This window comes from Thermobifida alba (genome assembly GCF_023208015.1).
In the GTDB taxonomy this organism is placed as follows: domain Bacteria; phylum Actinomycetota; class Actinomycetes; order Streptosporangiales; family Streptosporangiaceae; genus Thermobifida; species Thermobifida alba.
This window is the reverse complement of record NZ_CP051627.1, coordinates 3,711,050-3,766,600: the sequence shown is the minus strand read 5'-3', so window position 1 is coordinate 3,766,600 and position 55,551 is coordinate 3,711,050. Positions and strand designations below refer to the sequence as shown.

The following is a 55,551-nucleotide window of genomic DNA, read 5'->3' as shown; positions in this document are numbered from 1 at the left end:
CACCGAGGCGCTCGTGTCGGCCTACCGGGACAACCGGCAGCGGATGCTGGACTCCTTCACCCCCTCCGGCCGCGGGCGGCTGTCCGAGGGCACCGCGCTGACCGGTCTGGAGTGCTCCTGGAGCACCCTCAAGGAGCTGGCGGGACAGGACGCCTACTACATCTACCGGCTCGCCGAGGGCGGCTCCGCGCGGGAGTTCGACACCCAGAACCTCACCTGGTGGGACAACATCTTCATGCAGCGGATCCGGGGCGGCGACGTGGCCGCCGGACTGAACCGCGGAGGCGTCACCGTCCCCGAGGAGCTCAAGCCCGACACCACCTACGCCTACTTCGTCGAGGTCACCGACGCCAACGTGCAGAGCGAGACCAACATCTGCATCTTCCAGCCCCACCAGGTGTTCACCACTCCCTGACCGGCGACCTCGCGGGGGTGGTGAACGGGGGAGCCCCGTCCGTCGGGCCCGACCGGGAGAGGGGGTCCGCGGGCGGGGAACCTCCGCCGGGACCGTCCCAAGCGGCGGGACCCGGGGCCGCGGCCGCCCCTGGGGAACCAGTGGTCGGCGGCGGAAGGCCGGGGACGGCCGGACGGGTGTTTCCGGGGACGACGGTGCGGCGTGCGGCGCCTCTCCCCTCGGCGGCGGACGCAGACGCCCGTCCCACTGGTTGCGGGACGGGCGTCTGCGTCGGTCCGGGTTACAGGATGATCCGCATCGGGGACTCCAGAACCTCGGCCAGGTCCTTGAGGAAGGCGGCGCCGACCGCACCGTCGACCGCCCGGTGGTCGACCGACAGCTCCAGGGCGATGGTGTGCCGGGCCACGATCTCGCCGTCGCGCACCACCGGCTCCTGGCGCATCGCGCCCACGGCGAGGATCGCCGCCTCCGGCGGGTTGATCACCGCCGCGAAGCTGTCCACGCCGAACATGCCCAGGTTGCTGACGCTGAACGTGCCGCCGCTCATGTCCCGCGGGCTCAGCTTGCCGTCGCGGGCCTTCTCGGCGAGCGCGCGGGAGCGCCGCGCGACCTCCGACAGCGGCAACGTGTCGGTGTCGTGCAGCACCGGGACGACCAGGCCGGTCTCCACCGCCACCGCGATGCCGACGTTGATCCGGTTGTGCTTCAGGAGCTTGTCGTCCACCCAGGAGGAGTTCACCGCCGGGTGGTCGCGCAGCACCGTCGCCACGGCCTTGACGATCAGGTCGTTGACGCTGACCTTCACCCCGGTCGGCGCGAGCTGCTCGTTGATCTGGGCGCGGAACTCCTTGAGCGCCTCGGCGTCGACCGTGCGGCGCAGGTAGAAGTGGGGCGCCTCCTGCTTGGCCTGGGTGAGGCGGCGGGCGATCACCCTGCGGATGTTGCCGACCGGGACCTCCTCGGAGTCGCGGAGGTCCTCGAACTCCGGCTGCGGCCGGGCTGCGGCGTGCGCCGGAGCGGGAGCCGGGGCGGGAGCCGGGGCGGGCACGGGCTGCGGTGCGGCCGCGGGAGCCTCCTCCTGCTCACGCTGCTTGGCCGCGGCCTCCACGTCGGCGCGGACCACCCGTCCCTTGGGGCCCGAGCCCTTGATCTGGGTGATGTCGAGGCCGTACTCGCGGGCCAGGCGGCGGGCCAGCGGGGAGGAGAGCGGACGCGGTCCCCGCTCCGGTTCCGCCGGTTCGGCCTGCGCGGGGACGGTGGGCTGCACCTCCTCGACCGCGGGTTGCGGCGCCTGCTCCGGCGCCGCGGCCTGCTCGGCGGCGCCCGCGCCGCCGGAGTCGGCCGGGACGGCGTCGGGGCTGTCGGCGATCACGCCGATCACCGCGCCGATCGGCACCGTCTCGCCCTCGCCGACGGTCTGCTGGACCAGGTAGCCGTCCTCGTAGGCCTCATACTCCATGACGGCTTTGTCGGTCTCGATCTCCACCAGCACGTCGCCCGCGGAGACCTTGTCGCCGACCTGCTTCACCCAGGAGCTGATGACGCCTTCCTCCATGGTGTCGGAGAGGCGCGGCATGTAGATTTCAGACATCTGCGTTCCTTAACCGACTCTCCGGCCGACGGCGTTCAGGGTTTCGTGGACGACGGTCGTGATCGACTCCGCCGACGGCAGGGCGGCGGTCTCCAACGGCTTGGCGTACGGCATGGGCACTTCGGCCATCGCCACCCGGCGCACCGGAGCATCCAGGTAGTCGAACGCGCCTTCCTGGATGGACGCGGCGATCTCGGCACCGATTCCGTAGGTCAGCCAGTCGTCCTCGGCGATGACCGCGCACCCGGTCTTCTTCACCGAGTTCACGATCGTCTCCCGGTCTAGCGGACGCAGTGAGCGCAGGTCAACGACCTCGGCGCTGATGCCCTCGTCGGCGAGTCGGTCGGCGACCTGGTTGGCGACCATGGCCATCCGGGAGTAGCCGATGAGGGTGATGTCGGTGCCCTCGCGGGTGACCGCGGCGCGGCCGATCTCGGCGACGGAGTCGTCGTCGGGCACCTCGCCCTTGGTGTTGTACAGGCCCAGGTTCTCCAGGAAGAGCACCGGGTCGTCGTCGCGGATCGCGGCGCGCAGCAGCGCGGCGGCGTCGGCGGGCGTGCTGGGCGCCACGACCTTCAGCCCGGGGACGAAGGCGTAGTACAGCTCGATGTTCTGCGAGTGGGTGGCGCCGAGCTGCTGGCCGCCGCCGCCCGGGGTGCGGATCACCATCGGCACGCTGTTCTGGCCGCCGAACATGCCGTAGATCTTCGCGGCGTGGTTGACGATCTGGTCCAGGGCCAGCAGGGAGAAGTTGATCGTCATGACTTCGACGACGGGGCGCAGGCCGAGCATGGCGGCGCCCACCGCCGCGCCGACGAACCCCTCCTCGGCGATCGGGGTGTCGCGGACGCGCCGCTCCCCGAACTCCTTGAGCAGGCCTTCGGTGATCTTGTAGGAGCCCTCGAAGACACCGATCTCCTCACCCATGAGGAAGACGTTCTCGTCGCGGTGCATCTCGGCACGGAGGGTGTCGCGCAGGGCCTGACGGTAGGTGATGACGGGCATTTGGGGAGTCGCTCCTTGTCTACTCGGCGAACACCGGGTCGGCGGGCATCCGGCGCGACTCGTTGGCCACCGGGGTGGCGTAGGTGTAGTCGAACAGCGTGGACACCTCGGGGTGCGGGCTGTTCTCCGCGAAGTCGGCGGCGTCGGCGACCTCGGCCCTGACCGATTCGGCGATCTCCTGCTTGGCCTCCTCGGTGAGGATGCCCGCCTCGGTCAGCTGCGCCTCGAAGGCGGCCACCGGGTCGTTGGCGAGGGCCTCTTCGGCCTCCTCCTTGGTGCGGTACTTGGCCGGGTCCACCACGGAGTGGCCCTTCATCCGGTAGCTGAGGGCCTCCAGCAGGAACGGGCGCTGTTCGCTGCGGGCGCGCTCCACCAGCGTGGCGGCGGCGTCGCGGACGGCAAGCACGTCCCGGCCGTCGACGCGCACCCCCTCCATCCGGTAGGCGGAGCCGCGCTTGTACAGCTCGGGCTCGGCCGAGGACCTCTCGACCGTGGTGCCCATGCCCGTGTAGTTGTTGATCACCACGAAGACCACGGGCAGGTTCCACAGGCTGGCGATGTTCAGCGACTCGTGGAACGCGCCGATGTTGGTGGTGCCGTCGCCCATCTGGCACATGACGATCTCGTCGCTGCCCCGGTAGGTGATGGCCAGGGCCGCGCCGACGGCGAGCGGCAGCTGGCCGCCGACGATGCCGTAGCCGCCCAGCAGGCGGGCCTCGGTGTCGAACAGGTGCATGGAGCCGCCCCATCCCTTGGACACGCCGGTGGAGCGGCCGTACAGCTCGGCCATCACCCGGCGCGGGTGGATGCCCTTGGCGATGGCGTAGCCGTGCTCGCGGTAGTTGGTGAACAGGTAGTCGCGTTCCTGCAGTGCCGTCATGAGGCCGACGATGGTGGCTTCCTCACCGAGGTTGAGGTGGCAGTAGCCGCCGATGCGGGCCTGGGTGTAGGCCTGCGCGGTGCGCTCCTCGAAGCGGCGGATCAGCAGCATCTGCCGGTAGTAGTCGAGGAGGACCTTGGGCTGCTCGCCGCTGAAGTCGGGGCCGGCGTTGGGACGGGCCGCGCGGCGTCGGGAACCGGTCTTGCCGGTTGCCTTCGGTTTGGCCGTGTCAGCCATGTCGATGCCTTTCTGTGTGCGAAAGGACCCGTGTGGGGTGGATGGCCCCCACGGGCCTCGGTCGTGCCGCGGACGGAGCGCGGTACGACCAGTGCGCTACCCATCGGGCTCAACGATGGTGCGCGAAGTGGCTGGTTCTCCGTTTTTTCAGTGTGGCTGGTGTGACCTGCGTCGCACCCACTTTATGTACTGATCGATGATCGATCAATACGACTTTACGGGCAATCCGCTGTTTCCGCAGATAGTGGAAGAACCCTCCGGGGAGGGAGGGCGGCTCAGCCGACGGAGTCGCGCGAGCGCAGGGCCGCCTCGACGTAGTTGAGCACGTGGTCGCTGAGCATCTGGCCGACCTGGGGATCGCGGTTGCGGAACGCCTCGGTGATCGCCCAGTGGTCGGCCGCCTTGGCGTGCAGCTCCATGTCGAGCCAGCGCACCGAGAGCGCCGTCCACACCTCCACGCCCAGCGACTCCCAGGTGTGCAGCAGCACGCTGTTGCGGGCGGCGCGCACGATCTCGCGGTGGAACTCGACGCTGTGCTTGATCTGTCCGTCCACGTCCCCGACGGCGGTGGCCCGCCGCAGCGACTCCACCTCGCGCTCCAGCGGCCGGATGTCCTCGGCCAGCCGGGGGGCGGCCAGGCGGGCCGCCACCAGCTCCAGGCCGGCGCGCACCGGGTAGATCTCGGCCATGTCCGCGACGCCGAAGTCCCGGACCCGCGCGCCCTTGTTGGGCACCGACTCGATCAGCCGCAGGGCCTCCAGTTCGCGCAGCGCCTCGCGGACCGGCGCCTGGCTCACGTTGAGTTCGGCGGCCACCCGGCGCTCCACGATCCGCTCTCCCGGCTTCCACCGGCCCGACAGCAGACCGTCGACCAGGACACGTCGGATCTGCTCGCGCAGCGGGTTGCGGGCCAGCTGGGAGGCGTCCCCCGGTTTCTGGGAAAGTTCGACCATCGGCGGCCTTTCTCTGCTTTGCTGTGGAGGCGACGGCCGGGCAGGCTGATCAAGCCTGTCACATCGGATTTCGGTCACCCCCCGCACGTCCCCACGGTCCGCCGAATGCGGGCCCGTCGGGTGCCGTTGCCTCACGAAACGCTCACACCTGGGTCTCGCCCCCGTGAACAGACCCCCTCCGTGGCCTTGCCTGACGGGAAAACACGAGGTAGGACCGATCGTAACCAATGGGTATCAGAGTCTCTTGACAGAGTCGCCGGGTATGCTCATCTGTCGGACATGTTCTGGTCACCGGTTGCGTTCGGTGGGGAATTCCGTGCCGAGTGCGGCCGTGTCGATGCGCCGGCGGCCGTGCCCCGCGCCCGTCGGCGACCACCCCGAGCAGAGCAGCGTCCGCCCCCAAGCGGCCGGTCCCCCCTGACCGGTCCATGCGCGCACGGTTGAAGGACGTGTGCGCATCCCTGCGACCCCGAGGACCTTCAGCGGCCAGCCATCCCCTTGCACAACCGTGCCGCAGGCCAGCCCACACCCGTGAGACAGCACTGAGCACATGATGCACACATCGCGGATCCGGCCGAGACCGCACTATCCAGCCGGGAGTCCTTTCTCTGTCCGTAGGCGACACGACGGCGCCGACCGCGGTCCCCGAGAGGGGAGGGCGATGACCCGCCCGACGGAACCGAGGCGGTCCGGTGTCGTGGAGTGGCCCAGTGCGAGCGAGATCGCCTGGGGACTGGCATCGGACAAGATCGCGATCCTGTTGGCTGTGGTCCTGGTCACACTCACAGTCCTGTCTGCAGGCGCACTGCAGCCGATCGACGTCATGATCAACACGCTGCCGCGCCCGTTCGAAGACGAGATCAGGACGTTCCTCATCTTATGGCCAGACACGGTCGCTTCGCGAGCCGTGGCCCTCCCCGTTCTGGCCGTCGTCGCCCTGCACCTGGCGTACTGGCACCGCTCCTGGCGGCCCGTGGTGCTCGGCGTCGGCGGAGTGTTCGGAATGATCTGCCTGGTCGCGAGCATGAAGCTGATCCTGGGACGCTCGCACCCGCGCACCAACGACCCCTCCTTCTTCACCGACGGAGGTGTCTCGTTCCCGTCGGGCCACGGCGCCAACGCCATCCTCATCTACGGCCTGGTGCTGTTCCTCATCGTGCGCTACCAGGCGGTTCGGCCGCACATCGTGCCGCGCCTGGCCTACTGCATCGCGGGCATCGCGTTCCTCCAGGCCGCGGTCTCGATCTACCTGCACTTCCACTGGTTCAGCGACCTGGCGACCGGCATGGTCGCGGGGGCCTTCGCCCTGCGGCTGACCATGAAACTGGACGAGATGATCCCCGAGGGGCGCACCGCGAACTGGTGGCCGTTCCACGGCCGGTTCCGGCCGTTCCCCCTCCGCAGACCCTGACCGGGGGCGAGGCTCCGTCCCGGTCCGCAACAGGACCGGTGCACGCAACCGGACGACGGAGCTCCCCCGCCGACCACGGCGCACCGCCACGGGGCCGCGGCCGACCGCCGACAGCGGGACGGCGCCGGGGCGAGCACACCGCCCACCCCGTCCCCGACCACGCGGCCCCGGGCGGAGGCCCGCGGCGCCGAACCGCGGAAACACCGTGGCCGACGCGCGGGTTTTGCGAGAATCGCACCATGACCGACGCCGCGGCTCCCCCCCCGTCGACTCCCCCTCGCACCCGCACCCCCGCGCCACCGTCACCACGCCGGACGGGACCGTGTACGACCTCGCCCCCGGCATGCGGCTGTGCTTCGGCCGCAGCCGCAGAGCCGACATCGTGATCCGCCCCGACGGCCCGAAACTGTCCCGGATCGCCGGGGAGATCGCGGTCGAGGACGGGGGCGTGCGGATCACCAACCGGAGCAGCACCCACCTGCTCCGGGTCGTCATGCGGGGACGAACCACCGACCTGCCCCAGACCGCGGCCGCGACCCCCGCGGCCTCCTTCGTCCTCGTCGAGGGAACGGTGGAGGTCGGCTCGCCCACGATGCACGCCGAACACCAGGTCCTGCGGGTCACCGTCGCCCCCCGGACGCCGGACCCCCGCCCCGAACCGCCCCCCGCCACCGAGGAGACCTCCACCGTGGGGCCGTGGGAGATCGACACGGAGACCCGCTACTTCGCCGTCGCGCTCGCGCTGTGCCAGGACCGGTTGGAGAACCCCGCCGCGAGCGGCCGGGTCCCCACCGCCAAGGAGACCACCCTGGCGGTGCTGCGGCTCACCCACTGCCACCACCACCTCAGCAGGATCCGGGCGGGCGACGCCGCCACACTCGGCCGCCTCACCAAACGCGTCGAGGACCACCTCAAGTACCTGCGGAAACTGCTCAGGGACAAGGGGCAGCTGCCCCGGGGGGTCGAACACCTCAGCAAGCAGAGCCTCGCCCACTACCTGGTCGACCTGGAGATCCTGCGGCCCGAACACCTGGGGCTGCGCACCGACCCCCGCTGGCTGGCGGTCCAGGAGCAGCTGTGGTGGGACGAGTGAACGCGGAGCGGTCACTCCTCCCGGGGCAGCGGCACCTGCCAGCGCAGCAGCGTGCCCCCCTCGGCGCGGCGCACCGCCTCGAAGGAGCCGCCCAGCGCCTCGGCGCGTTCGGCGAGGTTGCGCAGTCCGCTGCGGCGCCCCTGCGCGGGCAGCCCCACCCCGTCGTCGACCACGGTGAGCGTCACCTGTGAGTCCACGTGCACGGTGATGTCGGCGCGGGAGGCCCGGGCGTGCCGTGCGATGTTGGACAGGGCCTCGCTCAGCACGGCGAGCACGTGCTCGGCGACCGGATCGGGCACCGCGCTGTCGATGGGGCCGTCCAGGCGCAGCCCGGCGGAGAATCCCAGCGACTCGGTGGCGGCGTCGACCACGTCGAGGATCTGGTTGCGCAGCCAGGCGCGCCCGCTGTCGACGTTGTGCTGCAACGCGAAGATGGTGGAGCGGATCTGGCGGATGGTGTCGTCGAGGTCGTCGACGGCCTGACGCACCCGCTGCGCCGCACCGGCGTCCTCGATCCGCCGGACCGAGCTCATCAACGACATCGCGATCGCGAAGAGCCGCTGGATGACGACGTCGTGCAGGTCCTTGGCGATGCGGTCGCGGTCCTCCAGGACGATGAGCCGTTCGGCGTCGCGGCGGGCCTCGGCCAGTTCCAGGGTGACCGCGGCGTGCCCGGCGAAGGCGTGCAGCATGTGCACGGTCGGCACGGGGAACGGGAGGCGGCCGGCGCGGTTGCCGAGGATCAGCACCCCGCGGCGGGAGTCGGGAGCGCCCAGCGGCACCAGCATGACCGGTCCGATGTCCAGCCCGTCCAGCAGGTGCGCGGGTTCGAGGGGCTCGCGGACCAGGTCGGTGATGATCGGGTCGGCCCCCCGGAAGGCGCGTCCGGTGAGGGAGCCGTCCATCGACGCGGAGCGGCCGCGGACCAGGGACGCGTCGGGGCCGTCGGCGACCCGCACCACCAGTTCCGCGCCGTCCGAATCGGGCGTGGCGATGGCCACGATGTCGGCGTCGGCCATGCGGCGGGCCTTCTCCGCGACCAGGTGCAGCACCTCGCGGGGCGCGGTGCCGGAGAGCAGGCGCGTGGTGATCTCGTCGGAGGCGTCCAGCCAGATCTCGCGGCGGCGGGTCTCCTCGTACAGGCGGGCGTTCTCGATGGCGATCCCCGCCGCGGTGGCCAGCGCGGTGACGATCGCCTCGTCCTCCTCGTCGAAGACGCCGCGGTTGGCCTTCTCGGTCAGGTAGAGGTTGCCGAACACCTCGTCGCGGACCCGGATCGGCACGCCGAGGAAGGTCCGCATCGGCGGGTGCCCCTCGGGGAACCCCGCGGACTCCGGATGGTCGGCGATGCGCGACAGGCGCAGCGCCTGCGGCTCCTTGATGAGCAGCCCGAGCAGGCCGCGCCCCTCGGGCCAGTGCTCGACGGCGGCGATCTCCTCGTCGTCCATGCCCAGCGGGATGAACCGCTCCAACCGCCCCTCGGCGCCGATGACGCCCATCGCCCCGTAGCGGGCGTCCACCAGGTCCATGGCGGTGGAGACGATGCGGCGCAGCGTGGTCTCCAGATCCAGGCCGGTGCCGACCGAGACCACCGCGTCGAGCAGGGAGCGCACCCGGTCCCGGGTGAGCATGACGGCGTTGATCCGCACCTGGAGTTCACTGAGCAGTTCGTCCAGTCGCATGTGCGGCACGAACACGCTGTCGCGTCCGCCGTTCGGGGTGTCGTCGGCCATCGCCTGCCCTCAACTGCCGGTGTCCGCTCCGTCGCGGTAGACGGTTCTCCGTCCTCACCGCCAGTCTAGGTACGGTGCGGCGAAGGTGACCGCGGGGTGGCGGTTGGCCGGACCACCCCGCGGTCCTGCGGGAAGAACCGGCTCAGACGTTGGCTTCGGCCCGGGCGGCGGGCACGAGGGCCAGCGGTCGCCGCTCGTCCCCGGTGCGCGGGACGTGCGACACGATCACGACGGGGCAGCGGGCCTCCCGCACGCAGGCGGCAGCGGTCGAACTGAGCGTGGGAGTGTCCAGCGAGCGGTGCTCCGGCGTGCCCACCACCAGCAGTTCCGCCTCGGCGGCGGCACGCAGCAGGGCGGGCGCCACCAGGTCGCCGCCGACCACGAACGGAACGATCCGCGGCCAGATCCGTTCGGCCTCCCGCACCGCCCGGTGCAGGTGGCGTACGAGCCGCGAGTGGCGGTCGGTCTGCGAGGGCGGAGCGCCCGCGTAGCTGGGCCGGGTGGCCTGCCCCCTGTCGAGGACGTGCACCACCCACAGCTCGCAGTTCCGGGCACGGGCCTCCTCAGCCGCCCAGTCCAGGGCGGCCAGGGAGATCGCCGATCCGTCGAAGCCGACGACGATCCGGTTCTTCCGCGGTGTCGGATTCATCGAAGCCCCCCTGTCAGCGGATTTCCCTGCCCACTACCCAGCCAACCGGGCGGGGCGACACCCGTCCAGAGGCCAAGGAGGTCACCGGCAGGGACCTCCGTCCCACCGGTCGCCGGGGGCCGGGGACAGCACGCGGTCGTGTCCCGCCGGAACGCGGACGGTGCGCCCCCCTACCTCCACCGTGACGGGCGGAGCGGTCGACGGCGGAACCGTGATCCGCACCCGCCTGCCGTGGCAGCGCAGCCGCAGGCCCCGGTGGCCGCGGTGGCGCAGGACGAAGGAGAGGCGGTCGAGTCCGACGGGCAGCTCCGGGTCGAGACGCAGCACCCCGTCTTGCAGGTCCAGGCCGGGGTAGCAGCGGGTGAGCAGGTCCAGGGTGCCCGCCATCGCCCCCAGGTGGATGCCCTCGGCGGTGGTGCCGCCCTGCACGTCGTCGATGTCGGAGCGCAGCGACTCCACGAAGAACCGCCACGAGGCCGCGCGGTCGACCCGGGCCAGGACCCAGGCGTGCACGACCGCGCTGAGCGTGGAGCCGTGGGAGGTGCGCGCCAGGTAGTACTCGACGGTGCGCGGGACGAGCCCGGGATCGTACGCGTAGCCCAGGTCGGACAGGATGTCGGCGAACTCCTCCGGCGACAGCAGGAAGAAGATCATGAGTACGTCGGCCTGCTTGGACGCCTTGTACCGGTTGCAGGAGTCGCCCTCGGCCTCCAGGATCCGGTCGAGCCTGTGGATGTCGCCGTAGGTGTCCCGGTAGCGTGCCCAGTCCAGTTCGGCGAGGTCCTCGTAGCCGGCGAACTGGCTGATCACCCCGTCGTGGAAGGGCACCCGCATCCGGACGCGGACGTCCTCGAACAGCTCCAGTTCGTCGAAGCCCACCTCCAGGCGCTCCAGGAGCTCCGCCCGTTCCCGCTCCGGCAGCACCGCCAGGACGTCGAGGGCGCGGCGCAGCACCCACACCGTCATGACGTTGGTGTACGCGTTGTCGTCCAGCCCGGGCCCGTCCCGGTCGGGGTACCCCTCGTGGTACTCGTCGGGCCCCATGACGCCGCGGATCACATAGCGGTTCAGCGCACGGTCGAACGTGGCCAGGGAGGCGAAGAACCGGGCGACCTCCAGCAGCAGCTCCGCACCGAAGTCGAGGAGGAAGTCCACGTCGCCGGTGGCCTGGTAGTGCTGCCACACGTTGTACGCGACGGCGAGGCCGACGTGGCGCTGCAGGCGGGAGTTGTCCGGCAGCCAGTGTCCCGACCTCGGGTTGAGGTGCAGCAGCTGCGTCTCCTCGCGGCCGTCGCTGCCGCTCTGCCAGGGGAACATGGCGCCGCGGTGCCCGCAGGCGCGGGCCGCGGCCCGCGCCTGCGGCAGACGCCGCCACCGGTACCGCAGCAGAGCCCGCGCGACCTGCGGGAACCGGGTGTTGAGAAAAGGGAGGACGAACAGTTCGTCCCAGAAGACGTGGCCCCGGTAGGCCTCCCCGTGCAGGCCGCGGGCGGGCACGCCGACGTCGAGGTCCGCGGTGTGCGGCGACAGCGTCTGCAGCAGGTGGAACAGGTGCAGGCGCAGCACCCGGAGCTGCTCGGTGTCGTCGACCTCCACGTCGGACGCCTGCCACAGGCGCCGCCACGCGGCGGCGTGGCGGCGCAGCAGGCCGTCGAAGCCGGCGGCGTGCGCGGCGGTGTCGCGCGCCGCGTCCAGGCAGTCGCTGACCGCGCGGTCGCGGGAGGAGTGCACCGCCACGGTCTTCGCCACGGTGACCTGCCCGCCCCGGGACACCGGGATCTCCAACTCCTGCTCGACCAGGTCGTCGTGGGAGGTCACGCGCACCGCCCGCGGGGCGGGTCCCCGGACGACCGCGGTGCGGGCCGCCACCGCGATCTCGATGCGCGAGGTGGCGGTGCGGGTCCGCAGCCACATCCGTCCCTCCTCGTCGCCCCCGCTCCCCTCGGGGCGCAGGTGCGCGCCGTCGAGGTCCCGGTAGCGGGCCACCCCGGAGTTGGTGACGCGCCCGTCCAGGCCCGTCCGGACCGTCAGCGTGCCCTCCCAGTCCTGCGGGACCAGGGTGGTCTCCAACGCGGCGACGTGCCGCTCGTCCATCGAGACGAGGCGGCGCTGGACGAGCCGGGTACGGTGCCCCCGCCCGTCGACGACCACGCCGGTGCGGGTCAGCACGCCGCGCCGCAGGTCCAGTTCGAGCCGCTGGCCGGTGACGTCGGCGCCGTCGCCCAGCCACGGCCCGTCGGCGGCGCGGAAGGTGAACGGAAGCCAGTTGGGGATGTTGACGAGGTCCTCGTTGACGACCTCGTGGCCGACGACCACGGAGGTGAGCCGGTCGTAGCAGCCCGCGAGGTAGCTGCCCGGGTAGTGCACGCCGTCGGCCCGGGCCTCGGGGGCCGCGCCCCGCGTGGCGAGGTAGCCGTTGCCGAGGGTGCACAGCGCCTCCCGGAGGCCCTCGGAGGCCGGGTCGAATCCGTCGTAGCGCAGCAGCCACGGGCTCACGGGGACACCTCCGCCCCGGCGAGTTCCAGTTCCGCCAGGTCGGCCACGACCACGTGCGCCCCCCGCGCGCGCAGCTCGGCGCGCTGGTGCGCGCGGTCCACCCCGACGACCAGCGCGAAGCCCCCGCGCCGCCCCGCCTCGACCCCGGCGAGGGAGTCCTCCACCACCACCGCGTCGTCGGGGGAGACGCCCAGACGGCGGGCCGCCTCCAGGAACAGGGCGGGGTGGGGTTTCCCGGGCAGTTCCAGCCGGGCCGCGTCGACGCCGTCGACCCGCGCGTCGAACAGGTCCGAGACCCGCGCGGCCCGCAGCACCGCGGCGCAGTTGCGGCTCGCCGAGACCACCGCGGTGGCCACCCCCCGTTCCCGCAGCCGGCGGACGAGACGCACCGTGCCCGGGTAGGCGGTGACGCCGTACCGGTCGACGTAGTCCCTGAAGTAGCGGTCCTTGCGGTCCCCCAGCGCGGACACGGTGATGGTCCCGGGACGGTCGGGCGGCGCGGTCTCGGGCAGGGCGAGGCCGCGCGAGGCGAGGAAGGCGCGCACCCCGTCGGAGCGCGCCCTGCCGTCGACGTGCCTGCGGTAGTCCTCGGCGAGGTCGAACGGCCGGAACCGCGGTCCGCCGCTGCGGGACAGGTCGAGGAGGAACTCGTCGAAGGCCCGTTTCCAGGCGGCGGCGTGCACCGACGCGGTGTCGGTGATCACCCCGTCCATGTCGAGGATCACCGCGGCGATCCGGTCGAGGGGGAGGACTGCCCTGGTTCGGTGGTTCACCGCCACCACGCTCCCTTCAGGTCGTTCGGGTACGGCCGCGGCGGCGTCGCCCGCGGCCGCCGGAACGCGGACCGCGGACGGCACGCACCGCCGTGCCGGCGGCCGGGGAACGCCGGCACGGTCACCGGGGGACGGTGAGGACGGCGGCGCCGTTCACCCGGTCGGCGGCGAGGTCGGCCAGCGCCTGGTCGGCCCGGTCGAACGGGTACGGGGTGGTCGCCACGGTCAGCGGGTGCTCGGCCGCGAAGGCGAGGAACTCGCGGGCGTCGGCGCGGGTGTTGGCGGTGACGCTGCGCAGGGTGCGTTCCTGGAACAGGTCGCGCCGGTAGTCGAGCGCGGGGATGTCGGTGAGGTGGATGCCCGCCACCGACAGGGTGCCGCCCCGGTCGAGTGCGCGCAGCGCAATCGGCACGAGGTCGCCGACCGGGGCGAACAGGATCGCCGAGTCCAGGGGTTCGGGCGGGGCGCCGTAGGCGTTGGTGGCGCTGGCGCAGCCCAGCTCCAAGGCGAGGGCCCGGGCCTGCGGGGACCGGGTCATGACGTGCACGGTGGCCCCGCGCGCCACGGCGACCTGCGCCGCGAGGTGCGCCGAGGCGCCGAAGCCGTAGAGGCCGAGCACGCCGCCCTCGGGCAGTTCGGCGCGGTTGAGCGCCCGGTAGCCGATGATCCCGGCGCACAGCAGCGGAGCGGCGGTGCGCGCGGAAAGCCCCTCGGGAAGCGGGTGGACGTAGCGTTCGTCGGCGGTCAGGTACTGGGCGTACCCGCCGTCGGCGTCCCACCCGGTGTAGGTGGAGTCCGGGCAGAGGTTCTCCGCCCCGCGCCGGCAGTACCGGCACTCGCCGCAGGTGGAGCGGAGCCAGGCGACGCCCACGCGGGTGCCGTCGGGCACGGTGCGGGCGTCGGGGCCGCGGGCGACCACCCGGCCGACCACCTCGTGGCCGGGAACCGTGCCGGGACGCTTCGGCGGCAGGTCGCCCTCGGCGAGGTGCAGGTCGGTGCGGCACACCGCGCACGTCTCCACCTGGACGAGCAGTTCCCGGCCCGTGGGCCGCGGCACTTCCCGGACGACCCGGCGCAGCGGACCCGCCGCGAGCGGGCCGGGGCGGTCGACGATCCAGGCGGACATCTCCTCTGCAGCGGCCATGAGTCACCTCCACCACGGTGCCGGGCAGGCGGACGGGAGCGTGCGGCGCCGCCTCACCAGGAGTCACCGCGCCAGTGCACGTACTCGGGGACGACGTCGTCGATGCGCCAGTCCAGGTCGCTGACGACGTCCACCACTCCCTCCAGGTGGCCGACCCGCCGCACCAGGGTCTGGGCCAGACTGCGCCGTTCCACGGTTCCCCACAGGGTGACCACGCCGTCGTCGACGGAGAGGGCGGGGGGCTCCCCCCGCACCGGCCGGATGGTCTCCACCAGTTCGGCGTGCACCTCCTTGGCGAGGTCCTCGTCGTCGCGGAGGAACACCATCAGCAGGTCGCGGCGGGTGACCATGCCGGCGAGCCGGTTGCCGTCGGTCACCACCGGCAGCTGCTTCACGCCGTGCCGCTCCATCGTCCGGGCGGCCTGCGTGACCGGGGTGTCCGGGAAGACGGTGATCGCGGGGTGCGACATCAACTGGTCGGCGCGGTTGGCCGCGGCCTTGGCCGCGCTGCTCCCCGCGTGCGGTCCCACGCCGCTGAGCCGGGCGCGCAGCCGGGCGCGCAGCGGCGGCGAGTAGTCGTCGTCGCCGGTGAACTCCTCCTTGTGGAGCAGGTCCTCCTCCGACACCACGCCGACGACCAGACCCTCCCGGTCCACCACCGGCAGCGCGCTCACCCGGTGCCTCACCAGGGTTCTGACGATGTCCTTGAAGCTGGCGTCCTCGGTCACCGAGGGCGGTTCGGCCGTCATGACGTCACGGACGACGGTGCTGCCCATGCTGTTCCACTCCCCCCGGAACCTGGCGGACCGGCCACGCGGCGGAAGGCGTCCGGCCCCCGCGCCACACCGGACGCATGCCACCCCCCGGGCCGGGTAGTCCGCTCTCATCGCCTTCTGCCCACCACTGTGCGACTCGCAACACCTTTTTCGGTAGTGCCTTACGTCCCGCGGAGGCCGGACCCTCGTACCGCGCGGCCGAGGCCGTCGCCTCCGAGGTCGCGGGACCGCGGTGTCGGCGGGCGGGGCCCGCGGCCCGGAGCGGCCGGGCCGGCGGCGGTGACAGGTCGGACGGAAGCGGGAATCGGAGGTCGGCATGGAGCGAACGGTCCTGGTCGGGGTCGACGGGTCCGCGGAGGCGCTGGACGCCGTCGTGTGGGCGGCCCGCGAAGCCGAACGGCGGCACTACCGGCTGTCCCTGGTGAGCGCCTACGTGATGCCCGTGGCGGAGGCCGCGTTCGGCTGGCCCCCGGAAGCGATCCGGGAGGAGGCGCAGGGCGTCGTGCGCACCGCCCGGGAACGCGCCCTGGAGACGGCGTCCGGCCTGGAGGTCGTCGACTCCGTGATCGTGGACTCCCCGGTGTCGGCGCTGCTGCGGCAGGCCCGGGACGCCGCGATGGTGGTGGTCGGCCTGCGGGGCCGGGGCGGTTTCCCGGGACTGCGGATCGGTTCCGTGGCCTACCGGGTGGCGGCGCACGCGCCGGTGCCGACCGTGGTGGTCACCGGAACGGTCCCGGAGGAGGACACCGAGGTCGTGGTGGGGGTGAGCGGCACCCGCCGGTCCGACCACGTGCTGGCGGAGGCGTTCGAGGCGGCCACACTGGGCGGCAAGCGGGTGCGCGCGGTACGGGCCTGGTCGGAGCCGATCCTGCCGTCCGCGGGCATGCGGCCGCTGCTGTACGAGCCCGAGGCGGTGGAGGCCGCACAGGCCCGGGAACTGGAAGAGGAACTGCGGCCGTGGGAGGAGCGCTACCCGGACGTCGCCGTGGTCCGCGACGTCGTGGAGGCCCCCGCGGTGGTCGCCCTCACCGAGGCGGGGCGGACGGCCCGCCTCGTCGTGGTGGGGGCGCACAGCAGTCGGGGGATCACCCGGCTGGCGTTGGGCCGGGTCGCCCACGGTCTGCTGCACAACGCGACCCGCCCGGTCATGGTGGTGCCCGTCCGGTGAGTGCCGGCGGCGCACCGGCGGGGCGGGGCCGCTCCGGTTCCGGGGGGAGGGCCGGATGACCGGGCCTGCGGTACGGGACCGGAAGTGGCACGCCGTCCCGGTCGGGGAGGTGTTCGCCGCGCTGGGGACGGCCCCCGACGGCCTGAGCGACGAGGAGGCGCGCCGCCGCCTGGAACGCCACGGTCCCAACACGCTGGAGGAGGCGCCGCCGCCGTCGGCGGTCGCGGTGTTCCTGCGCCAGTTCGCCAGCCCGGTCATCGCCATCCTGCTGTTCGCCCTCGCGCTCACCGTTGTCCTCGCGGAGTGGCTGGACGCCTCGGTGATCGCGGCGGCGCTGCTGGTCAACGCGGCCATCGGGTTCGTTCAGGAACGCCGGGCCGAGCAGGCGGTGCGGGCGCTGACGAACCTGAGCCAGCCGCACGCCCGGGTCGTCCGGGGAGGCCGCCGCCTGGAGGTGGCGAGCGCCTCCCTGGTGCCGGGGGACGTGGTGCTGCTGGAGTCGGGCAGCCGCGTACCGGCCGACATCCGCCTAGTGGAGGCGCACGCCCTGGAGGTCGACGAGTCGATGCTGACCGGGGAGTCCGAACCGGTCGGCAAGTCCACCGAGACGGTGGCCGCGGAGACGGGCCTGGGGGACCGTCCCGGTGTCGGGTATGCGGGGACGATGGTGGTCAGCGGACGCGGCACGGGCGTGGTGTACGCCACGGGCGCCGGGACCGAACTCGGCGCGATCGCCGGACTCCTCAAGGACGAACCGGAGACGGCCACCCCCCTCAAGGAGCGGATGGGCCGGCTGTCGCGGATCATCGCGCTCGCGACGCTGGTCTCCGCGCTGGCGGTGATGGCGCTCGGGCTGCTGCGGGGCGGCGACCCGGTGGAGCTGCTCCTCGTGGCGGTGGCGCTCGCGGTCGCGGCGGTGCCCGAGGGCCTGCCGATCGTGCTCACCGTGGCGTTGGCGATCGGGGTGACCCGGATGGCGCGGCGCAACGCCGTCGTGCGGCGGATGCCCGCGGTGGAGACGCTGGGCAGCGCCACCGTCATCGGGTCGGACAAGACGGGCACCCTCACCGAGAACCGGATGACGGTGCGGCGGCTGTGGACGCCGGTGGACGGCGAGACCGGTCCGGCCGCGGTCCGCCCGTACCGGCACGACGTCGCCGCCGCCGACCCCGAGCACGTCGACCCCTACCACCTGGTGCTGCTGTGCGGGGCGTTGACCAACGAGGCCCGGACGCGCGCCGAGGAGGGGACGGACCAGGCCTGCGGCGACCCCACCGAGGTGGCGCTGCTGGACGCGGCCCACGACGCGGGACTGCTGCACGCGGCCCGTGACGCGGTGTTCCCGAAGACGGCGGAGGTGCACTTCGAACCCGCCCGCCGCTTCTCGGCCACGGCCCGCCGCTGGGGGGACCGGGAGGTCCTGTTCGTCAAGGGCGCCCCCGAACGGGTGCTGGCGATGTGCGACGCCCAGGTGGCGGAGTCCGGCACGGAACCGGTGCGCCCCGACGGCCTGCACGCGGCGGGGGAGCGGATGGCCGCGCAGGGGCTGCGGCTGCTGGCGCTGGCGGTGAGCAGGCCGTACGAGCCGGGGGCGGCGCCGGTCGACCCGCACGACCCGTCGGGGCTGGTGCTGCTCGGCCTGGTCGGCATCATGGACCCGCCGCGCGCGGGGGTGCGCGAGTCGGTGCGGGCCTGCCACGAGGCGGGGATACGGGTGGTCATGATCACCGGCGACCACGGGGCCACCGCCCGCGCGATCGCCGCGGAGCTGGGCATCTGCGAGCCGGACGCGCCCGTGCTCACCCACGACGAGATCGCCGGCCTGGACGACGGGCGGCTGCGCGCGGCGGTCGCGGACGTGGACGTCTACGCCCGCATCCCCCCGGAGGGCAAGCTGCGGCTGGTGCGGGCGCTGGAGGCCGACGGCGAGGTGGTCGCGGTGACCGGGGACGGCGTCAACGACGCGCCCGCGCTGAAGGCGGCGTCGGTGGGGGTGGCGATGGGCCGGGGCGGCACCGACGTGGCGCGGGAGGCCGCGGACATCGTGCTCGCCGACGACGACTTCACCACGATCGTGCACGCGGTGGAGGAGGGGCGCGTCACCTTCGACAACATCCGGCGCGCCGTGTTCTTCCTGGTGTCCACCGGCGCGGCGATGATCCTGGCGCTGACCGCCTCCACCCTGATGGGGTGGCCGCTGCTCATGGTGCCCGCCCAGCTGCTGTGGCTGAACCTGGTGACCAGCGGCGTGCAGGACATCGCCCTGGTGTTCGAGCGCGCCGAGCCGGACCTGCTGCGCAGGCCGCCGCGGTCCAGCGGGGAGGGCATCCTGTCGGCGCTGCTGTGGCAGCGGATCGGGGTGACCGGTGCGGTGATGGCGGTCGGCACGCTGGCGATGTTCTGGTGGGAGTGGCAGCGCAGCGGGTCGCTGACGGCGGCGCAGACGGCGGCGCTGACGACGATGGTGGTGTTCATGGCGTTCCAGGCGGGCAACGCCCGTTCGGCCACCCAGTCGGTGCTGCGGGTGCCGCCGCACCACAACCCGTTCCTGGCGGTGGCGACGGCCGCCGCGGTCGCCCTGCACGTGGCGGCGCTGTACTTTCCGCCCACCCAGGTCCTGCTGCGGGTGGAGCCGCTGGAGGCCGCCGCGTGGTGGCGCCTGGTGCCGGTGGCGGCCGGCGTCCTGGTGGTGGTCGAGGCCGAGAAGGCGGTCCGCCGGGCACTGGCCCGCCGCTGAACACGCGGCGCACGCCTGGGCACACTGCCTTGTCCCCAGGGCCATCGGCGTGGTCGAAAATGGCCCTAGGGACAGGATCGCTGCAAGGCCGGGGTCAGAAGGACGGTCCTTCCTCAAAGGGATTGAGGACCGGAACGCCCGGAGGGAAGTCTTTGGTGTTGCGGGTCACCAGAGTCATCCCGTAGACCTTCGCGGTCGCTGCCAGTAAGCCGTCGACCGTGGGAAGCGGGTCGGGGAAGCTCATCCGTCCCCACTCGACGGCTACAGCGTCGGTGACGGGAAGGAGGCGGTCGGCGTAGCCGATCCGTAGACGTTCCAACCAGTCCTCGAACACGGCGGCCTGGCGGGGGTCGCGTGCTCTCAGCCGCGCGATGCCGCGTGCGATTTCGCCCACGACGAGCACACTCAGATAGAGGTCGGCCGAGGACACCGTCTCCTGCCACCGGCGCACACTCGGATGGCAGTTCGGCTTGCGTATCTCGGAGATGACATTGGTATCGACGAGGTACTTCACGCCTCGTCTCCCAGGTCGATCTCGCGCGGGTGGTCGGTCGGTCGAGACAGGTCCAGGTCGTCCATGCTCGGGCCCGAGAACAGGAATTCCTTGAAGTCCTGGGTCCGGCCGATCAGCCGGTGGTACTCCTCGATATCGAGGACCACGACGTCTTCCTCGCCGTGCCGGGTGACGATCTGCGGCCCCTCGGTCTTGGCGCTGCGGACGAGTTCGCTGAATCTCTGCTTGGCTTCCTGGATCTGCCAGTGCATCGCTATCACCTTCACATCCGAAAAGCCTAGACTGTCTAGATACTACGGTGTGGAGGTTGTGGAAGAAAGCCCGACACGCTGGGCGTCTGTGGACACCGTGGAAACCGCCGTGATCTTGACACGAGCGGGCATGAAATCGCAGGTCATGGCCGGTTTTTGTCAAGACCATCGGATGTGGGGTGGCGGAGCGCGACCATCCTTCTTTTGACCGGCACGGGATTCCCCGAGCCGGGGTCGGTCCTCTCGACGGCGTCGCCGGTCAGCGCTTCCTCGCGTGGACCACCATCACCGGGCAGTACGTGTGGGTCAGCAGGGTCTGGCTGACCGAGCCCAGCAGCATGCCGGTGAAGCCGCCGCGGCCCCGGGAGCCGACCACCACCAGGTCGGCGTAGTGCGACTCGGCGATCAGCACCTCGGCGGGGTGGCCGGTCAGCACCTCCTCCTCCACGTGCACGTCCGGGTGGCGCTCCCGCAGGCCGGCCAGGGACTCCGAGAGGCGGCGGCGGGCCTCCGCCAGGGCCGCCGCGCGTTCCGGGTCGTTCAGGACCTCGGGGGCCTCCATCGCGGCGAACACCCCGTGGGAGGAGCGGCCCGCCACGGCCACCGCCCGCAGCGTCGCCCTCCGTGCGTCGGCCGCCGCGAACGCCCGGTCCGCCGCGGCCAGCGCCGCCGGGGAGCCGTCCACGCCCACCACCACGCGGCCGGTGGGCGCCCCCGTCTCCCGGTCGGGCACGATGACGGCCGGGCACTCCGCCAACGCCGCGAGCTGGAGGCCGACCGAGCCGAGCACCACCGCGCGCACCCCCGACAGCCCCCGGGAGCCCGCCACGATCAGGTGCGCCCCCTCGGACTGCTGCAGCAGGGTGGGGGCGACCGCGCCGACCACGTGCAGCGCGTCCACCTCCACCTCGGGCTCCCGCTTCCGCACCCGGTCCACGGCCTCGTGCACCACCCGCCGGGCGTAGTCGTCCAGGGCGAACTCGTCCAGGTCGAACCCGCGCGCGCTGTGCGGCACGCGCTGGCGCAGCGGCCAGTCGAACGCGTGCACCACGCGCAGCCTCCGCCGCAGCAGCCGCGCCTCCCGCGCCGCCCAGTCGAGGGCGCGGCGGCTCGCGTCGGTGTCGTCGACCGCGGCCACGATCAGTCCGCTGTTGACTCCGGGCATGACCCCTCCTCCGGGGGAACGGATCGGGTGCTACTCGGTGCGGCGTCGGGCGGACTCCGCCTCCGCCTTCAACTGGGCCGCGTAGGCGGCGGCCTGGGTGCGGCGCTGCATGTCCAGCTTGGCCAGGATGCTGGAGACGTAGTTCTTCACCGTCTTCTCCGCGAGGAAGACGCGTTCGCCGATCTGCCGGTTGGTCAGCCCCTCGCCGATGAGGTCGAAGATGCGGCGCTCCTGCTCCGACAGGCGCGCCAGCGGGTCCTCGCGTTCCGACCGGTCGCGGATGCGCTCCATGATGCGGGCCGTGCTCTGCGGGTCCAGCAGCGACCCGCCGCCCGCGACGGTGCGCACCGCGCCCACCAGGTCCGCGCCGTGGATCTGCTTGAGCACGTACCCGGCGGCCCCCGCCATGACCGCCTGGTACAGGGCCTCGTCGTCGGAGTAGGAGGTGAGCATCAGACAGGCCAGCTCCGGCAGGCGGGAGCGGACCTCCCGGCAGACCTCCACGCCGCTGCCGTCGGGCAGGCGCACGTCGAGCACTGCCACGTCCGGACGTACCGCGGGGATGCGGGCGATCGCGTCGGCGGCGGTCGACGCCTCGCCGACCACCTCGATGTCGCCCTCCGCCTCCAGGAAGGCCGCGACGCCGCGCCGTACCACGTCGTGGTCGTCCACCAGGAAGACCCGGATCGGGTCAGCGGTTTCCGCCATCGGTTTCCGTCCTTCCTCGGCGGGGGCAGCCCTCTTACTCCTACCCGGTCCGCGGGGTGGTCGACCGTCCGCTGGACGTGCCCTGCTCTCTGGGGCGCGCCGGGACGACCGCCACCGGGCAGCGCGCGTAGCGCAGCACCCCGCGGCTCACCGAGCCCAGGTCCTTCAGCGTCTCCATGATGCCGTGCCCGTGGCCCTGGGAGCCCACCACGAGCAGGTCCGCCCGGTTGCTCTCGGCGACCAGGACCGGGACCGCCGCGCCCGGCACGACCTCCTGCTCCACCGGCACGTCCGGGTACTCGGCCCGGCGCGCGGCGAGGAGCCGGGAGACGCGGTCGCGGGCCTGCTCCGGGGACGGCGCCTGGTCGGCGGGCCAGGGGCCGCCGCGCTCCTCGGGCCAGGCGAACACCGACGGCTCCCACGCCAGCACGACCCGCAGCCGGGCCTGCCACAGCCGGGCCAGTGCGAAGGCCAGGTCGACGGCGGGGTGTGAGGCCCGTGACGTGTCGGTGCCGACCGCCACGCGGGAGACCGCGGCCGCGGACGCCCCCTCCGGGACGACCACCACCGGGCAGGAGGCGCGGAGCACCAGGTGGGCCGTTGCCGACCCGGTCACCAGCGACTCCACTCCGCCGTATCCGTGGGAGCCGACCACCATCAGGTGGGCGTGGCGGCTCTCCCGTTCCAGGAGGCGGTCGCGGGACCCCGCCAGCACCTCCCCGCGGACGTCGAGGTCCGCGTCCACCTGACGGGCGCGTGCGACACGGTCGTCGACGAGCGCCCGGGCCGCTTGGGCCAGCCGCTCGGTGGACTCCTCCCGCGGCGGCAGGCCGAGGCGGGCCAGCAGTCCCGGTTCGGGGACGTGCACCACGCGCAGCGGCCGCCGCGCACGGGCCGCCAGGAGCACGGCCCAGTCGAGCGCGCGGTCCCCGTTGGCGGAGCCGTCCACCCCGGCCACGATCGGACGCTGCGCCTCGGGCATCGCCGGACCCTCCTCGGGGCCGCGTGACGGGTCCGGCGGGTCCGCCGGACCGGGCGAACCGGGAGTCACCTCGGAGGTTCGTGGGCGATGCGGCGTCCGGTGACGCGTTTGGGAATGACGGTGACGAACAGGTCCCGTTCCCCGGCCGCCCACGGCTGGACCGGTGCGGTCTCCCGCAGGCGCGCCAGTTCCACCGGGTCGCGGACCGGGCGGGCCCGGCCGACCACCAGCACGCTCCAGCCCTCGCTGGTCGCCCCGTCCAACCGGTCCACCTCGAAGGAGATGTACTCGTCGGCCGCGTGTTCGGCGATGAGCCCGTATCCCGTGGTGCGGAAGATGATGGTCTCGTTGCGGACGAGGAAGTTGACGGGCAGGACCGTCGGGGCCGACTCCCCGGGCACGGTGAAGGCGATGCGGCCCACTCCGCCGGCCTTGATCAGCTCCAGGCACTCCTGGGAGTCCAGTTCCTCCATTCTCGGCCGGGGCACGTGGGTGACCTGCGAGCCCTCGGGTTCGTCGAAGCCCGCTCCCAGCAGCGCCTCCGGGGAGGTGCGCAGCGCGTCGGCGAGGCGGGACAGCGCCCCCGGGCTGAGGTTGGGCGGATTGCGTTCCAGATAGTCGATGTAGCCGGCGGCCATGCCCGCGCGTTCGGCCAGCTCCTCCTGGGAGAGGCCCAGTTCGGCGCGGCGGTAGGCGACCCGGCGGCCGAGGTCGCCCCGGGCCCTTTGGTCCTTGACGTTCACGAGGTCCTCCCGGTTCTGTGTCCCTCACCAGTCGCGACTAACCCTTTTCGGTCCGATCATGCTCGGTGCGGCCGGACCTATGGCGGGCCGTTCGGGCCGACCGGCCGGGACCGAGGTCCCAGCCGGGGATGCGGGGGGCGTTCCGGGGCAGGGGGAGCGAAGGACGAACGTCCCACCCGCTCTGTTCCGATGGGCACTGTCCGCCCCGCGGCGGTTCGGGATAGCACGGAGTGAGGAGGAAAAACGGCGGGGAGACGGAGGTCCGGGTGGCGACGAAGAGCGTGGAGCGGGTGGTGGAGCGGAACGGCGAGCACACCCGGTTCGGAGTCGTCGTGGGGGTGGACGGCTCCGACGAGGGGTGGGGGGCCCTGGACTGGGCCGCTCGCGCCGCGGTGGAGCGCGGCACGGGGCTGCGGATCGTGTACGCGATGGTCGACCCGTTCGGCGCGGAGGCCGGGGACCTCCGGGAGCGCGTCAGCGCGCTGCTGGTCCGGGCCGAGGACCGGGCGCACGCCGCCTGCCCGGAGCTGGCCGTGCGGACCGCGGCCTTCGAGGGAGGGGCGGTCAGCACGCTCAGCGCCGTCTCCGCGACGGCGGAGCTGCTCGTCGTGGGGACGCGCGGGCACGGCGCGCTCGCCTCGCTGCTGCTCGGGTCGACGAGTGTGGGCGTCAGCGCCCGGGCGGCCTGCCCGGTCGTCGTGGTCCCGCCGGGCGCGGACGCCGTGCGCAGGCACGGCTGCCAGGTCGTGGTGGGGGTGGACGGCTCCGAGGTCTCCGCCGAGGCGCTGCGGTTCGCGCTGCGGGAGGCCGCGCGCATGGACGGCTCCCTGACGGTGGTGCACGGCTGGCAGCTTCCGGCCCCGCTGGACCCGATGGCGTTGTCCGCCGCCGGGTACACCATGAACTTCGATGTGTTCGAGGGGCGCACCAGGAAGTACATCGACGACCTGGTCGACCGGGCCCGCGCCGAGGAGGCCGTGGACGTCCCGGTGGGGGTGCGGGTCGTCTACGAGCACCCCGTCCAGGCGCTGCTCGACGCGGGCCGGTACGCCGACCTGGTCGTCGTGGGATCCCACGGGAGGGGGAGCGTCGCCGGGCTGCTGCTCGGCTCGGTGAGCCAGTCGGTGCTGCACCGCGCGACCTCGCCCGTCGCGGTGGTGCGGCACCGCCGGCAGGACGAGGACTGGGAGTGGTGAGCCGCCGCGGGCAGCGGTGACCGGAGGGCGGGCCGTGCCGGGCGGCCCGCCCTCCGGTGCGTCCGCCGCGCCAGGTCAGCGCCGCAGGGAGCGGACCTGCCCCGCGTAGAACCCGTAGCGGGCCAGCGGTTCCACCAGTTCCCGCTCCTCGTAGGCCAGGTGCGACAGCAGGACGTCGGTGAGGACGTCGACCGCCTCCTGCAGCGGAGCGAAGTCGCCGGGGTGGTTGATGAACGCGACCAGGGCGCTGTCCACGTCGTTGAGGACCCGGTGGATGACGTGGTGCTCCTCGGTGAGCCGGTCGATGACGGGCTCCAGCGCCTTCTCCTGGGCGCGCAGGTGCGGGAAGACCGAGGTGTCCTCCAGGGTGTGGTGCTGGGTGACCACCCGGCAGTAGGAGGCGCAGTAGGCGCCCAGGCTCCAGTTGTTCTGGCGCAGGGTCATCTGGTTGATGGCCGAGCGGGCGTCTCCGGCGCTGAGCGTGCCCGCCCGGACCTGGTCGATGAGGTCCCGCAGGCGGTCGAGTTCGGCGCGCAGCTGGTCGTGGACGTCGATGAGGTGCCGGCCGAGGGCGCGGGAGACGTCGTCGTAGCTGACGTCGGGACCGGACTCGGGGCGGGTGGGGCGGGTGCTCTCGTCCCACAGCTCCCGGCTGCGCGGGCTGAGGCGGGTGCCGTCGTCGGGCGTGGGGGTGACGCCGAGGCGTTCGTACTGGCCGCGGCCGGGGGCGGCGGGCGGGGCCTGCTCCTGCGGGGCGGGCGCTTCGGTGGTGAGCACGGCGCCGGGGGCCTCGGCGGGGCGGGGGCGGGACCGTTCCGCGGCGACGAGTTCCCGGACGGCCGGGGCCACCTCCTGGCCGAACCGCTGGATGGTCTCCGAGTGGTCGGTGCCGAGGAGGAACACGCTCACCCCGTCGTCGAGGGCGAGTCCGGCGAGCTCCTCGACCCACTGCTCGACCGGCCCGTTGAGGAAGCCGCCGCCCGACCGGGCGAACACGCCGTTGACGTTGAGCAGGCGGCGGACGGCGGAGGGGGAGCGGCCCGCCTCGGCGGCGGCCTCGTCGATAACCGCGTTGCCGCGGGCGAGGTCGTCGAGGCCGGACAGGTAGGGCACGGACGGCAGCCACCCGTCGGCGGCGCGGCCGACCAGGCGCAGCATGCGCGGCTTGTAGGCGCCCAGCCAGATCTCGATGGGGTGGGCGGGCGCGGGGCCGCGTTTGGCGCCCGCCACCCGGTGGTGCTCGCCGTCGACGCGCAGCGCGCGGCGTTCGTCGGCGGCCCAGATCCCGCGGATGATCTCGATGGCCTCGGCGAGTGCCCGGACGCCCTGTCCGGGGGTGAGGCGCTGCCCGCCCATGGCCTCGATGCCGTCCCAGAAGGCGCCCGCGCCCAGGCCCAGTTCGATCCGGCCGCCGCTGAGCAGGTCGAGGCTGGCCGCGCTGCGCGCCAGGACGGCGGGCTGGCGCAGCGGCAGGTTGAGCACGTTGCCGGCCAGGCTGATCCGCTCGGTGCGGGCGGCCAGGTAGGACAGCAGGGTCCAGGTGTCCAGAAACGCGGACTGGTAGGGGTGGTCCTGGAAGGTGGCCAGGTCCAGTCCGGCCTGCTCGGTGAGCTGGGCGAGTCCGACCACCCGCTCGGGATCCTGGTTGCTCGGGGTGAGGAAGGTGCCGAAACGCAGTTCGTGGCCGTAGTCGGTCAAGGGTGGCCCCCCGATAGGTTTCCGGGACGTGGCGTGCGCCCCCGGACGTCACTGATGTTGACGAGTCAACTTTATTCGATCTGGATGATGTATCAACCTGTTTGCGGGGATGGGTCGGTGCGGCGGTACCCTCGCCGGGGAGATCCGCCGGAGGGGAGCCGCATGGCCGACCGGAACAGCCCCGCCCTGGACGGGACCGCCCCCTCCGGGCCGCGCGGGAGCGGGGAGCGCCGCTGGCCGGTACTGGCCACCGTGGCCGCGGGCGGCGTGCTGGGCGCGCTGGCCCGCCACGCCCTCCTCGCCGCGTCGCCGCAGCGCCCCGACTCGGTGGACTGGACGGTGGTCCTGGTCAACATGGTCGGGTGCGCGCTGATCGGCGTGCTCATGGAGGTCCTCGAACGCCGACCGGGAAGCCACCCGCTGCTCCGCCCCTTTCTCGGTACGGGAGTGCTGGGCGGCTACACCACCTTCTCCGCCTCCGTCACCGACGCCGCAGCCGCCCTCGCCGCCCACCGGCCGGAGGTCGCGCTGCTGGCCCTGGCCGCCAACCTGGCCGGTGCGCTGGCCGCGGCGGGGGCCGCGAGCGCCGCCACCGCGGCCGTGCTCGACCGGGTCGCCGCCCGGCGGGAGGCGACGTGACGGTGCTGCTGGTCGCGGCGGGCGCGGCCGTCGGAGCGCCGCTGCGCCACCTCCTCGACCGCGCCGTCCAGGCCCGCCACGGCACGGCGTTCCCCTGGGGCACGTGGTGCGTCAACACCCTCGGCTGCCTGCTCGCCGGCGCTCTGACCGCGCTGCCGCTGCCCGCACCGGCCGTGGCGCTGCTCAGCAGCGGCCTGTGCGGCGCACTGACCACCTACTCCACCTTCAGCTACGAGACGCTGCGGCTGCTGCGCGGTGGGGACCGGCGCCGCGCCCTGCTCAACGCCGGCGCGAACCTCGCCGCGGGCCCGGGCGCGGCGCTGCTCGGCGCGGCCGCGGCCGACTGGTTCACCGGATAGCGCCGACTGCCTCCCGGAAACTGGATGATCCGTCAACTATTCTGGGGACATGGGCGACAGCTCCCCCCTCGATCCGCGTGAACTCCGTGCCTGGACCGGCTACCAGCGCATGAGCTCCGCGCTCCAGGCGCGCCTGGAGCAGCGCCTCCACCGGCACGCCGGACTGTCCTGGGCCGACTACGAGGTGCTGTTCGCCCTCCACGCCAGCCCCGGGGGCCGACTGCGGGCCCTGGACCTGCGCTGCGCCCTGGGCTGGGAGAAGAGCCGCCTGTCCCACCAGGTTCGCCGTATGGCGCAGCGGGGACTGCTGTGCCGCGAACCCAACCCCGCCGACGCCCGCAGCGCCGTGGTCTGCCTGCTGGACCGGGGGCGCCGGGCCATCGAGCAGGCCGCGCCCGAGTACACCGCTCAGCTGCGCGCCGAGTTCCTCGACCTGCTCACCCCCGCCCAGCTCGACGCGCTCGCCGAGATCAGCGAGACCGTGCTCGCCCACCTGGCGCGCGACGAGGAGGACCTCGCCGACCGGATCGGTGGGCCGGCAGCGGACGGTACCCGCGCCGTCGGCCGCTGACCGGTCGGCGGGACCGGTGCCCCTTCGCCCGGACTCCGGCGGCCGCCGGCCCACCGCACCCGTCCGGCGTGGGGGACGGGCCCGTTACCGGAGCGCATTCCCGGGTAGTCGGGGATCACGAGCCACGCGGCTCCCGCTCCACCGTGCCGGTGCCGCGGGCCGCGGACCACACTCTTTCCACCGCTTCCGAAGAAGGTCACCATGACCGGCATCACGATCATCGGCACCGGCAGCATGGGCCGGGCGATCGGCACCCGCGCCGTCGCGGCGGGCAGCCGGATCCAGATCCTCGACCGGGACCGGACCAAGGCGCGCGAACTCGCCGAGCAGTTGGGCGGGGACATCCTCACCGGAACCGTCGGTGACACCCCCGACGGGGACATCGTCGTGCTCGCCCTGCCCTTCGAGGCCGCCAAGGAGGTCGTCGTCTCCTACGGGGACGCCCTGTCCGGGCGGACCGTGGTGGACATCACCAACCCCGTCGACGTCTCGACCTTCGACTCGCTGGTCGTACCGCCGGACACCTCCGCAGCCGAGACCATCGCCGGCCTCGCCGCCGACGGCGCTGCCGTGGTCAAGGCGTTCAACACGACGTTCGCCGCGACCCTGGCCGAGGGGAAGGTCGCGGGCCAGCCGCTGGACGTCTTCATCGCGGGCGACTCCGCCGGCGCCAGGAAGGCGGTCGCGGACCTGGTGAACGCCATGGGGCTGCACCCCATCGACGTGGGACCGCTGCGCCGCGCCCGCGAACTGGAGGGGTTCCAGTTCCTGATGATGACGCTCCAGGCCGACCCGGCGAAGCAGGACTTCAACTGGAACACCGGGGTGAAGATCCTCACCCCGGCCTGACCCCGGGCCCGCGGCGGGCGGGACGCCCCGGGCGTCCGCTGCTCGCGTGCGGCGCGGTGGCGGCGACCTGCGGCGTCATCCGACGCAACACCGCGGTCGCCACCACCCGCGACGAGTGAGCCCGCGGGAAGGACCGGAGCAGCCCCGGGGCGGCACCGCCCCGGGGTCCGCTGTTCCGCGTTCCGCGCGGCGCCTCACCCGAAGGCCGCGGCCGCCGCCTCGGCCACCGCCTGGTCCTGCTCCCCGGTGCCGCCGCTCACGCCGACCGCGCCCACGACCACGCCGTCCCGCCGCAGCGGGACCCCGCCCGCGAAGACCATCACCCGGCCGCCGTTGGACACGTGGATGCCGAAGAACTGCCCGCCGCTCTGCGAGTGCTCGGCCAGGTCCTTCGTGGCGATGTCGAACGCCCGCGACGTGTACGCCTTGTTGATCGAGACGTCGATGCTGCCGATCCACGCCCCGTCCATCCGGACGTGCGCGACCAGGTTGCCGCCCGCGTCCGCCACCGCGATGTTCATCGGCTGGCCGATCTCGGCGGCCTTGGCCTCGCCCGCCTCGATGACCCTGCGGGCCTGCGCCAGTGTCACGCTCACGGCACTCCTCCTCAGTCGCCCTGGCGGGGCTTGAGCAGGACCTTGGTCCAGCCCTCCTCCCGCTTGTCGAACCGCTGGTAGGCCTCCGGTGCCCGCTGGAGCGGGACCCGGTGGGAGACCACGAAGCTCGGAGTGGCCCGCCCCGCGATGATCATGTCGCGCAACTGCCGGTTGTAGGCCTTGACGTTGGCCTGGCCGGTGCCCATCCGCAGGCCCTTCTCGAAGAGCTTGCCCATCGCGAACAGCAGGTCGCCCCGCTTCGCGCTGTCCGACGGGGCCCCCGGGTCCTGGGTGACGTACAGTCCCACCACCCCGAGCATCCCGGTGGGGCGCACCGCGTCGACGAGCGTGTTGAGCACCATCGCGGGCTGCTCCTCCCCTTCGGGCACGGTCGCCTGGTAGCCGACCGCGTCGATGCCCTTGTCGGCGCCCTCGCCGCCGGTGTGCTCCCTGATCTGTATCGCGGCGTCCCCCTCGGTGTAGTCGATCGGGACCGCGCCGATCTGCTCGGCCAGCGCCAGGCGGCTGGGCACCCGGTCCACCACGAACACCCGGGAGGCGCCGCGCAGCAGCGCCGAGTAGGCGGCCATCAGGCCCACCGGTCCCGCGCCGAACACGCACACCGTCTCCCCCGTGCCGACCTGCGCCAGTTCGGTGGCGTGGTAGCCGGTGGGGAAGATGTCGGCGAGCAGCGCGAAGTCGTCCTCGTGCTCGTCCCCCGGGGGCAGCTTCAGGCAGTTGAAGTCCGCGAACGGCACCCTCAGGTACTCGGCCTGCCCGCCCGGGTAGGGGCCCATGGACACGTAGCCGTACGCGCCGCCCGCGAAGTCCGGGTTCACGGTCAGGCAGAACCCGGTCTTGCCCGCCAGGCAGTTCTTGCAGAACCCGCACGCCACGTTGAACGGCAGCACCACCCGGTCGCCCGGGCGGATGCCCACGACGCCCGAGCCGACCTCCTCGACGATGCCCATGTTCTCGTGCCCGAACACCATGCCGGGGGAGGCGCCGGTGCGCCCCTCGTACATGTGCAGGTCGGAACCGCAGATCGCCGCCGTGGTGATCCGGACGACGACGTCGGTGGGCGCCTCGATCCGCGGGTCGTCCACCTCCTCGACGGCCACGCTGTAGGGCTCCTTGTAGACGACCGCTTTCACCGCTCCTCCTCGTGTGTCACTGTCGGAGTGCGGTCCGGCTACCCGCGACCCCTGCCGCGTATGCCCTGGATCACATGGTCGGTCCGGTCTGCTGCGGACCGGTGGACGAGGTCGGATCGGGGCCGCCCTGGTCGAGCCGGAACGGCGGATAGTGGTCGGTCATCAGCGTCGCGTAGGCGACCACCCGCAGCCCCCAGCGGTGCAGGCCGAGCAGGAAGTCGAAGAGGCCGCGCGGGTAGCCGCCGGTGAACAGCAGCGCGATCGCCGCGAACAGCACCAGCAGGCTCATCAGACTGGGCGGTCCGACCTGCGTCATCCACTGGCTGCCCTCCATCGCGGTCCGGGCGCCCTCGTGGGTTCCGCCCGACCCGCCGTACGTCCGCATACCGCTGGAGGCGAAGGCCGACACCAGCAGGTAGTGCGGGATCGCCAGCAGCCACCACTTCACCAGGACCAGGCCCCGCGACAGCTGCTGCGGATAGTCCACGTCCAGCCGCGCCGGATAGTCCACGTCCGCCGAGAGGGAGAACGGCGGGTAGCGGTCGGTGCCCAGCACCCCGTAGGCGTAGAAGGTGACCCGCCAACTCCACCGCAGCACCCCGACGTTGAAGTCGAAGAGGCCGCGCGGGTAGCGGCCGGTGAACAGGATCGCGAAGAACGCGACCACGGTCAGCACGGCGAACGCGATCCACAGGAAGAACAGCACGACGTAGTGCGGGATCGCCAGCAGCCACTTGACCAGCCACAGCCAGCGGCTCACCCCCGGGTCGAGGGTGCCGCTGACGTGGAGCGGGTAGTGCCGGGTAGGAACTGCGGACTCGGACACCTCGGCCACCTCCTCGGGTTCGTGCCGTACGCCCGCGACTACCCGAGACCGCCCGCGACTACCCGGCCGCCCGCGGCGATCCGCCCCGCCCCGGACGGTCCGTGCCCTAGGTCCGCGGGGCACGGGTCCTTCGACCCGGTGAACCCGTCCCGTCCGGGCAGCAGAGACCACGAGGGCCGAAGGGGATGATCGGGATGCACTGGGAGTACGGCTACGGAATGGGCGGCTGGGCCGCCGTGTCCATGACGGTCACCGTGATCCTGTTCTGGCTGCTGCTCATCGCGGCCATCGTCGCCCTGCTCCGCTCGATCACCAGGGGGGAGCGGTTCCGCACCGGCCGGGGAGGCGCCCGGTCCAGCGCCGCCGAGCAGGCCCTGGCGGAGCGGTTCGCCCGCGGTGAGATCGACGAGGAGGAGTACCGGCGGCGCCTGGACGTCCTGCGGTCGCTCGGCCGCGGTGATCTCTCCTGACCTGCGATGACGCCCCGAGAATCCCGGTCTCCGAGGCCCCGGGGCGGGTAGGGGAGGGGAACGGACGGCTTCGAGGAGGTGCCGGAATGCTGGTGATGATCGGGTACGCGAGCGAGCACGGCTCCACGGAGGGAATCGCGCGGCGCCTGGGCGACCGGCTCCGCGCCCACGGCCACAGCATCGACGTCCGCCCGCTGGACCGGCCCGTGGAGGCGCTCGGCCTCTACGACGTGTTCGTGCTCGGCAGCGCGGTCCACGGGGGCTCCTGGCTCAGGGAGGCCGCCGACTTCGCGCACCGCGAGACGGACACCCTGGCGCGGCGGCCCGTCTGGCTGTTCAGCGTGGGCCTGGCCCGGGTCCTCGGCGGAAGGTTCGCGCAGGCGGGGGAGGTGCCGAAGGGGGTTCCCGAGATCATGCGGGCCCTCGGCGCCCGCGAGCACCGGCTGTTCGCCGGAGCCATCCGCCCCGGGCACCTTCCGCTGTTCGGCCGGTTCGTCTACCGGGCGATGGGCGGACGCTACGGCGACTTCCGCGACTGGGCGGAGGTCGAGGAGTGGGCCGAGGAGATCGCCGCGCAGTTGACCATGGTCACGCGCTGACCGGAGGGCTCCGGACCGGCCCGGCGCCCGCGCGCACGCGGCCGCCGGGGAACGCGCCGGACGCGCCCGGGGCCGCGGAAAACGCCGTGACCTCCGGGGAGTCCGCGGTTAGGGTGCGGGCATGGACGCCTTCCGCCCTCCGACGCTGCCCGGACCGGTCCCCGTCGTCTACGCCGAACAGATCCGGCAGACCTGCGGGGGCTCCCAGTTCGCGGTGGTCTGGGCGGGGTTCGAGCCGCTGCCCGACGACGCGGCCGAGGACTTCCGGTTCACCGACGCGGTTCCGGGGCCGTGCCAGATCGTCGACGAGCCGCTGCCGCCGGAATTCGCGGCCGCGTTCCGCGACGGGGTGCGCCGGTCCCTGGTCGAGGAGGGCGGCGGACGGTTGGCGTTCCGCGTCCACGTCGTGCTGCGGGACGCGGTCTGGCACCTGGTCGACTCCTCCGAGGCCGCGTTCGGGGTCGTGGGCGGGCTCGCCGCGCGCGAGGCGCTGCGCTGCCTGGCGGAGGGGCGGGAGCCGCGTCCGGTCGGGGTTCGCCCCGGAGTGACCCGCAGGTGGCGGATGCGGGCCCCGGACGGCGAGGCGGCCGGGGCAGGCCGAACGGCGCGGTCAGGGCCGTCCCGGTGACCGCTGCGGGACGGCGGACCGCGGTTCGTCGAACAGCCGTCCCAGCAGCGCGCCCTGGCCCGACTGGAGGACGTGGCCCTGCGCCAGGGGAATCCAGAAGCACTCCAGTTCGGTGGGCGGGCGTGTGCCGTCGTGGAGTTCGCGGCTGCGCCAGCGGTGGGGGACCGGGCCGTCCACGGAGAGGTGGAAGACGTGGCGGCGCTGGAGTTCGAACCGGTACGGGCTGATGTCGTAGTCGGTCTTCCCGAGTCTGCGGACCACGGTGAAGGCGTCCAGACCGGTCTCCTCCCGCGCTTCGCGCAGCGCGGCGGCCTCGGGCGGCTCGCCGGGGCGGACGGTTCCGGCGGGGACCTGCACGCCGACCTCCTCGGGGGAGGCGCCGACGTGGCGGAACACGAGGAGTCCACCGTCGCGGACGACGTAGCAGAGGGCCTTGACGACGAGGGGGAGGTCCGGCACGTCTTCTCTTCTTCCGGCTCGGGGGCGTGGACCGGTGGCGGCTCCGCGGCCCACGATTGTCGCGGAGGACCGGGGGTTCCGGTTGCGGAAGGTGATCGGGGCATCGCTCAGGGGTGGTGGTCGGCGCCACTGTGGCCCCATACTGGGGGAGGCGGGTGCGTCACTCGGAGTGAGTGTCGGCCCCGCCTGTCTGGGAGCGCTCCCAGAATGTTGTTCATCCCTGAAGGAGTGAAGTGGTGCGCACCTCCCCCACAACCGGACGGTCTCTGCTGTCCCGGGCCGCCGCGATCCTCGCCGCAGCGGCAGCCGGGGCAGCTCTGATCACCGCCCCCGCCCACGCCCTCGACCCCCTGCCCGGCACGCTGCGCGGGGCAGCGGCACTCAGCGGCCGGTTCGCCGGCCTCGGCGCCACAGCCGAAGGACTGAGCACGGAATACCCCCAGATCGCGGCGAGGGAGTTCAGCAGTATCACCCCCGGCAACGAGATGAAGTGGGGCTCCCTGGAGCCCACCCGGGGAAACTACAACTGGGGTCCGGCCGACAGCATGGTCGCCTTCGCCCAGCAGCACCGCCAGGAGGTCCACGGCCACACCCTCGTCTGGCACCACCAGCTCCCCTACTGGGTGGAGAACACCGACTTCGCCCCCGGTGAACTGCTGGACGAGATGCGCCGCCACATCACCACCACCGTCGGCCGCTACGCCGGGGACATCGCCCGTTGGGACGTGGTCAACGAACCGTTCAACGAGGACGGCAGCCTGCGGGACTCGATCTTCCACCGCGAGATCGGCCCCGACTACATCGCGGAGGCCCTGCGCGCCGCCCACGCCGCCGACCCCGACGCGAAGCTCTACATCAACGACTACAACGTCGAGGGCCTCAACGCGAAGAGCGACGCCCTGTACCGCCTCGCCGGCGACCTGCTGGACCAGGGCGTGCCGCTGCACGGGGTCGGCCTGCAGAGCCACCTCATCGTCGGCCAGGTGCCCGCCGACATGGCACAGAACATGCAGCGCTTCGTGGACCTGGGCCTGGAGGTGGCCGTCACCGAACTGGACGTGCGCATCCCCCTGCCCGCCGACGAGAACGAACTCGCCCAGCAGGCCGAGGACTACGCGGCCGTCGCCGCGGCCTGCATGAGCGTGAACGGCTGCGTGGGCGTCACGGTCTGGGGGGTGAGCAACTGCTGCTCGTGGATCCCCGACACCTTCCCCGGCTACGGCCACGCCCACCTGTGGGACGAGGACTACCAGCCCACCGGTGCCTACTACGCCCTCCTCAAGGCCCTCGGCGGCGCCGGAGCCCCCGGCGGTCCCGGCGGTCCCGGTGGCCCCGACACGCCCGGCTCCGACTGCACGGTCGACTACCGGGTGACCAGTGTCTGGGACCAGGGAGCGGTCGTGCAGGTGATCGTGGTCCCGTCCGAGCCCCTCAACGGGTGGGCCGTGGAGTTCACGCTGGCCGCCGGAACGCGGGTCGCCCAGTACTGGAACACCGACCTCGCTCTGGGCCAGGACGGCCGGGTGACGGCCCGGAACCTCGGCTGGAACGGCACGGTCGCCGCGAACAGCCCGCTGGACTTCGGCTTCGTGACCGACGGCAACAACCCCGTGCCGACGTCGGACATCCTCCTCAACGGCATCGCCTGCAGCCCCGCCTGACGTCGTCGCCCCGGGAACACGGCAGGACGCCGGAGCCGGTCCGGGAGGCCCCGGACCGGCTCCGGGCCCGACCGGTCAGGCCGAGTAGGTTCCCACGACCCGGTTCTGCTCGATGACGTGGTCGCCGTAGGAGGTGAGGAACTCCTCCAGCGTGGGCTCGCCGGCGACCCGGGTGTCGAGCGCGTACACCCAGAAGTAGTAGTGGTGGACGCCGTGGCCCGCGGGGGGCGCGGCCCCGTGTAGGCGCGCTCGCCCGCGCTGTTCGGCCCCGTCCGGTAGGCGGCCTCCCCGCCGGGACCGCCGACGGTCCGGGCGGCCGGATCGATCCCGTAGACGGTCCAGTGCACGAAGCCGCGCGGCAGCGGCGCGTCCGGGTCGTACATGGCCACCGCGAGTTCGACCGTGCCCTCCGGGACCCCGGAGATCTCCAGTTCGGGAACGGCGTTGTCGTGGTAGGCGGTGAAGCGGTCCGGAATCCGCTCGCCCGGCCCGAAGTCGCGGGCCCTGATGGTCAGATCCCTGATGGTCAACGGCATTCCGTCCTCCAGGTCGCGTGCTGCCGGTGCGGGAAGGGGCGGACCGGTCCGGTCCGTGCGGCCGCGCGGGCCTGCTCCCCGCTGACTCCCCGGTCCGCCGGTGTCCGGCTCTCCCCGTCGGGGGCTACCCGCGGACCGCGCGGTGACGCACCGGGCGGCGGGGAGCGGGCGGAGCGGGGATGGCGCGGTGTCAGTTCCCCAGGACGTCCAGACCCGGCAGGTCGGGAAGGCCGACGCCCGCGTCGTGGAGCCGGATGACCGCGCGGTCGTCCGCGACGGCGAGCACGGCGACGGCGATGCCGTTGAGGACGATGGACGGCCGGTCCCCGAACGGCGCCCCGGTGGTTCCCGACACCACGCTGCTGCCGTTGCCGCCGTACCCGGTGAGGGTCACCGTGCCCGGGGTGACCTTCTCGACCACGATCCGGTCCAACCCGTGCGGGCCCGTCACGGAGAACTCGTCGCCCTCGGCGACCTCGACCTCGCAAGCGGCGTCGGCACAGGCGGCCAGGTCGGTGCCGTCGGCCGCCGGGGGCAGGCCCGGCGCGGAGCCGGCGGACACGTTCCCGCCTGGGGACCGCTGGTCCCCGGAGGGGCCCGCGAGGGCGGCGCAACCGCAGAGAAGAACGGCCGCGGCGCAGGTCACGGCGGTGGGGCGGAGGAGGCGGCCACGGAAGAGAGCGGTCATGAGCACGTCCGGGGACTCGGCCGTACACCCCGCGGCAACGGGCGGGGCACACGGCGGCGGTTCCGTCACGGACGGACCCTTCCCCGGGTGTTCTCCGACCACGCCCGCGCTTCCCGAGCGGACGTGTCCGGAAGGCCGTTCGGGGGATGATGTCACGGTTGTCCGGCGGGCGTTCCCCGGAAACGGTCCGTCCCCGTCGGCTCTTCCGTCCTGTCCGCACGCCCCCGGCGGGGAAGCGCCGCGCGGGACGGGGCCTCCCCGAACGCTCCGGGGCGCCGCGGCGTCCAAGCGGGAAAGGCGGTCGTCCCCGGGAGGGAAGCGGATGGCGTCCTCGGAGAAACCGGAGCGGAGGGTCTGCCCCGCGTGCGGGCGGGGACGGCTCGCCCGCGTGGTGTACGGCAGGACCGCCCCCACCGGCGAGCTGAAACGGGCCCTGGAAGAGGGAGAGGCGGTCCTGGGCGGCTGCGTCCCCGGGGCGGCACGGTGGCGGTGCCCCGAGTGCGACGCGGCCTACCCCGAACTCCCCGCACGGTGAACCGCTTCGGCCGCGCGGCCGCGGGACTCCCGCCCCTCCGGGGCCGCCGGCTGGTAGACGGTGACGACCACCCCGGCGCCGGTCACCGTGGAGTCGACCAGCCGCAGCTCGGCCGGGGGCGTCCCGGTCTCCGGGAACAGCCGGCGTCCCGACCCCAGAACCAGCGGGTGGACCAGCAGGACCAGTTCGTCGACGAGCCCGCGGGCCATGAGGGAGCGGACCAGGACGCCGCTGCCGAACACGACCAGGTTCTCGGGCGTCTCCTGCCTGAGGGCGGCCACCGCCCGTGCCGTGTCGCCCCCGAGCAGGAGGGAGTTCCGCCAGGGCAGCGGCTCGTGCAGCGTGGTGGAGGCCACATACTTGGTGACGCGGTCGAGCGCCTCGGTGAACGGGTTGGGCGCCTGCCTGGGCCAGTAGTCGGCGAAGCGCTGGTAGGTGACCCGCCCGGCCAGCAGGGACCACGCGTCCGACATGCGGGCGCCCATCGCCTGCTGCACCGCCGGATCCTGGACCCGGCTCGCCCAGCCGCCGTGGACGAAGCCGTCCCGGCGGTCCTCCTCCGGGTGGCCCGGAGCCTGCATCACCCCGTCGAGCGTCAGGTGCTCGATCACGACGACCCTGCCCATGACTCCTCCCGGTGCACGGCCTGTCCGAGCCCTCTTCCCCGAGGCGCTGCGGCCACACGGGCGGCAGGCGCCGGATCGGCAACGGAGCCGCATCGTTGTGCCGGACCTCCGCCCGGCGGCCGGCGTCCGGTGGGATCGTCGTAGCCCGGACACCTGTCACAGCCCCAGCAGGAGGAGGAACACGTGGCCCGCCGCATCGACTACCTCAACGACCCCGACGCGCCGCAGGCCAACAGCCTCGTGCCGTCGGTCAACGTCGCCGTCCGAGACGAGGAGGGGCGGCTGCTGCTGATCCGCCGCAGCGACAACGGCAACTGGGCGCTGCCCGGCGGGGCCATGGACCTGGGGGAGCGGCTGGCCGAGGCCGGGGTGCGCGAAACCCTGGAGGAGACCGGGATCCGCTGCGAGATCACCGGGCTCGTCGGCATCTACACCGATCCGGGCCACGTCATCCACTACACCAGCAACGACGAGGTCCGCCAGGAGTTCTCCGTCGTGCTGGCCGCCCGGCCCGTCGCGGGCGAACCGACCCCCAGCAGCGAGTCCACCCGGGTCCTCTGGGTGGAGCCGGACCAGGTCGACCGGTACCGGATCCATCCGTCCATGCGGCTGCGCATCACCCACGCCCTGGCGGACCGCGGCACCCCCCACATCGGCTGACGCCCACGGGCGGCACCGGTCCTCACAGCGCCTCGGCCTTCGCCAGCAGCACCGCCCGTTCACGTTCGTTGGCCGCCAACTCCGCCGCGGAGAGCAGTTCGGCGCGCGCCTCGTCGGTGCGGCCCAGTCGGGCCAGCAGTTCGCCGCGCACACTCGGCAGCAGGTGGGAGCCCTGGAGCGCCTTCTCGTCGGCGAGTCGGTCGACGAGTCGCAGCGCGTCCGCGGGGCCCGCGGCCATCGACACCGCGACCGCGCGGTTGAGTTCCACCACCGGGCTGGGCGCGATCCGCCCCAGCGCCTCGTACAGCAGCACGATCGTGGACCAGTCGGTCTCCGCCACGCTGGGCGCCACCGCGTGGCACTCGGCGATGGCCGCCTGCAGCCCGTACGGCCCCAGGCCCCGGCCGGTGGCCGCGGCCCGCCGCAACGCGGCCCGGCCGCGGGCGATCTGCGCGTGGTCCCACCGGGTGCGGTCCTGGTCGGCCAGCAGGATCGGGGAACCGTCGGGGCGGAGGCGCGCCGCGAACCGGGACGCCTGCAACTCCATGAGGGCGACCAGTCCGTGCACCTCCGGCTCCCGGGGCAGCAGACCGGCGAGGACACGCCCCAACCGGAGCGCCTCGTTCGCGAGGTCCGCGCGAATCCAGCGGTCCCCCGACGTCGCCGCGTACCCCTCGGTGAAGACGAGGTAGACCACGCCGAGGACCGCGCCCAGCCGCTCACCCCACTCGTTCGGATCCGGTGCCTCGAACCTCACCCGGGCGGCCGCCAGGGTCTTCTTCGCCCGGGTGATGCGCGCCTGGACGGTGGCGACCGGCACGAGCAGCATCCGGGCGATCTCGGCCGTGGTGAGACCCCCGACGACCCGGAGGGTCAACACGATCTGCGCCTGACGCGACAGCGCCGGGTGGCACGCCGTGAACACCAGTCGCAGCATGTCGTCGTCGATCGGCTGCCACTCGTCCTCGCCGGTCTCGTCGAGGTCGCGGGCGATCGCGCGGTACCGCTCGTCGAGGCGTTCGCGGCGCCGCCAGACGTCGACGGCGCGGCGCTTGGCCACGGCCGTGAGCCAGGCGCCCGCATTGCGCGGAACGCCCTGCTCCGGCCACGACTGAAGCGCCTCGACGACCGCTTCCTGCGCCAGTTCTTCGGCGAGGCCGACGTCGCCGGTCATCCGGGCCAGTGCGGCGACCACGCGCGCCCCCTCGATCCGCCAGACGGCTTCGATGGTGCGGTGCGGGTCTGCCGCCCGGGTAGGCTCGGTCGTCCCGGTCACCGGGTGCTGAGTTCCTGGCGCCACCCGGCTTCCTTCTTGATGTACTCGTTGTCGGCGTAGTCGGCGAAGTCCTCCATCTCGTTGACCCGCCGCACCTCCAGCTTGGTGCCGGGGCCCAGCGGGGCGCGCTTCGCCCACTCCACGGCCTCCTCCCGGCTGGCAGCCTGGATGATCCAGAAGCCGTTGAACAGCTCGTGGGTCTCGCCGTAGGGCCCGTCGGTGACCAGGGGCTCCTCGGCGTCGAAGTCGACGACGGCCCCCTCGGCCGCGTCGGCCAGGCCCTCCCCGGCCAGCAGCACGCCCGCCTTGACCATCGCCTCGTTGTAGGCGCCCATCTCGTTGATGACCTCTTCGAAGTCCCGCTCCTTGGACGCCTGCACGGCCTCGTCGGTGGCGCGCATGATGAGCATGTACTTCATCGTCTCTCCCGGTGTCGGGGGAACCGCTGTCCGTGTCCCTCTACCCCCTGCGTCGAACGGGCACCGCCCCGATCGACACCGGTCGAGAAATTTTTCCGCGATCCCACCGGTCCGTGCGTTCATGCGTGACCGCCGCCGGCCGGAGGCCCCGGGCGGTGACCGGGCAGCGGACCGTCGGGAGCGGTGCCCGGGGCCGGACCTTCCGAAGTCCGGCCCCGGGCACCGCGGTCATGCCGTCACGGTCGTGCCGACGGGGAGCGGACCTCCCGGGCCGCCGTCACCAGGTTCTCCAGCGAGGCGCGGACCTCCGGCCAGTCCCGCGTCTTCAGGCCGCAGTCCGGGTTGACCCACAGTCGTTCGGCGGGGAGCGCCTCCAGGCCCCTGCGCAGCAGAGCCGCCATCTCGGCGGTGTCCGGCACCCGCGGGGAGTGGATGTCGTACACCCCGGGACCGGCCTCGCGCGGGTAGCCGTACGAGGCGAGCTCGTCGGCGATCCGCATGTGGGAGCGGGCCGCCTCCAGGCTGATGACGTCGGCGTCCAGGGCGTCGATGGCTTCGACGACGTCGCCGAACTCGGCGTAGCACATGTGGGTGTGGATCTGGGTGTCGGGGCGGACCGCGCTGGTAGCGATCCGGAACGCCTCGGTGGCCCAGGCGAGGTAGGCCGGACGGTCGGCGCCGCGCAGCGGCAGTGCCTCCCGCAGCGCGGGTTCGTCGACCTGGATCACCGCGGCGCCCGCCGCTTCCAGGTCGGCGACCTCGTCCCGCAGGGCCAGCGCGACCTGGCGGGCGGTCTCCGCGAGCGGCTGGTCGTCGCGGACGAAGGACCAGGCGAGCATCGTCACCGGTCCGGTGAGCATGCCCTTGACCGGGCGGTCGGTGAGCGACTGGGCGTACGTCGTCCAGCGCACGGTCATCGGAGCGCTGCGGGAGACGTCGCCGACGAGGATCGGCGGGCGGACGTAGCGGGTGCCGTACGACTGGACCCAGCCGTGCTGGGTGGTCAGGTAGCCGGTGAGCTGCTCGGCGAAGTACTGCACCATGTCGTTGCGTTCGGGTTCGCCGTGCACCAGGACGTCCAGTCCGACCTCCTCCTGGAAGGCGACCACCGCGCGGATCTCGTCGGCGATGCGCTGCTCGTAGGCCGCCGTGTCGATCCGCCCGGCCCGCAGGTCCGCCCGCGCGGAGCGCAGTTCGGCGGTCTGCGGGAAGGAGCCGATCGTGGTCGTGGGCAGCGGCGGCAGCTTCAGGCGGTCGCGCTGGGCCGCGGCCCGTTCGGGGTACGGCTGGGTGCGGCGCGCGGTGGCTTCGGTGACAGCGGCACAGCGGGCGCGGACGGCTGGATCGCGGGTGACGGGTGAGGCCGCACGGGAGGCCAGATGGGCGCGGTTGGCGGCGAGTTCCCCGGCGACGGCTCCGGTGCCGTGGGACAGGCCCCGGGCCAGGACGACGACCTCTCTGGTCTTCTGCCGGGCGAAGGCCAGCCAGCGGGCGATCTGCGGGTCGATGCCGTGCTCCGCCGAGACGTCGAGCGGGACGTGCAGCAGGGAGCAGGAGGCGGCCACGTCCACCCGGTCGGCCAGACCGAGGAGCGTGGCCAGCGTGGCCAGCGACTTCTCCAGGTTGTCGACCCACACGTTGCGGCCGTCGACGACGCCCGCGACCAGGCGTTTGCCGGGCAGTCCGCCGATCGCGGCGAGGCCGTCGAGGTTGGCTGCCGCGGGGCCGGTGAAGTCCACGGCCAGGCCCTCTACCGGGGAGGCGGCGAGGACCGGAAGCGCCTCCCCGAGCCGGTCGAAGTACGAGGCGACCAGCAGTTTCGGCCGGTCGGAGAGTTCGCCCAGCATGCGGTAGGCTGCCGCGGCGGCGTCCAGTTCGGCCGGGGACCGGTCCTGGACGAGGGCGGGCTCGTCCAGTTGCACCCACTCGGCGCCCGCGGCCCGCAGGTCGGCGAGCACCTCCGCGTAGACGGGAAGCAGCCGGTCCAGGAGGCTCAGCGGGGCGAAGCCCGCGGCGACGTCCGGCCCGGGCTTGGCGAGGAGCAGGTAGGTGACCGGGCCGACCAGGACGGGACGGGCGGTGAGCCCCAACTCCCGGGCCTCGGCGAATTCGGCGACCTGCCGGGTGGAATCAGCGGTGAAGACCGTGTCGGGGCCCAGTTCCGGCACCAGGTAGTGGTAGTTGGTGTCGAACCACTTGGTCATCTCCAGCGGTGCCGCGTCCTGGCTGCCCCGGGCCATCGCGAAGTAGCCGTCCAGCGGGTCGGCGGCCACGGCGGCGCGGTGGCGCCGGGGGACCGCACCGACCATGACGGTGGTGTCCAGCACGTGGTCGTAGTACGAGAAGTCGCCGGTGGGGACCTCGTGGACACCGGCTTCGGCCAGTTGCCGCCAGTTGGCGCGGCGGATCTCCGCTGCGGTGCGGTGGAGCGCACCGGCGGTGACACGGCCCGCCCAGTAGCCTTCGACCGCCCTCTTCAGTTCCCGGTTCGGCCCCTGGCGGGGGTAGCCGTACACGGTGGCGCGTGCCGCCGCTGCCGTGGCCTTGGCTGTCACAGCACTCTCCTTCGCGAGCTGCTCTCGGCGGCGACCCCGGGACGGGGGAGGCACGAAGGAAAGGTCTGCGGGGCGGACGTACGGGGGTACGTCCTCCGCTCGTGTGTACGCCGACCCGCCCTCGGAGTCACCGAAACTTCCGCACACGGCGGTCCGTGCGCGGGCAGTGGCAGGTCTTCGGACTTGCGGGCACACCTCGTGGTACGAGGCGCCTACTGGCCGTCGCTTCCCAGACCCGTTTCCCCGGGCCCAGTGCGTGTGACGGCGGTCGTTCCCGCTCACCGCTGCGGGGCAGTCCCGGAATCCCACCGGGTTCCCTCTTGCGACGCTCCTGTCTGGCGGACAGGGCGAACCACCGCGGCCCCCAGCCTAGGGGGTCGGTGCGGGGCCGGTGCACGCTGGTCCGATGATCTTGTCCTCAGTGCCATCGGGGAAGCCGAAAAGGGCACCAGGGACAAGATCACCGTGCGCTTCCTGTCCCGCACCCACGACAAAGGCCCTGTCGCTGCGTTCCCGCAGGTCAGGGCCTTGATCTTGCTGGTCTCAGCTGGCGCACTCGGAGGGACTCGAACCCCCAACCTTCTGATCCGTAGTCGTGTGCGGGATGTCCGTGGAGGTCCAGAAACGGTGTCTGAGCTGGGTGGACGCCTTTCAGGGAGGGCGATGATTCCGGAGCTGTCCAGCCCTGTTCGGAGCCGTTGTTAGCAGCCGTGTTAGCACGGGGGCGGCGACGCTACGGGATCGGGTCAGCCCTGCGCCACCCGGGATTTCGGCAACCACAGCGGCGGGCGACCACGGTCCTCGGTCGTGGTGCTCGATCGCGCCGGAGTCCTCAGCCACAGACAGGCAGAGTCGCGCGATCGAGTGCCACGGGAACCGAGGACGTCAGGAACCACGGCTCGGTGACTACGGCCGGTGGGCGGTCGCCTGCGGCAAGCGGAATCAGGAGCCGTCTGGGGGTGGCCCCGGACCGGGCGGCAGCCCGCAGCCGGGGCCACCCCCAGACGCCGCGACGGCGCGCAGCGCCGTCGCCTTGATCCCATACAGCCAGATTCGGCAGTCGATGCCGGAAGGCGAAGTCTCTGACTAGCGTGCTCGGTGGAGGTGTTTGCCGTCGTGGGCGCGGACGTGGGGTGCGTCGCTGTCCAGGGCGTCGAGGAGGCGGACCGAGTAGACCTCGGTCATCCGTTCCTTCACTTCTTCGGGGGTGAGCCAGGCGACGGCGGTCGACTCCGAGGAAGGGTGCTCCCGGCCTCCGGAGGGGTGGCAGCGGAAGACCAGGGCGACGATTCCGCGAGCCATGTTCTTGTAGACGCCGGTCAGGCGGTCCACTTTCACCAGGACGCCAGTCTCTTCCCGCACTTCGCGGACGACGCCGTCCTCGGGGGTCTCGTCCAGCTCCAGGACGCCGCCGGGAAGTTCCCACGTTCCGTTGTCCCGGCGGCGGATGGCCAGAAACCGCCCGTCGTCTCGGATGACGGCTCCCGCCACTGACACTGAATGCAGCGGCGTTGACGGGGCCTCTCCGGTGCTGTTACCCATGTACAGGAGCATAGGAGGTACCCAAGGACTATGGCGAGCACAGTAGGGGCAAGGTCGGCGAAGCCGATGTACCTCCAGATCGCTGACGACATCGAGGAGCAGATCAAGTCCGACCGTCTGGCTCCGGGTGAGGAGATCCCCAGCGAGGCGGCGCTGATGGAGCGTTACGGCGTCTCCTCGGGAACGGTCCGCAAGGCCGTCGCAGAACTGCGCACGGCTGGCCTGGTGGTGACCTACCAGGGCAAGGGCTCGTTTGTGAAGTCGCGTCCTCCGGTGACACGCAAGTCCTCGGATCGCTTCCGGCGTTCGCACCGGCGGGCCGGCAAGGCCGCCTACATCGCGGAGACCGAACAGGCGGGAGTGAAGCCCACAGTCCAGGTGCTCTCGATCGGTCCGGTTCCTGCTCCACAGGAGATCGCCGACCGCCTGGGTGTGGAGGAAGGGGCCAAGGTACTGGCCCGGCGCCGCCTGTACTTCAGTGACGGGACCCCGACCGAGGAAGCGACGTCGTATCTGCCGTGGGACGTGGCTCGGGACATCCCCGAGCTGTTCGAGGAGAATCCGGGTGGCGGCGGTATCTACGCGCGACTGGAGGACCACGGGCACGAGTTCGCGGAGTACACCGAGACCATTCGAGCGCGTATCGCGACCAAGCAGGAGGCGACCGCGCTGAGACTGAGTCCCGGCTCCCCGGTCATCCACCTCACCCGCAACGCGGTGACCACGACAGGACGCGTGGTGGAGGTCTGCGACACGATCATGGCAGCTGATCAGTTCGTGCTCGACTACCGGATTCCTGCGACGGACTAACCGGCGGGTTCTCTTCTCCTTCCCCTCAGGAGGATTGACTTATGTACATAGGTGGGGCACCCTTGTCCATGCAACTCATGTACATGAGTAGATGAGCTCATCTCATGTTGATGAGCTGCTTTCTGGGTTTGCTGGTGTGGTGGTGCCCTCGATCCCTTGGCAAAGGGCACCACCACAGTCCCCCGAGGAGCAATTCCGTGACTGCCTCCGCTCCGCAACACTGCCGGGCCTGCCGGGGTCGTGGCTGGAAGACCGTCCGCCCTCGACGACTGGTCGTCGTACGTTCGTCCACCACCCGCAAGCCGTTGACGCGCGTCGTCTCTTGCTCCGCGTGTCGAGGAAAGGGTGTGTTGCGGTGACGGGGATCGCCCAACTTCCTCAGTCGTGACCAGGTATGGGCCTCAGAGCCAAGACCGGAGTTGTCGGGGGGAATGAATGCGTCCAGGGGAAGCGCGGGTTCGTGTCGTCGCTGAGGACTGGCGATCCATCACCTACGAGGCGGAGTTCACCCAGTCGAACGGTGAACGTGTGGTCAGGCGTTATCAGTGCGCCTTGCCCAAGGCCATAGCCTTACGACGGCTCAGGGCGACCTACATCGTGGGCTTGTGGCACGAAGTCGACGGAGCGTCGTGCTACCACGTCCGCCAGGTTGTCTCTCCGATCCTGTCGTCTGGTGACGAAGCAGCACGTGATGATGCGGTGCTGGTCGCTCGTGCCTTGGTCGACATGGAACGGCGCGCGACCTGCGGGGCTACTGTGGACAGTCTGCAGGTCTACACGGTGGAACGCGCGGTGGACTGGCAAGCCCTCTGACGCTTGTCGAGGCACAGAGTCATAAACGCGAGTGGGTTAGATCAACTTGGATCAAGTTCGCAGGTAAACTTGACCAAACGAGCGATGGACCAACCGGATGGTCAACATGTCAGGTCTGGAGTTTACGCCTCCTAAATACGCGCAGATCGTCCGAACGCTCCAAGAGCGGATCGAAGACGGTACCTACCCGGTGGGCGAGAAGCTGCCCTCCGAGACGCGTTTGGTGCGTGAGTTCGGCGCGGGTCGGTCTACGGTTGTTCGTGCTCTCCAGATCCTCAGCATGCAGGGATGGATCGAACGCGAACACGGGCGCGGTTCGTTCGTCAAGGGCGTTCCTCACCAGGCTGTCGAACGTTCGCATGCCGGGGCGAGTGCCTTTGAAGCTCCGGAGAACTCCAAGAGCGACCAGATCGTCTGTGCGGGACGGATGTCCGTTCCCGCGACCATCGCTGAGACGATCGGCCTACCCGAGAACGCTCCGGCGATCATGCGGCGGCGCTTGGTGCTCGTCGACGACGAACCAAGCGAGTTGGTGACGCTGTGGTTTCCTCTGGACGTGGCAGAAGGAACGGACCTTGGGGACCCCACCCCGATCAGCATCGGTGCCCGTGAACACATCCAGCGTGTCAAGCAACTCCGTCCTTCACTGGTCTTCGAGCGGCTCAGCGCACGACTGGCCACCGATGAGGAGAATGAACTCCTCGGACTCGAAAAGGGGACCCCAGTGCTCGGGATCGTCGCGCGGATAGTGGACACCTCGGGAGAAGTGCTTGCCGTCGCCGAAGTAGTTCTCCCCGGTGACCTGCATGAACTGGAAGACTCCTACTCGGCTGTGTAGGGGCCAGGGAAGCTCGATCACTTAGCCACTTGTTTGGTCAAGTTGGGCGGGCTATCCTGGCTTCAACTTAGTCAAACAAGTGGCTAAGTGATCGAGTGGATGTCCTGGAGAGGTGCTGCTAGATGGCGATTCAGGGTGCGTTGCCGGTGGAGTTCGGGACGGTGTTTCCGCATGGGGCGTTCGCGTTGGGGGTGGAGGCGGTGACGAACTTCGAGACCAAGCGGCCGGAGGTGGACCGGGAGACCGGGTTGCCGTTGTGGGCGGTGGAGGTGATCGACGCCGACCCCAACGCGCGGGGCAAGGCCAAGTCGGTGAAGGTCAAGGTGGCGGCCGAGGTCTGCCCGACCCTGCCCGATGAGGTGGCGGGGCTGCCGTTCCGGCCGGTGGAGTTCGAGGGCATGTCGGTCATGCCCTACGTGGACGACAACGGGCGCCGGCCTCGGGTGGCCTACTCGCTGCGGGCGCGCGGCCTGAAGGCTCCCGGCGCTGGTGCGCGCCGTGGTGCGGCCAAGGACGCCGCCTAGCTCCTGACAAGCAAGCGGGGCGGCCTGGTGCTGCAACACCGAGCCGCCCCTTCAACCCCTCCGTATTTCCGTTCGGCTTGCCAACCGATGAACCACAGAAGAGGTGTGTCTGATTATGGCTGACCAGCCGCCTCCCGTCTCACCCCGGGAGATCTCCGAGTTCCTGGCCCTGGTCCGTGAACGCTCCACGAACCGCGTCCCGTCGACTCCGGCCGAGGACGTGGTGTTCTTCGAGCGCAAGGCGGACCTGCTGTCCCGGATCGCCGTGCACTCCTTCGACCCTGAGGCGGTGGAGGTGGCGGCGATCGCCCGGGCCCAGCTCGACGCGGCCCGCTCCCGCCTGGCCGACTCGGCGGGGGGTGGGTGCTGATGTGGTGGTCTCCTCGCCCGGCCGCCCAGCAGGTGTCGGTGACGACTCCGGTTCCGGCGCAGGCGTTCCGGTTCGCCACGCCGGTGCTGCCCACGCCGGTGGCGTTGATCGTGGCCCGCTGGCTGGCCCGCGCCTTGGTGCTGGTGGTGGGGCTGCCGTTCCGCTTCCCCATCGCCACGGTGGCGGCTGTTGTCTCGTTCCTCGTCTGGCACTGGTTCGGCTGGGTGGTCGTGGCGGTGGCTTGGTCGCTGGTGGATGTGGGGTTGTTGGTGTGGTGGCGGCGCTGGCCTTCCTCGTTTCGCCGGTGGGTGGGGCTGCGGCTGCTGGCCGCTTGGCGGTGGTGGTGGGTGTATGCCCGTCAGTGGCAGCCGGTGCTCGTGGTGGCGGGGTTGGCTGAGACCTACCAAGAGCGCCAGTACCTGCCCCGGATTCGGCGGGTGACGTGTTCGGAGTGGGCCGACCGGGTGCGCGTGCGCCTGGTGGCGGGCACGACTCCCGCGGACTTCGAGAACCGGGTTGCCGAGTTGGCGCACGGGTTCGGCGCGCCCTCCTGCCGGGTGGTGGTGCTCGGCCCGCGTGACATCGTGTGCGAGTTCCCGCGCTGGGACACCCTCGCCGCCCCCATCGACGCCCTGGACGTGCCCGAGGCGGTCGATCTGGGAGCGCTGCCGGTGGGGCTTCAGGAGGACGGCACGCTGTGGCGGCTCAGGTTGCACGGCACGCATGTGCTGGTGGTGGGGGTGACCGGCTCGGGTAAGGGCTCGGTGCTGTGGTCGGCGGTCCGTGCCATGCTTCCGGCCCTGGTGGACGGGACGGTGCAGGTGTGGGCGGTGGATCCCAAGCGGATGGAACTGTCCTACGGCCGCTCCCTGTTCGCCCGGTATGCCGACACGGGAGAAGCGGCGGTGGCCCTGCTGGAAGACGCGGTGGCCGAGATGCAGAACCGGGCCGAACGCTACGCCGGACACCGACGCTCCCACACTCCCACGACCGAGGATCCGTTCGTGGTGGTGGTGTTGGATGAGGTGGCGTTCCTGACCGCCTACCACCCCGACCGGGACGTGCGGCGTCGCGCGGAGAACGCGATCGCCACGCTCACATCCCAGGGGCGTTCGGTGGGGTTTTGCGTCCTGGTGGCGTTGCAGGATCCGCGCAAGGAGTTCATGAACCTGCGCAACCTGTTTCCCGACAAGATCGCCCTGCGCCTGGATGAGGCCGCCCAGGTCGACATGGTGCTCGGCGAAGGCGCACGCGACCGGGGCGCGAACGCGCACCTGATCGATCCGGCCCTTCCTGGGGTGGCGTTCGTCCGGCTGGAGGGCTCTCCCATGCCGGTGCGGGTGCGGGCGGCCTACGTCTGCGATGACGACATTGACGCTATGGCGGCCGTGGTCCAACGGGCCTCCTCGGCAAGTGCGGCGGTGGGGTCGGCGGATTCGATGGTGACGGCGACTCTGCGCGTGGTGGGAGAGGCCGCGTAGATGCCCACGCCGACCGGTAAGACCACCCGCGCCGAACGTCTGGCTCAGCCGTTGGCGCGGGTGGTCGCTGAACAGGTCGCTGCCGACCACGGGGTGTGCATCCGCCCGGTGGCCCTACGGCGCATCGACACCACCACCGGGGCCAGCGAGGTCATCGACGTGCCCTGCGGGTCCACGCTGGAATCCCGCTGCCCGGCCTGTGCGCGGCGCAAGCGGTCCCTGCGGCGCACTCAGTGTGAGGAGGGCTGGCACCTGGCCGAAGAACCCGTCATCACCCCCAACGAACCGACCACGGTGCAGCGGGCCTGGGTGGAACGGCGGGCGGTGGTCACGGCTGAACGCGACCGGCTGGCCGCTCGTGGCGCTGACCCCGAGGCCCTGGCCGAACTGGATGCGGCGATCGCGGACCTTGACGAAGAGATCGCCGCCTCGGGGCTGCGCGGCCGGGTCGCTCCCGCTTCCTCGGCGGCTAGGGCTCGGTCTCGGCGGGTGCGCTCCACTCGGCGGCGGCAGGATGCCCCGGAGTTGCCCAAGCGTCCGATGGTGCGCCGCACCGTGGGCCGGGCCTTCACCGACCCCGACATCGGCAGGGTGTTTCGGCCGTCGCTGTTCGTCACGCTGACCTGTGACTCCTACGGGCGGGTGCGCTCCGACGGCACACCGGTGGACCCGGCCTCCTACGACTACCGGCGGGCCGCACGCGATGCCCTGCACTTTTCCAAGCTGGTGGACCGGTTCGTGCAGAACCTCCGCCGCGTCGCGGGTTTCGAGGTGCAGTACTTCGCCACCGTGGAGCCGCAGCGGCGTCTTGCTCCGCATCTGCACATGGCGATCCGCGGCACGATCCCGCGTGCGGAGCTGCGGCAGATCGCGGCGGCCACCTACCACCAGGTGTGGTGGCCTCCGACTGATCGGGTGGTCTTCGACGGCGACCACCTTCCCGTCTGGGACGAAGCAACCAGCTCCTACCTCGACCCACAGACGGGCGAAGTCCTGCCCACCTGGGACCAAGCCCTCGACGCCCTGGACGCCGACCCCCACGCCCAACCCCTGCACGTGGTCCGCTTCGGCCCCCAAGTCGACGCCAAAGGCGTGCTTGCCGGATCCCCCGACGCCGACCGGTGCATCCGCTACCTGGCCAAGTACCTGACCAAGGACATCGCCGAATGCCACGCCGTGGAGACGGTGGCGCAGGAACAGCACGTGGACCGGTTGCTTGACGCGCTGCGGTTCGAGCCGTGTTCGCCGAGGTGTGCGAACTGGCTGCGCTACGGCATCCAACCCAAAGACGCCAAACCAGGACTGCGCCCGGGGTTTTGCACCTCCAAAGCCCACCGGCGCGAACACCTGGGCTATGCGGGTCGGCGCGTCCTGGTCTCACGCAAGTGGTCCGGCAAGACCCTGGCCGACCACAAGGCCGACCGCCTGGCCTGGGTCCTGCGCACCCTCGGCCTCGACCCCACCAACCCTGGCCACGCCCAGGAGAACACGCAACCCGCAGCCTTCCCGCTGCGCTTCCTCGGCGACGGCGACCGCATCGCCTGGGAACTGGCCCGACCCACCGACCCGGACGTGCCACCCCGCGAACACCGCCTGTTGCGGGCCGTCGGCGAGACGCTGAAACGCCGCGCAGCACTCCACGCGGCACAACAGACCACTCTTTCAGCAACTGAACAGAGGGCAGCATGACCACCCCCCACGCCTCCTCCTGACCGTTCCCGAAGCCGCGCGCGTGCTGGCGATCTCCCGAAGCAAGCTCTACGAACTGCTCGTCTCCGGGGCGGTGCGCTCGCTGCGCATCGGCGGTTCCCGCCGCATCCCCGTCTCCGCACTGGACGACTACGTCTCCGGCCTCCTCGACCAAGGAGGAGGCGGCCTGATGGGCAAGCTCCGCGACGGCGTGATGAAACGCGGCAAGACCTGGTCCTACGTCATCCGCGTCCCCGCCCCGGAAACCGGAGTGAGCAAACCCAAGTGGGTCGGCGGCTTCGCCACCGAAGACGAAGCCAAAGCCGCCCGCGACGAAGCACGGGTCAAAGCCCGACGCGGCGAATACATCGAACGCAACCAGGTCACCGTGACCGACTATCTGACCGAATGGCTGGACACGCACTCTGTGCAGATCAAGCCGAAAACGTTGCAGATGTACCGGTTCCTCGTTGATCGGTACGTCGTTCCCCGCATCGGGGAGATGCGGTTGCAAGCGGTCCGTCCGGCAACCATCACCAAGCTCTACCGAGATCTTTCGGCAAGTGGTGGGCGCGACGGCAAAGGACTGTCGCCGCGTACGGTCGAGTACGTCCATGCCGTGCTGCGCAAGGCGTTCCGCGACGCCGTGGAGATTGAACAGCTCCTCCCCAGCAACCCCGTGGAGCGGGCCAAGCGGCCTCGTAAGAAGCGTTCGGAGCCGGGGGAGGTGTGGACACCTGCCCAACTGAAGGTGTTCTTGGAAGAGGCGGCACGCAGCCACCGGCTGTGGGCGTTCTTCCACGTGGCTGCCTACACGGGGGCTCGGCGCGGGGAACTGCTGTGCCTGCGCTGGCCGGACGTCGACCTCGACTCCGCGGAGGTCCGCATCGCCCGTTCGGTCTCCGTCATCGACGGCAGGCGAGTGGAAGGCTCCACCAAGAGCGGGCGGTCCCGGGTGGTGGGCCTCGACGCGGAGACGGTGGGCGTGCTCCGTCGTCACCGTGCCGAACAGGACAGAGAACGTCAGGTCCTGGGAGAGGCGTGGAAAGGCGACCCCGACGGCTACGTGTTCACCACGGCATGGGGTGAGCCGATTCACCCCGACACGGTGTCCTCATTGATGAGGCAGTTGATCCGCAGGTACAACGAACCGGCGCAGGGACCGGGACCGGCTGAGCGGCTTCCGCCGGCACGGCTGCATGATCTCCGGCACGTCCACGCGACCACGCTGCTGCTGGCCGGGGTGCCCGTGCACCTGGTCGCTGCTCGCCTCGGGCACGCCGACCCGTCGGTGACCCTGCGGGTGTACGCGCACGTGGTCCGGGAGCAGATGGCCGCGGTGGCCGACGCCTTCGCCCAGGCGGTGCGGGAGGGCTGTTAGCAAGAGCGTTAGCACAAGGGCCGCTCCTCGATGAGGAACGGCCCTTTGACGTGCGCGCACTCGGAGGGACTCGAACCCCCAACCTTCTGATCCGTAGTCAGATGCTCTATCCGTTGAGCTACGAGTGCTGGGTTGTGCTGCGGCGCTGCTCGGCGCGCCGACACGAAAAACTGTAGCACAGGACGGGGGATGGCCTGGACCGATTAATCCGGGACCGTCCCGGTGGCCGTTAGCCGCGGGGTGTGTCGGGCAGGCGTACCGCGAGACGGTGCAGGACCGACACGACCGAGAGGAGTCCGGCCATGACCACGGTGGAACGCGAGGCGCGGATCGTCGAGCGGGTGCCCAAGCAGTTGTGTGTCGGCGGGCACTGGCGGGACGCCCGGTCGGGGGCGACGTTCAAGGTGGAGGATCCCGCGACCGGGTCGGTGCTGTGTGAGGTCGCTGACGCCGGACAGGCCGACGGGATGGACGCGTTGGAGGCGGCGGCCGCCGCGCAGGCCTCCTGGGCCCAGTATCCGCCGCGGGAGCGCGGGGAGATCCTGCGGCGCGCCTACGAGCTGCTCATGGACCGCCAGGACGACCTGGCGCTGCTCATGACCCTGGAGATGGGCAAGCCGGTGGCCGAGTCCAAGGGGGAGATCGCCTACGCCGCCGACTTCTTCCGCTGGTTCGCGGAGGAGGCGGTGCGGATCGGCGGCGGCTACGCGGTCGCCCCGAACGGGCAGAGCCGCCTGCTGGTCATGCGGCAGCCGGTGGGGCCGTCGCTGCTCATCACCCCGTGGAACTTCCCCATGGCGATGGGCACCCGCAAGATCGGCCCGGCGGTGGCGGCGGGCTGCACCATGATCCTCAAACCCGCGCAGCAGACGCCGCTGTCGGCGCTGGCGCTCGCCGACGTCCTCCAGGAGGCGGGGCTGCCCGACGGGGTGCTCAGCGTGCTGACCACCACCGACGCGGGCGGGGTGACCGGGCCGCTGCTGCGCGACGGCCGACTGCGCAAACTGTCGTTCACCGGGTCCACCCCGGTGGGGCGCGCCCTCATCAAGCAGAGCGCCGACCAGGTGCTGCGCACCTCCATGGAACTGGGCGGCAACGCGCCCTTCCTCGTGTTCGACGACGCCGACCTGGACGCCGCCGTGGCCGGGGCGATGCAGGCGAAGATGCGCAACATCGGGGAGGCGTGCACCGCCGCCAACCGCATCTACGTGCAGTCCGGGGTGGTCGGGGAGTTCGCGGAGCGGCTCACCGGACGCATGGCCGCGCTGCGGATGGGCCGCGGCACCGAGGCCGGGGTGGACGTGGGGCCGCTCATCGACGACCGGGCCCGCGGCAAGGTGCAGGACCTGGTCGACGACGCGGTGCACCGGGGGGCGCGGGTGCTGCTCGGCGGGGAGCCCGGCGAGGGCGCCGGCTACTTCTACCGGCCCACCGTCCTCACCGACGTGCCCAAGGACAGCGAGGTGTCCCGCACCGAGATCTTCGGCCCGGTGGCGCCGGTCATTCCCTTCGACACCGAACAGGAAGCGCTCGCCGAAGCCAACAACACCGAGTTCGGTCTGGTCAGCTACGTGTTCACGCGGGATCTGGGGCGTGCGCTGCGCATGTCGGAGGGGTTGGAGACCGGCATGGTCGGCCTCAACCAGGGCATCGTGTCCAACCCGGCGGCCCCGTTCGGCGGGGTCAAGCAGTCCGGGCTGGGCCGCGAGGGCGGCAGTGTCGGCATCGACGAGTACCTGGAGACCAAGTACGTCGGCATCGCCGGGTTCTGAGCCGGCCGCGGGGCGCCGGAACGGAGAAGGCCCCGCCGGGCGGAACCCGGCGGGGCCTTCGACGTCTGTGGAGCGGTACGGCGGTCGCCTCACGGCGGATTGCGCAACGCGGCTCCGGAGACCGCCCGCGGCCACCACCGGAGTGGTGTGCGGGCGCGGTATTCCGCGAAGGCTGTGGTTGGAGCCCGGGGGACACTTGCTACCGCACCGACCCACGCCCCACTGTACAACAGGGCCGTCGTGGGGGTCATTCCCCGACCGGAGGCTCTGCTCCGCGGTCCCGGAGGGACCCGCCGGGGGTTGACGGTGTGGGCCGGTACGGCGGTCGCCTCACGGCGGATTGCGCAACGCGGCTCCGGAGACCGCCCGCGGCCACCACCGAGGTGGTGTGCGGGCGCGGTATTCCGCGAAGGCTGTGGTTGGAGCCCGGGGGACACTTGCTACCGCACCGACCCACGCCTTGTGCAACGGACGGGGGCCTCCGAGGATTCCCCACACGGCAGATTTTTCTCCGGGACCCCGCCGGTCCCGCGGGCCCCACCCGGACCGGACCGCGGCGGCGCCCCGGTTCGGGACCTTTGGCGGGACTAATCGAGCCGTTCGGCGCGGCCTCCCCGGGGCTCGGCCGTTACGGTCGAAGAGAGACGAGGAAACCAGGGAGGCAGCATGCCGCGGGCGGACACGCCTGACCCGATCAGGGTGTTTCTGGTCGACGACCACGAGGTGGTGCGCCGGGGGGTCGCCTCGCTCCTTGAGGACGAGGACGACCTGACGGTGGTCGGCGAGGCCGGTACCGCGGAGCAGGCGCTCAGCCGCATCTCCGCGGTGAAACCGGACGTGGCGGTGCTCGACGTGCGGCTGCCCGACGGTTCCGGGGTCGAGGTGTGCCGGGAGGTCAGGTCCGCCCACCCCGAGATCGCCTGCCTGATGCTGACCTCCTTCGCCGACGACGACGCGCTCTTCGAGGCGGTCATGGCGGGCGCCTCCGGATACGTGCTCAAGCAGATCCACGGCTCCGATCTGGTGGGGGCGGTGCGTACGGTCGCGGCGGGCGGTTCGCTGCTCGACCCGCGCAGCACCGGGCGCATGCTGGACCGGCTGCGGCAGAACGGCGGCAGGCCCGACCCGCTGGCCGCGCTCACCCCGCAGGAACGGCAGATCCTCGACCTGATCGGGGAGGGGCTGACCAACCGGCAGATCGGGGAGCGGCTCTTCCTGGCGGAGAAGACCGTGAAGAACTACGTCTCCAGCCTGCTGGGGAAGCTCGACCTGAAACGCCGTACCCAGGCGGCGGTGCTCGTCGCGCAGTTGCGGGCGAAGAACCAGATCTGACTCCCTCCGGGAGGGCCGAGACGTTCAGGAGGAGGGCGCATGAACGTGGATGGGCGTGGCGCGGCCGCCACCGACACGGCCGGGTTGGAAGTGCTCACCCGGGAGGAGTGCCTGCGGCTGCTGGCCGAGGCTCCGATCGGCCGTATCGTCTTCACTGACCAGGCGCTTCCCGCGGTCCAACCCGTCAACTTCACCATGCTGGGGACGGACATCGTCGTCCGCACCTCGCCGGAGTCCAAACTCGCGCAGGCCACTCGGGACACGGTGGTCGCGTTCGAGGTGGACGACTACGACGTGGCGACGCGCACCGGCTGGTCGGTGATGGTGGTCGGGATCGGCCACGCGGTCGACGACCCCGAGGAGCGGGCGGTGCTGGAGGCGCTGCCGCTGCGTTCCTGGGCGCCGGGGCCCCGCTCGCACTTCATCCGCATCATGACCGACATCGTCACCGGGCGCCGCATTCCCCGGAGGCCCTGACCTCTGTCTCTCCTCCTCCGCGAGACCCTCCGTTCCCCCTCCCCGCGGTGAGGGCTAGAGTGACTGGCGTAACCACGCGGGGTGTCCCATGCGGGACT

At 71.9% G+C, this 55,551-nt stretch carries 54 protein-coding genes, 1 tRNA gene, 1 pseudogene and 2 riboswitches (2 of these 58 only partly in view); of the genes and pseudogenes, 27 read left to right on the top strand and 29 right to left on the bottom strand.

The window, feature by feature from the left end; genetic code table 11:
- Window positions 1–415: the 3' portion of a hypothetical protein gene (locus FOF52_RS16720; RefSeq protein ID WP_248590871.1), read on the top strand. It extends 368 nt beyond the left edge of the window; only the last 415 of its 783 coding nucleotides appear in the window; the start codon falls outside the window, past its left edge; it ends in the stop codon at window positions 413–415.
- Window positions 416–695: 280 nt separating this feature from the next.
- Here the strand turns inward: FOF52_RS16720 and FOF52_RS16715 are convergent, their stop codons facing one another.
- The 4 genes from FOF52_RS16715 to FOF52_RS16700 form a co-directional block, all read right to left on the bottom strand.
- Complete coding sequence (locus FOF52_RS16715; RefSeq protein WP_248590870.1) at window positions 696–2,006, bottom strand: dihydrolipoamide acetyltransferase family protein; 1,311 nt, start codon at window positions 2,004–2,006, stop codon at window positions 696–698.
- Window positions 2,007–2,015: 9 nt separating this feature from the next.
- Entirely contained in the window at window positions 2,016–3,011 is a 996-nt protein-coding gene (locus tag FOF52_RS16710) for an alpha-ketoacid dehydrogenase subunit beta (RefSeq protein ID WP_248590869.1), read from the bottom strand.
- A gap of 19 nt (window positions 3,012–3,030) precedes the next feature.
- Window positions 3,031–4,128, bottom strand: a complete 1,098-nt coding sequence (gene pdhA, locus FOF52_RS16705; protein ID WP_248590868.1) for a pyruvate dehydrogenase (acetyl-transferring) E1 component subunit alpha — start codon at window positions 4,126–4,128, stop codon at window positions 3,031–3,033.
- 275 nt (window positions 4,129–4,403) lie between these two features.
- Entirely contained in the window at window positions 4,404–5,081 is a 678-nt protein-coding gene (locus FOF52_RS16700; RefSeq protein ID WP_248590867.1) for a GntR family transcriptional regulator, read from the bottom strand.
- 661 nt (window positions 5,082–5,742) lie between these two features.
- Between FOF52_RS16700 and FOF52_RS16695 the strand changes: the two genes are divergently transcribed.
- Window positions 5,743–6,492 (top strand): phosphatase PAP2 family protein, encoded by a 750-nt coding sequence (locus tag FOF52_RS16695; RefSeq protein WP_248590866.1) that lies wholly within the window; start codon window positions 5,743–5,745, stop codon window positions 6,490–6,492.
- 322 nt (window positions 6,493–6,814) lie between these two features.
- A complete protein-coding gene (locus tag FOF52_RS16690) occupies window positions 6,815–7,585 on the top strand; it encodes an FHA domain-containing protein (protein ID WP_248590865.1) in 771 nt (256 codons plus the stop codon).
- An 11-nt stretch (window positions 7,586–7,596) separates the two neighbouring features.
- Here FOF52_RS16690 and FOF52_RS16685 read toward each other — a convergent pair whose 3' ends face one another.
- The 6 genes from FOF52_RS16685 to FOF52_RS16660 all read right to left on the bottom strand — a co-directional run bounded on the left by FOF52_RS16685 (window position 7,597) and on the right by FOF52_RS16660 (window position 15,156).
- Complete coding sequence (locus FOF52_RS16685) at window positions 7,597–9,318, bottom strand: GAF domain-containing sensor histidine kinase (RefSeq protein WP_248590864.1); 1,722 nt, start codon at window positions 9,316–9,318, stop codon at window positions 7,597–7,599.
- 142 nt (window positions 9,319–9,460) lie between these two features.
- The gene (locus FOF52_RS16680; RefSeq protein ID WP_248590863.1) at window positions 9,461–9,967 is read right to left on the bottom strand and encodes a universal stress protein; all 507 of its coding nucleotides are present in this window, start codon (window positions 9,965–9,967) and stop codon (window positions 9,461–9,463) included.
- Window positions 9,968–10,048: 81 nt separating this feature from the next.
- On the bottom strand, window positions 10,049–12,463 hold the full coding sequence (locus tag FOF52_RS16675) for a glycoside hydrolase family 65 protein (RefSeq protein ID WP_248590862.1): 2,415 nt from the start codon (window positions 12,461–12,463) through the stop codon (window positions 10,049–10,051).
- Window positions 12,460–13,236, bottom strand: coding sequence for an HAD family hydrolase (locus tag FOF52_RS16670; protein ID WP_282573586.1), 777 nt, complete (start codon window positions 13,234–13,236; stop codon window positions 12,460–12,462). The genes FOF52_RS16675 and FOF52_RS16670 overlap by 4 nt, the downstream gene beginning before the upstream one ends.
- Window positions 13,237–13,357: 121 nt before the next feature.
- A complete protein-coding gene (locus FOF52_RS16665; protein WP_248590861.1) occupies window positions 13,358–14,380 on the bottom strand; it encodes a zinc-dependent alcohol dehydrogenase family protein in 1,023 nt (340 codons plus the stop codon).
- Window positions 14,381–14,433: 53 nt separating this feature from the next.
- Window positions 14,434–15,156 (bottom strand): CBS domain-containing protein, encoded by a 723-nt coding sequence (locus FOF52_RS16660; RefSeq protein ID WP_248590860.1) that lies wholly within the window; start codon window positions 15,154–15,156, stop codon window positions 14,434–14,436.
- A gap of 316 nt (window positions 15,157–15,472) precedes the next feature.
- Between FOF52_RS16660 and FOF52_RS16655 the strand changes: the two genes are divergently transcribed.
- Together FOF52_RS16655 and FOF52_RS16650 are read left to right on the top strand one after the other, a co-directional pair.
- Window positions 15,473–16,324 carry a universal stress protein gene (locus tag FOF52_RS16655; protein ID WP_248590859.1) on the top strand — a complete coding sequence of 284 codons (852 nt, stop codon included), beginning with the start codon at window positions 15,473–15,475 and terminating at the stop codon, window positions 16,322–16,324.
- 55 nt (window positions 16,325–16,379) lie between these two features.
- Complete coding sequence (locus tag FOF52_RS16650) at window positions 16,380–19,061, top strand: cation-translocating P-type ATPase (RefSeq protein ID WP_248590858.1); 2,682 nt, start codon at window positions 16,380–16,382, stop codon at window positions 19,059–19,061.
- 94 nt (window positions 19,062–19,155) lie between these two features.
- Here FOF52_RS16650 and FOF52_RS16645 read toward each other — a convergent pair whose 3' ends face one another.
- From FOF52_RS16645 to FOF52_RS16620, 6 genes are all read right to left on the bottom strand, one after another.
- A complete protein-coding gene (locus tag FOF52_RS16645) occupies window positions 19,156–19,575 on the bottom strand; it encodes a type II toxin-antitoxin system VapC family toxin (protein ID WP_248590857.1) in 420 nt (139 codons plus the stop codon).
- A complete protein-coding gene (locus FOF52_RS16640) occupies window positions 19,572–19,826 on the bottom strand; it encodes a type II toxin-antitoxin system Phd/YefM family antitoxin (RefSeq protein ID WP_248590856.1) in 255 nt (84 codons plus the stop codon). Before FOF52_RS16640 ends, FOF52_RS16645 begins: the two co-directional genes overlap by 4 nt.
- 259 nt (window positions 19,827–20,085) lie before the next feature.
- Window positions 20,086–20,991, bottom strand: coding sequence for a universal stress protein (locus FOF52_RS16635; RefSeq protein ID WP_248590855.1), 906 nt, complete (start codon window positions 20,989–20,991; stop codon window positions 20,086–20,088).
- 30 nt (window positions 20,992–21,021) lie between these two features.
- Window positions 21,022–21,699, bottom strand: a complete 678-nt coding sequence (locus FOF52_RS16630; RefSeq protein WP_248590854.1) for a response regulator transcription factor — start codon at window positions 21,697–21,699, stop codon at window positions 21,022–21,024.
- Window positions 21,700–21,739: 40 nt separating this feature from the next.
- Window positions 21,740–22,681, bottom strand: coding sequence for a universal stress protein (locus FOF52_RS16625; RefSeq protein WP_248590853.1), 942 nt, complete (start codon window positions 22,679–22,681; stop codon window positions 21,740–21,742).
- 65 nt (window positions 22,682–22,746) lie between these two features.
- On the bottom strand, window positions 22,747–23,424 hold the full coding sequence (locus tag FOF52_RS16620) for a helix-turn-helix domain-containing protein (protein WP_248590852.1): 678 nt from the start codon (window positions 23,422–23,424) through the stop codon (window positions 22,747–22,749).
- A 266-nt stretch (window positions 23,425–23,690) separates the two neighbouring features.
- On the opposite strand from FOF52_RS16620, the gene FOF52_RS16615 reads away from it, so the two are divergent.
- The gene (locus FOF52_RS16615) at window positions 23,691–24,620 is read left to right on the top strand and encodes a universal stress protein (RefSeq protein WP_248590851.1); all 930 of its coding nucleotides are present in this window, start codon (window positions 23,691–23,693) and stop codon (window positions 24,618–24,620) included.
- A gap of 75 nt (window positions 24,621–24,695) precedes the next feature.
- Here FOF52_RS16615 and FOF52_RS22050 read toward each other — a convergent pair whose 3' ends face one another.
- Window positions 24,696–26,318 (bottom strand): LLM class flavin-dependent oxidoreductase, encoded by a 1,623-nt coding sequence (locus tag FOF52_RS22050; protein WP_341849691.1) that lies wholly within the window; start codon window positions 26,316–26,318, stop codon window positions 24,696–24,698.
- A 162-nt stretch (window positions 26,319–26,480) separates the two neighbouring features.
- On the opposite strand from FOF52_RS22050, the gene FOF52_RS16600 reads away from it, so the two are divergent.
- From FOF52_RS16600 to FOF52_RS16585, 4 genes are all read left to right on the top strand, one after another.
- On the top strand, window positions 26,481–26,957 hold the full coding sequence (locus FOF52_RS16600; RefSeq protein WP_248590850.1) for a fluoride efflux transporter FluC: 477 nt from the start codon (window positions 26,481–26,483) through the stop codon (window positions 26,955–26,957).
- Window positions 26,954–27,316, top strand: a complete 363-nt coding sequence (locus FOF52_RS16595; protein ID WP_248590849.1) for a fluoride efflux transporter FluC — start codon at window positions 26,954–26,956, stop codon at window positions 27,314–27,316. Before FOF52_RS16600 ends, FOF52_RS16595 begins: the two co-directional genes overlap by 4 nt.
- A gap of 49 nt (window positions 27,317–27,365) precedes the next feature.
- Complete coding sequence (locus FOF52_RS16590) at window positions 27,366–27,887, top strand: MarR family winged helix-turn-helix transcriptional regulator (RefSeq protein WP_248590848.1); 522 nt, start codon at window positions 27,366–27,368, stop codon at window positions 27,885–27,887.
- A gap of 201 nt (window positions 27,888–28,088) precedes the next feature.
- Window positions 28,089–28,736, top strand: coding sequence for an NADPH-dependent F420 reductase (locus FOF52_RS16585; RefSeq protein WP_248590847.1), 648 nt, complete (start codon window positions 28,089–28,091; stop codon window positions 28,734–28,736).
- Between the two features lie 194 nt (window positions 28,737–28,930).
- Here FOF52_RS16585 and FOF52_RS16580 read toward each other — a convergent pair whose 3' ends face one another.
- From FOF52_RS16580 to FOF52_RS16570, 3 genes are all read right to left on the bottom strand, one after another.
- Window positions 28,931–29,332, bottom strand: coding sequence for a GlcG/HbpS family heme-binding protein (locus tag FOF52_RS16580; RefSeq protein ID WP_248590846.1), 402 nt, complete (start codon window positions 29,330–29,332; stop codon window positions 28,931–28,933).
- Window positions 29,333–29,343: 11 nt separating this feature from the next.
- On the bottom strand, window positions 29,344–30,486 hold the full coding sequence (locus FOF52_RS16575; RefSeq protein ID WP_248590845.1) for a glutathione-independent formaldehyde dehydrogenase: 1,143 nt from the start codon (window positions 30,484–30,486) through the stop codon (window positions 29,344–29,346).
- A 70-nt stretch (window positions 30,487–30,556) separates the two neighbouring features.
- Window positions 30,557–31,312 carry a DUF4389 domain-containing protein gene (locus FOF52_RS16570; RefSeq protein ID WP_248590844.1) on the bottom strand — a complete coding sequence of 252 codons (756 nt, stop codon included), beginning with the start codon at window positions 31,310–31,312 and terminating at the stop codon, window positions 30,557–30,559.
- A gap of 185 nt (window positions 31,313–31,497) precedes the next feature.
- On the opposite strand from FOF52_RS16570, the gene FOF52_RS16565 reads away from it, so the two are divergent.
- The 3 genes from FOF52_RS16565 to FOF52_RS16555 all read left to right on the top strand — a co-directional run bounded on the left by FOF52_RS16565 (window position 31,498) and on the right by FOF52_RS16555 (window position 33,009).
- On the top strand, window positions 31,498–31,782 hold the full coding sequence (locus FOF52_RS16565; RefSeq protein ID WP_248590843.1) for an SHOCT domain-containing protein: 285 nt from the start codon (window positions 31,498–31,500) through the stop codon (window positions 31,780–31,782).
- An 86-nt stretch (window positions 31,783–31,868) separates the two neighbouring features.
- Window positions 31,869–32,381 (top strand): flavodoxin domain-containing protein, encoded by a 513-nt coding sequence (locus FOF52_RS16560; RefSeq protein WP_248590842.1) that lies wholly within the window; start codon window positions 31,869–31,871, stop codon window positions 32,379–32,381.
- A 121-nt stretch (window positions 32,382–32,502) separates the two neighbouring features.
- Window positions 32,503–33,009 (top strand): hypothetical protein, encoded by a 507-nt coding sequence (locus FOF52_RS16555; protein WP_248590841.1) that lies wholly within the window; start codon window positions 32,503–32,505, stop codon window positions 33,007–33,009.
- Here FOF52_RS16555 and FOF52_RS16550 read toward each other — a convergent pair.
- Entirely contained in the window at window positions 32,992–33,468 is a 477-nt protein-coding gene (locus tag FOF52_RS16550) for an NUDIX hydrolase (RefSeq protein ID WP_248590840.1), read from the bottom strand. The genes FOF52_RS16555 and FOF52_RS16550 overlap by 18 nt on opposite strands.
- Before the next feature lie 236 nt (window positions 33,469–33,704).
- Here FOF52_RS16550 and FOF52_RS16545 point away from each other — a divergent pair, with 236 nt between their 5' ends.
- The gene (locus tag FOF52_RS16545; protein ID WP_282573584.1) at window positions 33,705–35,129 is read left to right on the top strand and encodes a glycoside hydrolase family 10 protein; all 1,425 of its coding nucleotides are present in this window, start codon (window positions 33,705–33,707) and stop codon (window positions 35,127–35,129) included.
- Window positions 35,130–35,204: 75 nt separating this feature from the next.
- Here FOF52_RS16545 and FOF52_RS16535 read toward each other — a convergent pair.
- Together FOF52_RS16535 and FOF52_RS16530 are read right to left on the bottom strand one after the other, a co-directional pair.
- Window positions 35,205–35,665, bottom strand: a pseudogene (locus FOF52_RS16535) (YbhB/YbcL family Raf kinase inhibitor-like protein).
- 190 nt (window positions 35,666–35,855) lie between these two features.
- Window positions 35,856–36,227 (bottom strand): hypothetical protein, encoded by a 372-nt coding sequence (locus tag FOF52_RS16530; RefSeq protein ID WP_248590839.1) that lies wholly within the window; start codon window positions 36,225–36,227, stop codon window positions 35,856–35,858.
- Between the two features lie 448 nt (window positions 36,228–36,675).
- Between FOF52_RS16530 and FOF52_RS16525 the strand changes: the two genes are divergently transcribed.
- Window positions 36,676–36,888, top strand: coding sequence for a hypothetical protein (locus FOF52_RS16525; RefSeq protein ID WP_248590838.1), 213 nt, complete (start codon window positions 36,676–36,678; stop codon window positions 36,886–36,888).
- Here the strand turns inward: FOF52_RS16525 and FOF52_RS16520 are convergent.
- Window positions 36,864–37,514, bottom strand: a complete 651-nt coding sequence (locus FOF52_RS16520; protein ID WP_248590837.1) for a dihydrofolate reductase family protein — start codon at window positions 37,512–37,514, stop codon at window positions 36,864–36,866. The genes FOF52_RS16525 and FOF52_RS16520 overlap by 25 nt on opposite strands.
- A 183-nt stretch (window positions 37,515–37,697) precedes the next feature.
- Between FOF52_RS16520 and FOF52_RS16515 the strand changes: the two genes are divergently transcribed.
- Window positions 37,698–38,174 (top strand): NUDIX hydrolase, encoded by a 477-nt coding sequence (locus tag FOF52_RS16515; RefSeq protein ID WP_248590836.1) that lies wholly within the window; start codon window positions 37,698–37,700, stop codon window positions 38,172–38,174.
- Between the two features lie 22 nt (window positions 38,175–38,196).
- Here the strand turns inward: FOF52_RS16515 and FOF52_RS16510 are convergent, their stop codons facing one another.
- The 4 genes from FOF52_RS16510 to FOF52_RS16495 all read right to left on the bottom strand — a co-directional run bounded on the left by FOF52_RS16510 (window position 38,197) and on the right by FOF52_RS16495 (window position 43,978).
- Complete coding sequence (locus FOF52_RS16510) at window positions 38,197–39,450, bottom strand: RNA polymerase sigma factor (protein ID WP_248590835.1); 1,254 nt, start codon at window positions 39,448–39,450, stop codon at window positions 38,197–38,199.
- Complete coding sequence (locus tag FOF52_RS16505) at window positions 39,447–39,869, bottom strand: YciI family protein (protein WP_248590834.1); 423 nt, start codon at window positions 39,867–39,869, stop codon at window positions 39,447–39,449. The genes FOF52_RS16510 and FOF52_RS16505 overlap by 4 nt, the downstream gene beginning before the upstream one ends.
- A gap of 236 nt (window positions 39,870–40,105) precedes the next feature.
- Entirely contained in the window at window positions 40,106–42,424 is a 2,319-nt protein-coding gene (gene metE / locus FOF52_RS16500) for a 5-methyltetrahydropteroyltriglutamate--homocysteine S-methyltransferase (RefSeq protein ID WP_248590833.1), read from the bottom strand.
- A gap of 151 nt (window positions 42,425–42,575) precedes the next feature.
- Window positions 42,576–42,796, bottom strand: a riboswitch (cobalamin riboswitch).
- Between the two features lie 714 nt (window positions 42,797–43,510).
- Window positions 43,511–43,978 (bottom strand): NUDIX hydrolase, encoded by a 468-nt coding sequence (locus tag FOF52_RS16495; RefSeq protein WP_341849690.1) that lies wholly within the window; start codon window positions 43,976–43,978, stop codon window positions 43,511–43,513.
- A gap of 18 nt (window positions 43,979–43,996) precedes the next feature.
- Here FOF52_RS16495 and FOF52_RS16490 point away from each other — a divergent pair, with 18 nt between their 5' ends.
- The 8 genes from FOF52_RS16490 to FOF52_RS16455 all read left to right on the top strand — a co-directional run bounded on the left by FOF52_RS16490 (window position 43,997) and on the right by FOF52_RS16455 (window position 51,872).
- Window positions 43,997–44,776 carry a GntR family transcriptional regulator gene (locus tag FOF52_RS16490; protein ID WP_068758650.1) on the top strand — a complete coding sequence of 260 codons (780 nt, stop codon included), beginning with the start codon at window positions 43,997–43,999 and terminating at the stop codon, window positions 44,774–44,776.
- 435 nt (window positions 44,777–45,211) lie between these two features.
- Window positions 45,212–45,589, top strand: coding sequence for a hypothetical protein (locus FOF52_RS16485; RefSeq protein ID WP_068758651.1), 378 nt, complete (start codon window positions 45,212–45,214; stop codon window positions 45,587–45,589).
- Window positions 45,590–45,686: 97 nt separating this feature from the next.
- A complete protein-coding gene (locus tag FOF52_RS16480; RefSeq protein WP_248590831.1) occupies window positions 45,687–46,427 on the top strand; it encodes a GntR family transcriptional regulator in 741 nt (246 codons plus the stop codon).
- Between the two features lie 122 nt (window positions 46,428–46,549).
- Window positions 46,550–46,951, top strand: coding sequence for a plasmid replication, integration and excision activator (locus FOF52_RS16475; protein ID WP_068758653.1), 402 nt, complete (start codon window positions 46,550–46,552; stop codon window positions 46,949–46,951).
- A 115-nt stretch (window positions 46,952–47,066) separates the two neighbouring features.
- Window positions 47,067–47,321 carry a hypothetical protein gene (locus FOF52_RS16470; RefSeq protein ID WP_068758654.1) on the top strand — a complete coding sequence of 85 codons (255 nt, stop codon included), beginning with the start codon at window positions 47,067–47,069 and terminating at the stop codon, window positions 47,319–47,321.
- Window positions 47,321–48,802, top strand: a complete 1,482-nt coding sequence (locus tag FOF52_RS16465) for an FtsK/SpoIIIE domain-containing protein (protein ID WP_248590830.1) — start codon at window positions 47,321–47,323, stop codon at window positions 48,800–48,802. The genes FOF52_RS16470 and FOF52_RS16465 overlap by 1 nt, the downstream gene beginning before the upstream one ends.
- A complete protein-coding gene (locus tag FOF52_RS16460; protein WP_248590829.1) occupies window positions 48,803–50,491 on the top strand; it encodes a replication initiator in 1,689 nt (562 codons plus the stop codon).
- Window positions 50,472–51,872 (top strand): tyrosine-type recombinase/integrase, encoded by a 1,401-nt coding sequence (locus FOF52_RS16455; protein WP_341849840.1) that lies wholly within the window; start codon window positions 50,472–50,474, stop codon window positions 51,870–51,872. Before FOF52_RS16460 ends, FOF52_RS16455 begins: the two co-directional genes overlap by 20 nt.
- Window positions 51,873–51,927: 55 nt before the next feature.
- Here FOF52_RS16455 and FOF52_RS16450 read toward each other — a convergent pair.
- Window positions 51,928–52,000 (bottom strand) — tRNA-Arg (locus FOF52_RS16450).
- 174 nt (window positions 52,001–52,174) lie between these two features.
- Here FOF52_RS16450 and FOF52_RS16445 point away from each other — a divergent pair.
- The 3 genes from FOF52_RS16445 to FOF52_RS16435 all read left to right on the top strand — a co-directional run bounded on the left by FOF52_RS16445 (window position 52,175) and on the right by FOF52_RS16435 (window position 55,453).
- Window positions 52,175–53,644, top strand: coding sequence for an NAD-dependent succinate-semialdehyde dehydrogenase (locus FOF52_RS16445; RefSeq protein WP_248590827.1), 1,470 nt, complete (start codon window positions 52,175–52,177; stop codon window positions 53,642–53,644).
- Window positions 53,645–54,310: 666 nt separating this feature from the next.
- Window positions 54,311–54,976, top strand: coding sequence for a response regulator (locus FOF52_RS16440; protein ID WP_248590826.1), 666 nt, complete (start codon window positions 54,311–54,313; stop codon window positions 54,974–54,976).
- 39 nt (window positions 54,977–55,015) lie between these two features.
- Entirely contained in the window at window positions 55,016–55,453 is a 438-nt protein-coding gene (locus tag FOF52_RS16435) for a pyridoxamine 5'-phosphate oxidase family protein (protein ID WP_248590825.1), read from the top strand.
- Window positions 55,454–55,520: 67 nt separating this feature from the next.
- Window positions 55,521–55,551, top strand: a riboswitch (TPP riboswitch); it runs 75 nt beyond the window's last position.

Bases quoted from the DNA above. Each gene is read 5' to 3' on its own strand.
- FOF52_RS16715 (WP_248590870.1), bottom strand. From the start codon at position 2,006: ATGTCTGAAATCTACATGCCGCGCCTCTCCGACACCATGGAGGAAGGC.
- FOF52_RS16710 (WP_248590869.1), bottom strand. From the start codon at position 3,011: ATGCCCGTCATCACCTACCGTCAGGCCCTGCGCGACACCCTCCGTGCC.
- pdhA (WP_248590868.1), bottom strand. From the start codon at position 4,128: ATGGCTGACACGGCCAAACCGAAGGCAACCGGCAAGACCGGTTCCCGA.
- FOF52_RS16700 (WP_248590867.1), bottom strand. From the start codon at position 5,081: ATGGTCGAACTTTCCCAGAAACCGGGGGACGCCTCCCAGCTGGCCCGC.
- FOF52_RS16695 (WP_248590866.1), top strand. From the start codon at position 5,743: ATGACCCGCCCGACGGAACCGAGGCGGTCCGGTGTCGTGGAGTGGCCC.
- FOF52_RS16685 (WP_248590864.1), bottom strand. From the start codon at position 9,318: ATGGCCGACGACACCCCGAACGGCGGACGCGACAGCGTGTTCGTGCCG.
- FOF52_RS16680 (WP_248590863.1), bottom strand. From the start codon at position 9,967: ATGAATCCGACACCGCGGAAGAACCGGATCGTCGTCGGCTTCGACGGA.
- FOF52_RS16665 (WP_248590861.1), bottom strand. From the start codon at position 14,380: ATGGCCGCTGCAGAGGAGATGTCCGCCTGGATCGTCGACCGCCCCGGC.
- FOF52_RS16660 (WP_248590860.1), bottom strand. From the start codon at position 15,156: ATGGGCAGCACCGTCGTCCGTGACGTCATGACGGCCGAACCGCCCTCG.
- FOF52_RS16655 (WP_248590859.1), top strand. From the start codon at position 15,473: ATGGAGCGAACGGTCCTGGTCGGGGTCGACGGGTCCGCGGAGGCGCTG.
- FOF52_RS16650 (WP_248590858.1), top strand. From the start codon at position 16,380: ATGACCGGGCCTGCGGTACGGGACCGGAAGTGGCACGCCGTCCCGGTC.
- FOF52_RS16640 (WP_248590856.1), bottom strand. From the start codon at position 19,826: ATGCACTGGCAGATCCAGGAAGCCAAGCAGAGATTCAGCGAACTCGTC.
- FOF52_RS16635 (WP_248590855.1), bottom strand. From the start codon at position 20,991: ATGCCCGGAGTCAACAGCGGACTGATCGTGGCCGCGGTCGACGACACC.
- FOF52_RS16630 (WP_248590854.1), bottom strand. From the start codon at position 21,699: ATGGCGGAAACCGCTGACCCGATCCGGGTCTTCCTGGTGGACGACCAC.
- FOF52_RS16625 (WP_248590853.1), bottom strand. From the start codon at position 22,681: ATGCCCGAGGCGCAGCGTCCGATCGTGGCCGGGGTGGACGGCTCCGCC.
- FOF52_RS16600 (WP_248590850.1), top strand. From the start codon at position 26,481: ATGGCCGACCGGAACAGCCCCGCCCTGGACGGGACCGCCCCCTCCGGG.
- FOF52_RS16590 (WP_248590848.1), top strand. From the start codon at position 27,366: ATGGGCGACAGCTCCCCCCTCGATCCGCGTGAACTCCGTGCCTGGACC.
- FOF52_RS16585 (WP_248590847.1), top strand. From the start codon at position 28,089: ATGACCGGCATCACGATCATCGGCACCGGCAGCATGGGCCGGGCGATC.
- FOF52_RS16565 (WP_248590843.1), top strand. From the start codon at position 31,498: ATGATCGGGATGCACTGGGAGTACGGCTACGGAATGGGCGGCTGGGCC.
- FOF52_RS16560 (WP_248590842.1), top strand. From the start codon at position 31,869: ATGCTGGTGATGATCGGGTACGCGAGCGAGCACGGCTCCACGGAGGGA.
- FOF52_RS16555 (WP_248590841.1), top strand. From the start codon at position 32,503: ATGGACGCCTTCCGCCCTCCGACGCTGCCCGGACCGGTCCCCGTCGTC.
- FOF52_RS16525 (WP_248590838.1), top strand. From the start codon at position 36,676: ATGGCGTCCTCGGAGAAACCGGAGCGGAGGGTCTGCCCCGCGTGCGGG.
- FOF52_RS16520 (WP_248590837.1), bottom strand. From the start codon at position 37,514: ATGGGCAGGGTCGTCGTGATCGAGCACCTGACGCTCGACGGGGTGATG.
- FOF52_RS16505 (WP_248590834.1), bottom strand. From the start codon at position 39,869: ATGAAGTACATGCTCATCATGCGCGCCACCGACGAGGCCGTGCAGGCG.
- FOF52_RS16495 (WP_341849690.1), bottom strand. From the start codon at position 43,978: ATGCTCCTGTACATGGGTAACAGCACCGGAGAGGCCCCGTCAACGCCG.
- FOF52_RS16490 (WP_068758650.1), top strand. From the start codon at position 43,997: ATGGCGAGCACAGTAGGGGCAAGGTCGGCGAAGCCGATGTACCTCCAG.
- FOF52_RS16485 (WP_068758651.1), top strand. From the start codon at position 45,212: ATGCGTCCAGGGGAAGCGCGGGTTCGTGTCGTCGCTGAGGACTGGCGA.
- FOF52_RS16480 (WP_248590831.1), top strand. From the start codon at position 45,687: ATGGTCAACATGTCAGGTCTGGAGTTTACGCCTCCTAAATACGCGCAG.
- FOF52_RS16475 (WP_068758653.1), top strand. From the start codon at position 46,550: ATGGCGATTCAGGGTGCGTTGCCGGTGGAGTTCGGGACGGTGTTTCCG.
- FOF52_RS16470 (WP_068758654.1), top strand. From the start codon at position 47,067: ATGGCTGACCAGCCGCCTCCCGTCTCACCCCGGGAGATCTCCGAGTTC.
- FOF52_RS16465 (WP_248590830.1), top strand. From the start codon at position 47,321: ATGTGGTGGTCTCCTCGCCCGGCCGCCCAGCAGGTGTCGGTGACGACT.
- FOF52_RS16460 (WP_248590829.1), top strand. From the start codon at position 48,803: ATGCCCACGCCGACCGGTAAGACCACCCGCGCCGAACGTCTGGCTCAG.
- FOF52_RS16445 (WP_248590827.1), top strand. From the start codon at position 52,175: ATGACCACGGTGGAACGCGAGGCGCGGATCGTCGAGCGGGTGCCCAAG.
- FOF52_RS16440 (WP_248590826.1), top strand. From the start codon at position 54,311: ATGCCGCGGGCGGACACGCCTGACCCGATCAGGGTGTTTCTGGTCGAC.
- FOF52_RS16435 (WP_248590825.1), top strand. From the start codon at position 55,016: ATGAACGTGGATGGGCGTGGCGCGGCCGCCACCGACACGGCCGGGTTG.